At 60.6% G+C, this 57,671-nt stretch carries 45 protein-coding genes, 1 pseudogene and 1 riboswitch (2 of these 47 only partly in view); of the genes and pseudogenes, 23 read left to right on the top strand and 23 right to left on the bottom strand.

The genetic code is table 11. The features are described 5' to 3' along the window. The 4 genes from arnA to L2I46_RS10105 form a co-directional block, all read right to left on the bottom strand. On the bottom strand, window positions 1–732 hold the 5' end (the start) of the coding sequence (arnA, locus tag L2I46_RS10120) for a bifunctional UDP-4-amino-4-deoxy-L-arabinose formyltransferase/UDP-glucuronic acid oxidase ArnA (protein WP_032454287.1). The gene continues 1,254 nt to the left of window position 1, outside the view; 732 of the gene's 1,986 nt are visible here — the first part of the coding sequence; its start codon is at window positions 730–732; the stop codon falls past the left edge of the window. Beyond that, window positions 729–1,712 carry an undecaprenyl-phosphate 4-deoxy-4-formamido-L-arabinose transferase gene (gene arnC / locus L2I46_RS10115; RefSeq protein WP_023291263.1) on the bottom strand — a complete coding sequence of 328 codons (984 nt, stop codon included), beginning with the start codon at window positions 1,710–1,712 and terminating at the stop codon, window positions 729–731. Before arnC ends, arnA begins: the two co-directional genes overlap by 4 nt. Window position 1,713: 1 nt before the next feature. Further along, window positions 1,714–2,853, bottom strand: coding sequence for a UDP-4-amino-4-deoxy-L-arabinose aminotransferase (gene arnB, locus L2I46_RS10110; RefSeq protein WP_023291264.1), 1,140 nt, complete (start codon window positions 2,851–2,853; stop codon window positions 1,714–1,716). Between the two features lie 396 nt (window positions 2,854–3,249). Beyond that, on the bottom strand, window positions 3,250–3,756 hold the full coding sequence (locus tag L2I46_RS10105) for a phenolic acid decarboxylase (RefSeq protein WP_167875413.1): 507 nt from the start codon (window positions 3,754–3,756) through the stop codon (window positions 3,250–3,252). A gap of 97 nt (window positions 3,757–3,853) precedes the next feature. On the opposite strand from L2I46_RS10105, the gene L2I46_RS10100 reads away from it, so the two are divergent. The 8 genes from L2I46_RS10100 to L2I46_RS10065 all read left to right on the top strand — a co-directional run bounded on the left by L2I46_RS10100 (window position 3,854) and on the right by L2I46_RS10065 (window position 11,482). Further along, the gene (locus tag L2I46_RS10100) at window positions 3,854–4,714 is read left to right on the top strand and encodes a LysR family transcriptional regulator (protein WP_044524990.1); all 861 of its coding nucleotides are present in this window, start codon (window positions 3,854–3,856) and stop codon (window positions 4,712–4,714) included. A gap of 137 nt (window positions 4,715–4,851) precedes the next feature. Then, window positions 4,852–6,420 (top strand): nickel ABC transporter substrate-binding protein, encoded by a 1,569-nt coding sequence (gene nikA, locus L2I46_RS10095; RefSeq protein ID WP_236947820.1) that lies wholly within the window; start codon window positions 4,852–4,854, stop codon window positions 6,418–6,420. Further along, window positions 6,420–7,364, top strand: a complete 945-nt coding sequence (gene nikB / locus L2I46_RS10090; RefSeq protein WP_236947819.1) for a nickel ABC transporter permease subunit NikB — start codon at window positions 6,420–6,422, stop codon at window positions 7,362–7,364. The genes nikA and nikB overlap by 1 nt, the downstream gene beginning before the upstream one ends. Then, complete coding sequence (gene nikC / locus L2I46_RS10085) at window positions 7,361–8,194, top strand: nickel ABC transporter permease subunit NikC (protein ID WP_048298537.1); 834 nt, start codon at window positions 7,361–7,363, stop codon at window positions 8,192–8,194. The genes nikB and nikC overlap by 4 nt, the downstream gene beginning before the upstream one ends. Further along, complete coding sequence (nikD, locus tag L2I46_RS10080) at window positions 8,194–8,958, top strand: nickel import ATP-binding protein NikD (protein ID WP_236947818.1); 765 nt, start codon at window positions 8,194–8,196, stop codon at window positions 8,956–8,958. The genes nikC and nikD overlap by 1 nt, the downstream gene beginning before the upstream one ends. Then, window positions 8,955–9,746, top strand: coding sequence for a nickel import ATP-binding protein NikE (gene nikE, locus L2I46_RS10075; protein ID WP_023291270.1), 792 nt, complete (start codon window positions 8,955–8,957; stop codon window positions 9,744–9,746). Before nikD ends, nikE begins: the two co-directional genes overlap by 4 nt. Next, the gene (gene nikR, locus L2I46_RS10070; protein ID WP_023291271.1) at window positions 9,734–10,132 is read left to right on the top strand and encodes a nickel-responsive transcriptional regulator NikR; all 399 of its coding nucleotides are present in this window, start codon (window positions 9,734–9,736) and stop codon (window positions 10,130–10,132) included. The genes nikE and nikR overlap by 13 nt, the downstream gene beginning before the upstream one ends. Window positions 10,133–10,230: 98 nt before the next feature. Beyond that, window positions 10,231–10,412: riboswitch (M-box (ykoK) riboswitch) on the top strand. A gap of 56 nt (window positions 10,413–10,468) precedes the next feature. Then, window positions 10,469–11,482, top strand: a complete 1,014-nt coding sequence (locus tag L2I46_RS10065; protein WP_023291272.1) for a magnesium transporter — start codon at window positions 10,469–10,471, stop codon at window positions 11,480–11,482. A 37-nt stretch (window positions 11,483–11,519) separates the two neighbouring features. Here the strand turns inward: L2I46_RS10065 and L2I46_RS10060 are convergent, their stop codons facing one another. Next, window positions 11,520–12,713 carry an NAD(P)/FAD-dependent oxidoreductase gene (locus L2I46_RS10060; RefSeq protein WP_032454294.1) on the bottom strand — a complete coding sequence of 398 codons (1,194 nt, stop codon included), beginning with the start codon at window positions 12,711–12,713 and terminating at the stop codon, window positions 11,520–11,522. 229 nt (window positions 12,714–12,942) lie between these two features. On the opposite strand from L2I46_RS10060, the gene pitA reads away from it, so the two are divergent. Then, window positions 12,943–14,439, top strand: coding sequence for an inorganic phosphate transporter PitA (gene pitA / locus L2I46_RS10055; RefSeq protein ID WP_004204940.1), 1,497 nt, complete (start codon window positions 12,943–12,945; stop codon window positions 14,437–14,439). A 59-nt stretch (window positions 14,440–14,498) separates the two neighbouring features. Here pitA and uspB read toward each other — a convergent pair whose 3' ends face one another. Then, window positions 14,499–14,834, bottom strand: a complete 336-nt coding sequence (uspB, locus tag L2I46_RS10050; RefSeq protein WP_002921203.1) for a universal stress protein UspB — start codon at window positions 14,832–14,834, stop codon at window positions 14,499–14,501. A 382-nt stretch (window positions 14,835–15,216) separates the two neighbouring features. Between uspB and uspA the strand changes: the two genes are divergently transcribed. Continuing rightward, window positions 15,217–15,654, top strand: a complete 438-nt coding sequence (gene uspA, locus L2I46_RS10045) for a universal stress protein UspA (RefSeq protein ID WP_004145166.1) — start codon at window positions 15,217–15,219, stop codon at window positions 15,652–15,654. Between the two features lie 255 nt (window positions 15,655–15,909). Continuing rightward, window positions 15,910–17,385: a dipeptide/tripeptide permease DtpB gene (gene dtpB / locus L2I46_RS10040; protein ID WP_032454295.1), complete on the top strand. Its 1,476-nt coding sequence runs from the start codon at window positions 15,910–15,912 to the stop codon at window positions 17,383–17,385. Between the two features lie 140 nt (window positions 17,386–17,525). On the opposite strand, the gene rsmJ is transcribed toward dtpB, so the two are convergent. The 3 genes from rsmJ to L2I46_RS10025 form a co-directional block, all read right to left on the bottom strand. Continuing rightward, window positions 17,526–18,278, bottom strand: a complete 753-nt coding sequence (gene rsmJ / locus L2I46_RS10035; protein WP_032429010.1) for a 16S rRNA (guanine(1516)-N(2))-methyltransferase RsmJ — start codon at window positions 18,276–18,278, stop codon at window positions 17,526–17,528. Between the two features lie 7 nt (window positions 18,279–18,285). Then, window positions 18,286–20,328, bottom strand: a complete 2,043-nt coding sequence (prlC, locus tag L2I46_RS10030) for an oligopeptidase A (protein WP_044524999.1) — start codon at window positions 20,326–20,328, stop codon at window positions 18,286–18,288. Between the two features lie 182 nt (window positions 20,329–20,510). Continuing rightward, the gene (locus tag L2I46_RS10025) at window positions 20,511–21,782 is read right to left on the bottom strand and encodes an acid phosphatase (protein WP_105491058.1); all 1,272 of its coding nucleotides are present in this window, start codon (window positions 21,780–21,782) and stop codon (window positions 20,511–20,513) included. Window positions 21,783–21,975: 193 nt separating this feature from the next. Between L2I46_RS10025 and L2I46_RS10020 the strand changes: the two genes are divergently transcribed. Both L2I46_RS10020 and gorA read left to right on the top strand, forming a co-directional pair. Continuing rightward, window positions 21,976–22,818, top strand: coding sequence for a 23S rRNA (adenine(2030)-N(6))-methyltransferase RlmJ (locus tag L2I46_RS10020; protein ID WP_105491059.1), 843 nt, complete (start codon window positions 21,976–21,978; stop codon window positions 22,816–22,818). Between the two features lie 72 nt (window positions 22,819–22,890). Continuing rightward, window positions 22,891–24,243 carry a glutathione-disulfide reductase gene (gene gorA / locus L2I46_RS10015; protein WP_032454297.1) on the top strand — a complete coding sequence of 451 codons (1,353 nt, stop codon included), beginning with the start codon at window positions 22,891–22,893 and terminating at the stop codon, window positions 24,241–24,243. 32 nt (window positions 24,244–24,275) lie between these two features. On the opposite strand, the gene L2I46_RS10010 is transcribed toward gorA, so the two are convergent. Continuing rightward, window positions 24,276–25,367 carry a serine hydrolase domain-containing protein gene (locus tag L2I46_RS10010; RefSeq protein WP_065882861.1) on the bottom strand — a complete coding sequence of 364 codons (1,092 nt, stop codon included), beginning with the start codon at window positions 25,365–25,367 and terminating at the stop codon, window positions 24,276–24,278. Window positions 25,368–25,562: 195 nt separating this feature from the next. Continuing rightward, window positions 25,563–26,186 carry a glutathione S-transferase family protein gene (locus L2I46_RS10005; RefSeq protein WP_032454300.1) on the bottom strand — a complete coding sequence of 208 codons (624 nt, stop codon included), beginning with the start codon at window positions 26,184–26,186 and terminating at the stop codon, window positions 25,563–25,565. Between the two features lie 126 nt (window positions 26,187–26,312). Between L2I46_RS10005 and L2I46_RS10000 the strand changes: the two genes are divergently transcribed. The 3 genes from L2I46_RS10000 (at window position 26,313) to L2I46_RS09990 (ending at window position 29,953) form a co-directional block, all read left to right on the top strand. Continuing rightward, complete coding sequence (locus tag L2I46_RS10000) at window positions 26,313–27,461, top strand: iron-containing alcohol dehydrogenase (protein WP_072422200.1); 1,149 nt, start codon at window positions 26,313–26,315, stop codon at window positions 27,459–27,461. A 239-nt stretch (window positions 27,462–27,700) separates the two neighbouring features. Then, complete coding sequence (locus L2I46_RS09995; RefSeq protein ID WP_023291282.1) at window positions 27,701–29,353, top strand: alpha,alpha-trehalase; 1,653 nt, start codon at window positions 27,701–27,703, stop codon at window positions 29,351–29,353. Window positions 29,354–29,419: 66 nt separating this feature from the next. Then, window positions 29,420–29,953, top strand: coding sequence for a GNAT family N-acetyltransferase (locus L2I46_RS09990; protein WP_236947817.1), 534 nt, complete (start codon window positions 29,420–29,422; stop codon window positions 29,951–29,953). Window positions 29,954–29,987: 34 nt separating this feature from the next. On the opposite strand, the gene L2I46_RS09985 is transcribed toward L2I46_RS09990, so the two are convergent. Further along, window positions 29,988–30,746, bottom strand: coding sequence for an SDR family NAD(P)-dependent oxidoreductase (locus L2I46_RS09985; protein WP_085551471.1), 759 nt, complete (start codon window positions 30,744–30,746; stop codon window positions 29,988–29,990). Between the two features lie 119 nt (window positions 30,747–30,865). Between L2I46_RS09985 and L2I46_RS09980 the strand changes: the two genes are divergently transcribed. From L2I46_RS09980 to L2I46_RS09970, 3 genes are all read left to right on the top strand, one after another. After that, window positions 30,866–31,765, top strand: coding sequence for a LysR family transcriptional regulator (locus L2I46_RS09980; protein WP_023291285.1), 900 nt, complete (start codon window positions 30,866–30,868; stop codon window positions 31,763–31,765). 106 nt (window positions 31,766–31,871) lie between these two features. Beyond that, window positions 31,872–32,903: an inner membrane protein YhjD gene (gene yhjD, locus L2I46_RS09975; RefSeq protein WP_012967097.1), complete on the top strand. Its 1,032-nt coding sequence runs from the start codon at window positions 31,872–31,874 to the stop codon at window positions 32,901–32,903. Window positions 32,904–33,174: 271 nt separating this feature from the next. Then, on the top strand, window positions 33,175–34,497 hold the full coding sequence (locus L2I46_RS09970; RefSeq protein WP_017900001.1) for an MFS transporter: 1,323 nt from the start codon (window positions 33,175–33,177) through the stop codon (window positions 34,495–34,497). A 37-nt stretch (window positions 34,498–34,534) separates the two neighbouring features. Here the strand turns inward: L2I46_RS09970 and L2I46_RS09965 are convergent, their stop codons facing one another. Next, window positions 34,535–36,586, bottom strand: a complete 2,052-nt coding sequence (locus L2I46_RS09965) for an AsmA family protein (protein ID WP_236947816.1) — start codon at window positions 36,584–36,586, stop codon at window positions 34,535–34,537. Window positions 36,587–36,780: 194 nt separating this feature from the next. Here L2I46_RS09965 and L2I46_RS09960 point away from each other — a divergent pair, with 194 nt between their 5' ends. Next, window positions 36,781–37,710: a sugar kinase gene (locus L2I46_RS09960; protein WP_105491063.1), complete on the top strand. Its 930-nt coding sequence runs from the start codon at window positions 36,781–36,783 to the stop codon at window positions 37,708–37,710. Between the two features lie 54 nt (window positions 37,711–37,764). On the opposite strand, the gene L2I46_RS09955 is transcribed toward L2I46_RS09960, so the two are convergent. The 9 genes and pseudogenes from L2I46_RS09955 to bcsR form a co-directional block, all read right to left on the bottom strand. Further along, on the bottom strand, window positions 37,765–39,267 hold the full coding sequence (locus L2I46_RS09955; protein ID WP_032454303.1) for a M16 family metallopeptidase: 1,503 nt from the start codon (window positions 39,265–39,267) through the stop codon (window positions 37,765–37,767). A gap of 219 nt (window positions 39,268–39,486) precedes the next feature. Beyond that, entirely contained in the window at window positions 39,487–40,773 is a 1,287-nt protein-coding gene (locus L2I46_RS09950) for a dicarboxylate/amino acid:cation symporter (RefSeq protein WP_023291290.1), read from the bottom strand. A 156-nt stretch (window positions 40,774–40,929) separates the two neighbouring features. Further along, window positions 40,930–42,936: a biofilm formation regulator HmsP gene (gene hmsP, locus L2I46_RS09945; RefSeq protein ID WP_044525008.1), complete on the bottom strand. Its 2,007-nt coding sequence runs from the start codon at window positions 42,934–42,936 to the stop codon at window positions 40,930–40,932. Window positions 42,937–43,179: 243 nt separating this feature from the next. Continuing rightward, the gene (gene bcsC, locus L2I46_RS09940; protein ID WP_236947815.1) at window positions 43,180–46,659 is read right to left on the bottom strand and encodes a cellulose synthase complex outer membrane protein BcsC; all 3,480 of its coding nucleotides are present in this window, start codon (window positions 46,657–46,659) and stop codon (window positions 43,180–43,182) included. Then, on the bottom strand, window positions 46,641–47,750 hold the full coding sequence (gene bcsZ, locus L2I46_RS09935; RefSeq protein WP_236947814.1) for a cellulose synthase complex periplasmic endoglucanase BcsZ: 1,110 nt from the start codon (window positions 47,748–47,750) through the stop codon (window positions 46,641–46,643). Before bcsZ ends, bcsC begins: the two co-directional genes overlap by 19 nt. Before the next feature lie 3 nt (window positions 47,751–47,753). Beyond that, entirely contained in the window at window positions 47,754–50,099 is a 2,346-nt protein-coding gene (gene bcsB, locus L2I46_RS09930; protein ID WP_032429225.1) for a cellulose biosynthesis cyclic di-GMP-binding regulatory protein BcsB, read from the bottom strand. A 10-nt stretch (window positions 50,100–50,109) separates the two neighbouring features. Then, window positions 50,110–52,728: pseudogene (bcsA, locus tag L2I46_RS09925) on the bottom strand (UDP-forming cellulose synthase catalytic subunit). Further along, entirely contained in the window at window positions 52,725–53,456 is a 732-nt protein-coding gene (bcsQ, locus tag L2I46_RS09920) for a cellulose biosynthesis protein BcsQ (RefSeq protein WP_072421040.1), read from the bottom strand. Before bcsQ ends, bcsA begins: the two are co-directional and overlap by 4 nt. A gap of 11 nt (window positions 53,457–53,467) precedes the next feature. Continuing rightward, window positions 53,468–53,656 (bottom strand): cellulose biosynthesis protein BcsR, encoded by a 189-nt coding sequence (bcsR, locus tag L2I46_RS09915; RefSeq protein WP_023291297.1) that lies wholly within the window; start codon window positions 53,654–53,656, stop codon window positions 53,468–53,470. Between the two features lie 169 nt (window positions 53,657–53,825). Here bcsR and bcsE point away from each other — a divergent pair, with 169 nt between their 5' ends. From bcsE to bcsG, 3 genes are read left to right on the top strand one after another with little or no spacing between them, the layout of a single operon-like run. Then, window positions 53,826–55,379, top strand: coding sequence for a cellulose biosynthesis protein BcsE (gene bcsE / locus L2I46_RS09910; protein WP_023291298.1), 1,554 nt, complete (start codon window positions 53,826–53,828; stop codon window positions 55,377–55,379). Beyond that, complete coding sequence (gene bcsF, locus L2I46_RS09905) at window positions 55,379–55,576, top strand: cellulose biosynthesis protein BcsF (RefSeq protein WP_004204976.1); 198 nt, start codon at window positions 55,379–55,381, stop codon at window positions 55,574–55,576. Before bcsE ends, bcsF begins: the two co-directional genes overlap by 1 nt. Further along, window positions 55,573–57,258 carry a cellulose biosynthesis protein BcsG gene (gene bcsG / locus L2I46_RS09900; RefSeq protein WP_048298548.1) on the top strand — a complete coding sequence of 562 codons (1,686 nt, stop codon included), beginning with the start codon at window positions 55,573–55,575 and terminating at the stop codon, window positions 57,256–57,258. Before bcsF ends, bcsG begins: the two co-directional genes overlap by 4 nt. Window positions 57,259–57,364: 106 nt before the next feature. Here the strand turns inward: bcsG and L2I46_RS09895 are convergent, their stop codons facing one another. After that, window positions 57,365–57,671, bottom strand: partial view of a glycosyl hydrolase family 8 gene (locus L2I46_RS09895; protein WP_236947813.1) — the 3' portion only. Its footprint extends 695 nt past the window's final position; 307 of the gene's 1,002 nt are visible here — the last part of the coding sequence; its start codon lies beyond the right edge, outside the window; the stop codon is at window positions 57,365–57,367.

Here is a 57,671-nt window from a genome sequence, read left to right as displayed (position 1 = left end):
TTTCCAGACGATAAACTTGTTCGCGCCGGCGTAGCCGAAGGCGCCCGGCCACGGATCGGAGACCGCGCGCACCAGATTGTGCAGGGTCTGCGCCGGCTGCTCCCAGTCGAGGCGGCCATCTTCCGGGGTACGACGCCCCACATAGGTCGCCTGGCTGTGATCCTGCGGACGTTCATCGGTGGTTCCGGCGAGGATCGCCGGCAGCGCCTGGCCCAGCAGCCCGGTGGCGGCGGCGCACAGCTTGCGGTGCAGCGTCAGGGCGGCGTCATCCGGGCCAATCGCCACGGCCTGCTGGGCGACGATATCGCCCGCGTCGGCGCGGTTCACCATTCGGTGCAGGGTGACGCCGGTTTCGCTTTCGCCATTGACCAGCACCCAGTTCAGCGGCGCGCGGCCGCGATATTTCGGCAGCAGCGAACCGTGCAGGTTAAACGCCCCTTTCGGCGCGAGACGGAGGATCTCATCGCCCAGCAGATTGCGGTAGTAGAAGGAGAACAGCACGTCCGGCTTCATCTCGCGGATACGCTCAATCCACAGCGGATGGTTCACGTCTTCCGGCGCCCACACCGGAATGCCCTGCTCGGCAGCAAGGCGCGCCACGGAGCCAAAGAAATGGTTTTCGCCAGGGTTATCCGGGTGGGTGAAAATAGCAGCGATATCATACCCGGCGTCCAGCAGAGCCTGGATACCGGTGCAGCCCATATCGTGATAAGCGAAGACTACGGCTTTCATGAACGATCTTCCTCTTTAGATGCCGTTTCCGGCTGGCGAACAACACGTTGAATAAAGTAGCGGGGACGCGCGCGCACGTCGTTATAGATGCGTCCGATATACTCCCCGAGCAGGCCCATACCGATAAACTGGGCGCCGATGAACATAAACAGCACGGCGAAGAGCATAAACACCCCTTCCGCCGCCCACTGCGGGCCAAAGGCCAGACGCAGCACCACCAGCAGCAGGCCGAAGGCGAAGCCCAGCAGGGCTATCACGCTGCCGAAAATGCTGAGCAGACGCAGCGGCGTGGTGGTCAGACAGGTCACCAGGTCGTACATCAGGTTGATCAGGCGCATAAAGCTGTATTTGGAGTCGCCGAATTCACGCTCGGCGTGCATCACCGGGATCTCCACCGCGCGACGGGCGAAGGTATTCGCCAGAATCGGGATAAAGGTGCTGCGCTCGTGGCAGTTGAGCATCGCGTCGATAATGTGGCGACGGTAGGCGCGCAGCATGCAGCCGTAGTCGCCCATCGCTTTGCCGGTGGTGCGCTGGATCAGGCGGTTGATCATCTTCGAGGCGGTTTTGCGGAAGATGCTGTCCTGACGGTTCTGACGGACGGTGCCCACCACGTCGTAACCTTCATCCGCCTTCGCCACCAGCCGCGGGATCTCTTCCGGCGGGTTTTGCAGGTCGGCATCAAGGGTAATAATCAGATCGCCCGTCACATGGCTGAAGCCGGCCATGATCGCCGAGTGCTGGCCGTAGTTACGGTTTAACAGCACGGCGACGACGTGACTGCCTTCCGCCTCGGCGGCTTCGGTGAGCATGCGCGCGGAATCGTCGCTGCTGCCATCGTCGATCAGCAGAATTTCATATTGCCGCCCCAGCGTGGCGCAGGCGGTTTCCGTACGACGAAGCAGCTCCGGCAGGCTATCCTGTTCGTTATAAACCGGGATAACCACCGAGACCTTCTTCACGGGAGGGTAAGTAAGCATATCAACGTCCTGACAGCTGGCGCAGTGCGGAAATGACGCGAGTGACATCGTCATCGGTCATGTCCGGGAACAACGGGAGAGAACAGATGCGGGCGCTGTTCCATTCGGTATTCGGCAGGGAAACCTCAGGGAAGCGCTCGCGGTAATATTTTTGCGTATGGGCCGCACGGAAGTGCAGACCGGTGCCGATACCCATCGCCTTCAGCTTTTCCATCAACGCGTCGCGGCTGATGCCGCACGCAGCCTCATCGACGCGGATGATAAACAGATGCCAGGCGTGCTGGTGATCCCAGGCCGGGACGGTCAGGGGCGTAAACGGCGTGTCCGCCAGTTCGCGCAGATAGCGCTGGGCAATTTCCGCCCGGCGCTGGTTGGCGTGAGGCAGTTTTTCCAGCTGGACCAGCGCCAGCGCGGCGTTGATGTCGGCAAGGTTGTATTTAAAGCCCGGAGCGATCACCTCCGCCTGCGGCGCGCGGCCGTGGGTCTGGCGGTCATAGGCGTCCACGCCGAGGCCATGGAATTTCAGGCTACGGATGCGGGAGGCCAGCTCGTCGTCGTCGGTGACAACCAGCCCGCCTTCAGCGCAGGTCATATTTTTGATCGCGTGGAACGAGAAAATCGCGGTCCCCTGCCAGCCTACGTGGCGGCCTTTATAGTGGGTCCCCGCCGCATGGGCGGCGTCTTCGATCACCGGAATGCCATGGCGCTCGCCCACCGCGCGAATGGCGTCGATATCGGCTGGCGCCCCCGCGTAGTGCACAGGAATAATCGCTTTGGTCCGCGAGGTGATCGCCGCTGCCACCGCCTCAGGGGTGATCATCAGATTGTCGTTATCGACATCGATCATCACCGGCGTGGCGCCCAGCAGGCAGATCATATTGAGGGTGGAGACCCAGGTCTGGGACGGCGTAATGACTTCATCGCCGGGGCCAATACCCAGCGCCATCAGGGTCACGTGCATCCCGCCGGTCGCTGAACTGACGGCAATCGCGTGGCGGTTGCCGGTCAACTGGCAGAATGCCGCTTCAAGTGCCTGATTCTTCGGCCCGGTGGTGATCCAGCCCGACGCTAAAACTTCACGCAGCGCTGCCAGCTCTGCGTCGCCCATCGACGGGCGCGAAAAAGGCAAAAAATCGCTCATCATCATCCTGTTCTGTAGATGACCCACGCACAAATCAGGGTCGTTAGAATAAAATATCCTGCGCCTGTGGACTTAAACGAAATTAAAATGAAGTGAGTTCAGCGCGGCATTCCATTTCAGGGTATTTCGACCACTATTAATGTAGTTGACCTTGCTTAGGATAATATTAAGAAATTAATCTTTTCTCAGCACAGCCAAATAAATCATTAATAAACAGAATGATAGGTTTTATTTATGGCAGAATTTTGACAAAAAAACGTTCCTGTCTGGAAAAGCAAACAGGAACGCTATCGCGGAAAGTAAACGGGGGTTAAACCAGATAACAATTAATGACGCTGTCTTTGTCACGCTTGATGACAAAAAGTTAGCGCAGATCACAAAGTTATTTCTGCTTAATTACAAATTTGCAGGAAAATCCGCAGGCAATTCACTCGCAGGGCAATTAATTACCTCATCATTATCTGCGCCACAGTCGCGAATGAAGGTGATGGTGGCGAACTCGTCAATCACTTCTGTCGGGTAGGCCGGGCCGGCATCGCGGTAAGAATTCATCAGCGGAATGTGATCGTTCTGGAAGCAGACGGTTTTTTCCGGGTTATTCATGATCCAGCGCGGGAAGAAGATGGTGCCGTGGAACAGTTTATCGCCCAGGTTGACGATCAGGCTCACGTCGGTACCGGTCGGTTCGGTCCAGGAGATTTTGTAGATACTTTCCCCCACCCGCACGATGTACGCTTCCTGATCTTTCACCCAGCGATTGCCGACGATGCCGCTGTGAATACGGTAGTCGAGGGTATGGTCGTTTTTGACGTAAATTTCGTAGTTCCAGCCGTTGTCGTAGGTGTAGACCAGATGTTTACCGATAAAGCCGCTGAGGTCATGTTTGTCGAAAGTGCTCATCATTTATTCTCCTCTGTGTTGTTGAGGACAGCATACGTCTTTAAAAATTGAATGAATAACGCTATGTTTGGATTAAATACATCCAAATTTTAGATTGATTATGCACAAGACAACCCTGGAGCAGTGGGCATTACTGGAAAAGGTCGTGGAACTCGGGAGCTTTGCCAGAGCGGCGGAGGAGACCAACCGCAGTCAGTCTTCGGTGAGCTATAACCTCGCGCTGCTGCAGGAGCGCTTAGGGGTGGCGCTGCTGGCGCCGTCCGGTCGGCGGGCGGTGCTGACCCCGGCCGGCGAACTGCTGCTGAATCAGGTCAAACCGTTGCTGCAGGCCTTCGCCTACGTTGAAACGCATGCTGCCACTCTGCGCAACGGGGCGCGCACCCGTCTGGACCTGGTGGTCGACAGCATTTTCCCGCGCCAGCGGCTGTTCGCCATTCTGCGCCAGTTTCAGCAGCGTTATCCGCAGACTCAGGTCAGACTCACCGAAGTGCTGGAAAATATTGATGACGAGGGCGCGGCGCGAACGGAAGCCGATGTCATGGTTCTGACCCGCCGCCAGGATATTACCGGCCGCGGAGAGTGGCTGATGAATATTGATTTTATCGCCGTCGCCCACCGCGACCATCCTCTCGCCGCCCTCGACGGTCCGCTGGAGGATAGCGCGCTGGCGCCATGGCCGCTGGTGCGCATTGCCGACCAGACCGGCGATGGCCAGGCGACGCGTGACGCCTGGACCTTCTCCACCATTGACGCGGCCATTGATGCGGTGATGTATCAGGTCGGCTTCGGCTGGCTGCCGGAAGAGCGCATTCGTTCCCATCTCGATCAGGGCGTGCTGAAGCGGCTGCCCCTCAGCCACGGCGCGCGCCGCGCGACGCCGCTGCATCTGATCGTCAAGCGGGATCTGGCGCCGATCGACGAACAGGTGGCCACGCTGCTGGGGTTGTTCCGGACGCCCTGAGGGGTAAGGCGGCGCCTGCCCCTGCGCATAATCATACGGATTACTTATACTTTCCGGCGCAATATTGATCCAGGTTACTCCGAAAGTATGATGAATCACTAAAATCGTCATACTTTCCTGTCGCTGAGAACGCCGTCTTGTCTATTTTCCGCCTCACTCTGCTGGCGCTGGTCGCCTGCGCCCCTCTGCTGGCTCAGGCCGCGCAGCACTCGCTTACTACCGCCTGGCCGGTGAACGTCGGCCCGCTGAATCCGCATCTCTATACGCCCAACCAGATGTTTGCCCAAAGCATGGTCTATGAACCGCTGGTGAAGTATCAGGCTGACGGCAGCGTGCAGCCCTGGCTGGCGACCCGCTGGCGCCACTCCGCCGATGGTAAAACCTGGTGGTTTACCCTGCGCGAGGATGTGACCTTCTCGAACGGCGAACCCTTTAACGCCCAGGCCGCGGCGGCTAATTTCCAGGCGGTGCTCGCCAACCGCCAACGCCACGCCTGGCTTGAGCTCGCCAATCAGATAATCGACGTGCGGGCGCTCAGCGCCAGCGAGCTGCAGCTCACTCTGAAAAGCGCCTACGCCCCCTTACTACAAGAGCTGGCCCTGCCGCGCCCGTTCCGCTTTATCGCCCCCTCGCAGTTTATCGATGGCGGCACCGCCAACGGCATCAAAGCCCCGATCGGCACCGGGCCGTGGCGACTGGCGAGCTCGCAGCTCAATCAGCGCGACGTGCTGGTACGCAACGAACGCTACTGGGGTAATAAACCCGCGCTACAGCAAATCACCATCAAAGTGATCCCCGACGCCACCAGCCGCGCGGTGGCGTTCGAAACCGGGGAAATCGACATGCTCTACGGCGACGAGGGGCTGCTGCCGCTGGATACCTTCGAACGCTTTCGTCATCACCCCGGCTACGTGGCTCGTCTCTCCGCCCCGGCGGAGACGGTGATGCTGGCGCTGAACGCCAGCCAGGGCCCGACCCGCGAGCAGGCGGTGCGCGAGGCGCTCAACTACGCCGTCGACAAGCAGACCCTCGTCGATAGCGTGCTCTACGGCACCCAGCAGGTTGCCGACACCCTGTTTGCCCCCTCGGTCCCCTACGCCCCGCAGGATCTGACGCCGCGCCGTTACGACCCGGCAAAAGCCCGCGCCCTGCTGGCGCAGGCCGGCTGGCAGCAACCGGAAGGCCAGCCCTGGCGACAAAAGGCCGGGCAACCGCTGGCGATTGAGCTGGCGTTTATCGGCACCGACGCGCTGGCTAAATCGATGGCCGAAATTATTCAGGCCAATCTGCGGGAGGTCGGCGTCCGCGTCACCCTGGTGGGCGAGGAGGAGAGCAGCATCTATGCGCGCCAGCGCGAAGGGCGGTTCGGCATGATCTTCAATCGCACCTGGGGCGCGCCCTACGATCCGCATGCCTTTTTAAGCTCGATGCGCGTGCCCTCCCATGCCGATTATCAGGCCCAGCGCGGCCTGCCCGACAAAGGGCTGATTGATAAAGAGATTAGCGAGGTGCTGACCACCAGCGACGAGGCGCAGCGGAAACGGCTGTACCACGATGTGCTGAGCCGCCTGCACCAGGACGCGGTGTACCTGCCCATCAGCTATGTCTCGCTGATGTCGGTTGCGCGCCAGGAGGTCGGGGAGATCCCGTTCGCGCCGGTGAGCACCGAGATCCCTTTCGACCAGATTAAACCGGTAACGCCATAATGTTACGCTATATTTTACGCCGCCTGCTGCTGCTGATCCCGCTGCTGCTCGCCGCCTCCGCCATCATCTTTCTGCTGCTGCGGCTCGGCACCGGCGACCCGGCGCTGGATTATTTACGCCTGTCGAACCTGCCGCCCACTGAAGAGATGGTCGCCTCGACCCGCGAACTGCTGGGGCTCAACCAGCCGCTGGCGATGCAGTATCTGCACTGGCTGTGGCGGGCGCTGCACCTGGACTTTTGCCTCTCCTATGCCACCCGGCGACCGGTGCTGGATGACCTGCTGCACTTCCTGCCGGCCACCCTGCTGCTCACCGGCGCGGCGCTGGCGCTGATCCTCGTCACCTCGCTGCCGCTGGGGATCTGGGCGGCGCGCCATCGCGATCGCCTGCCGGACTTTGCTGTGCGGCTGATTGCCTTCCTCGGCGTGTCGATGCCGAACTTCTGGCTGGCCTTTCTGCTGGTGATGCTCTTTTCCGTGCATCTGCAGTGGCTTCCGGCGATGGGGTACGGCGACTGGCAGCACCTGATATTGCCCGCCGTCTCCATCGCCTTTATGTCGCTGGCGATCAACGCCCGCCTGCTGCGCGCCAGCATGCTGGAGGTCTCCAGTCAGCGTCACGTGGTGTGGGCGCGGCTGCGCGGCTTGAGCGCGCGCCAGGTGGAGCGGCGGCATATCCTGCGCAACGCCACCCTGCCGGTGGTGACCGCCATGGGCATGCACATTGGCGAGCTGATCGGCGGCACCATGATTATTGAAAATATCTTTGCCTGGCCGGGGGTCGGCCGCTACGCGGTTTCCGCGATCTTCAATCGCGATTACCCGGTGATTCAGTGCTTTACGCTGATGATGGTCACGGTGTTCGTGCTGGCTAACCTGGCGGTGGATGTGCTCAACGCGGCGCTCGACCCGCGCCTGCGCCGCCATGAGGAGGTGAGCGTATGAGATGGCTACGAAACTTCCGCTGGCCGGTGAAACTGGCCCTGCTGGTTATTGCGCTGCTGGCGGTCATCGCCATCGGCAGCGGCTGGTGGCTCCCCTCGGATCCGGCGGCGATTAACCTGCAGCAGCGACTGCTGCCGCCAGGGGCAGCGCACTGGCTGGGGACCGATCATCTAGGACGGGATATTTTCTCGCGCCTGCTGGCCGCCACCCGCGTCTCGCTGGGGGCGGTAATGGCCTGTCTGCTGCTGGTGCTGCTGATCGGTCTGGCGGTTGGCGGCAGCGCCGGGCTGCTGGGCGGCCGCGCTGACCGCGGCCTGATGCGCCTCGCCGAACTGTTTATGACCTTTCCAACCTCGATCCTGTCGTTCTTTATGGTGGGGGTGCTCGGCACCGGGCTGACCAACGTGATCCTCGCCATTGCGCTATCGCACTGGGCCTGGTACGCCAGAATGGTGCGTAATCTGGTGGTCTCCCTGCGCCAGCGCGAATTTATCCTCGCCGCCCGCCTGAGCGGCGCCAGCCAGTGGCGGCTGTTCAGCGACCATCTGGCAGGGGCGGTGATCCCCTCGCTGCTGGTGCTCGCCTCACTGGATATCGGCCATATGATGCTTCACGTGGCCGGCATGTCGTTCCTTGGCCTCGGCGTCAGCGCGCCGACGGCGGAATGGGGGGTGATGATCAACGACGCCCGGCAGTATATCTGGACCCAGCCGCTGCAGATGGTCTGGCCGGGGCTGGCGCTGTTCATCAGCGTGATGGCCTTTAACCTGCTGGGCGACGCGCTGCGCGATCGCCTCGATCCTCACCTGATCGCGGAGCATAGCCACTGATGCCGCAAAAGATCCAACTGCAACAGATCGCCCTTGCCGCCGACCGCCCGTTGGTCAGCGACGTCTCTCTTACCCTGCGCCGCGGCAAGGTGCTGGCGCTGCTCGGCAGCAGCGGCAGCGGGAAATCGCTTACCTGCGCCGCCGCGCTGGGCCTGCTGCCGCCCGGCGTCAGCCAGACCGCCGGCCGGGTGTTGCTTGACGGCATGCCGGTGCACGGCGAACCGCTGCGCGGCGCGACTATCGCCACCATCATGCAGAACCCACGCAGCGCCTTTAATCCGCTGCATACCATGGCCGCCCACGCCCGGGAAACTTGCCGGGCGGCGGGCCGCGAAGCGAATGACGCCGCCCTGCTGGCGGTGATGGAAGAGGTGGGTCTGGATAATCCGCGCTCGCTGCTCAGCCGCTATCCCTTCGAGATGAGCGGCGGCATGCTGCAGCGGATGATGATCGCCCTCGCCCTGCTCAGCCGCACGCCCTTTATCATCGCCGACGAGCCGACCACCGACCTCGATGCCATCGCCCAGGCGCGGATCCTCGATCTGCTGGCGGATATCGTCGCCAGCCGCGGTCTGGGGCTGCTGCTGGTGACGCATGACATGGGCGTTGTGGCGCGGCTGGCGGATGACGTGACGGTCATGGAGAACGGTCGCCTCGTTGAACAGTGCGATGTAAACACGCTGTTCAGCGCCCCACAGCACCCGCTGAGCCGGCGCCTGCTGGCGGCGCATCTGGCGCTGTACGGACTGGAGAAGACAGCATGAATTTACTCAGCGTCAACGGGGTGAGCCACGATTACCCCCACCACGGCAGGGTCCTGCACGAGATCCAACTCGCCATCGCCCCCGGCGAAACGGTGGCCCTGCTCGGGCGCAGCGGCTGCGGCAAGAGCACCCTGGCGCGGATGCTGGTGGGCCTGGAAACGCCGCAGCACGGCGATATTGTCTGGCGCGGCACACCGCTGACCGCCCTGAAGGGCGAGGCCGTCGGCGCCTTCCGCCGTGATATTCAGCTGGTGTTTCAGGACGCCTTCAGCGCGGTGAATCCGCGCAAAACGGTGCGCGAGATCGTCAGCGAGCCGCTGCGCCATCTGTTCCGCTTGTCGCGCGAGGAGCGCGCACGGCGGGTGGAAGAGATGCTGCACGCGGTCGACCTTTCCACGACGCTGCTCGATAAACGCCCGGCGCAGCTCAGCGGCGGACAGCTGCAGCGCGTCTGCCTGGCTCGCGCCCTGGCGGTGCGGCCGCAGCTGTTGATCCTGGATGAAGCGGTCTCGAATCTCGATCTGCTGCTGCAGGCGGAGATTATCGCCCTGCTGAAGCGCCTGCAGGCCCGGTTTGGCACCGCCTGCCTGTTCATTACCCACGACCTGCGGCTGGTGGAGCGCTTTTGCCAGCGGGTGCTGGTGATGGAGCACGGACGCATCGTCGAAACCGCAACGGTCAGTCTACCGCTGCGCCTGCGCTCCCCTGCCGGACAGGCGCTCCAGCAGGCGGTGCTGCCACCTTTTCCTGCCACTCTGCTCAACGAGGCCATGCCATGCAGCGCGTAACCCTGACCCTTGATGATGACCTGCTGGCCGCTCTCGATGCGCTCAGCGCCCGCCGCGGCTACCACAACCGTTCGGAGGCGGTACGCGATATTCTGCGCGACGCCCTCAACCAGGATCCCGCGCCGTCGGAGCCGCGGCGCGGTTATGCCGTCCTGTCATATGTCTACGAGCATGAAAAACGCGAACTGGCGAGCCGGCTGGTGGCCACCCAGCATCATCATCACGATCTCTCCGTCGCCACGCTGCATGTGCATATCAGTCATGACGACTGCCTGGAGATTGCCGTGCTGAAGGGAGACATGGCCGAGGTGCAGCATTTTGCCGACGACGTGATTGCCCAGCGCGGTGTGCGCCATGGGCATTTGCAGTGTTTAGCGGATGATTAACTATTTGAAAATGAGTGGGTGGTTTATCAACAGTTGATAAACCATCTAAACTATACGCTTTGTGAATTATCCCTCTTCGCCAATAATGGCGCCTCATTTAACGATCTCGTTATGGCGAGGCTCCTGCATAAATACAAGTTACCGCCCTGTTGGTATCGAGAGAGACCACTCAGGGAAATACAGGCTTCCATCGAATCAAGGTGTTGCCAAGGTAACTTCTGGCGGTCATGACCGTTCAGATACGTTATGCAGTGCTAAAACCAGGACGTAGGGATCTGCCTGCGCTAACCCTGTCTTGTTCGCCCCTATGAGTGATTTTTTATAGGGATTTTAATCATGTCTTCCATTCAACTCTGCGCCGCCCATCAGGCGACCTCTGGCTTCGACGGCGATGCCATCGCCCAGTACATGCGTACCGACTTTATTACGCTGCAGGAACATCTCAGCGTCCATGAAGCGCGGGAGCACTTTATCTCACAGCTCACCAGCGATGATATTCCCGGCCAGGTGTTTGTGGTCGCCGGCAAGAAGCTGCGCGGCAGCCTGTCGGTCAAAAAGCTACTGCAGGAAGGGGATGTCGGGCAGTCTATCCGCTACCTGATGGACAGCTGCCTGTTCCGCGTCAAACCTGACGATGAACGCCCGCAGGTGATAGCCGAGCTCAACGAGCGCGGCCTCGACCTGGTTCCCGTCGTCGATAAAGGCGAGCTGGTCGGCTGCCTGATGGAAAAGGAGATCGCCCATCTGCTGGAGGATGACGTCACCGAGGACGCCCAACTGCAGGGGGCGACGCTGCCGCTGGAAAAACCGTATCTGGACATCAGCCCCTGGACGCTGTGGAAGAAACGCTCGGTGTGGCTGCTGCTGCTGTTCGTGGCCGAAGCCTACACCAGCAGCGTGCTGCAGCATTTTGAGGAGGCGCTGGAATCGGCCATCGCGCTGGCCTTCTTTATTCCGCTGCTCATCGGTACCGGCGGCAACAGCGGAACGCAGATCACCTCGACGCTGGTGCGCTCGATGGCGCTGGGAGAAGTACGGCTGCGCGATATGGGGCGGGTGATCCGCAAAGAGGTATCGACCTCGTTTCTGATTGCCTTAACGCTGGGGCTGGCGGGCTGCCTGCGCGCCTGGATGATGGGCATCGGCATGGAAATCACGCTGATCGTCAGCCTGACGCTGGTATGCATTACCCTGTGGAGCGCGATTGTCTCGTCGGTCATCCCGATGGTGCTTAAACGGATCGGCATCGACCCGGCGGTGGTTTCCGCGCCGTTTATCGCCACGCTGATCGATGGCACCGGACTGATCATCTATTTCAAAATCGCCCAGTATTTTCTTGGGTTGAACTAACCTGCACGCCCGGGCGCAGAATGCCCGGGCCCTTAGTTTAAGCGTCCACCAGCGCCTGCGCGCAGGCCCAGGCGCTTGACCACGCCCACTGGAAGTTATACCCGCCGAGCCAGCCGGTGACGTCCATCACTTCGCCGATAAAGTAGAGGCCCGGCGCCTTGCGCGCCTCCATAGTACGCGACGAGAGCTCATTGGTGTCCACGCCGCCGAGGGTCACCTCCGCCGTCCGGTAGCCTTCGGTGCCGTTCGGCTGCACGCGCCAGGCGGTCAGCGTCTCCACCAGCGCCTGCTGATCGCGAACGTTCAGCTGCTTCAGCGTGACATCAGGAATTTGCCCCAGCTGCTGCAGGCACTCCACCAGCCGCTTCGGCAACTGCATCGCGAGGGTGTTTTTCAGGCTCTGGTTGGGATGCGCGCCGCGCTGCTCGTTAAGGAAGTCTTCAAGATTGCAGTCCGGCAGCAGATTCACGGTGACGAACTCGCCGGGCTGCCAGTAGCTGGAAATTTGCAGCACCGCCGGTCCGGAAAGGCCGCGATGGGTGAACAACAGATTTTCGCGGAACAGGGTGCCGTTCTCGGCGGTGATGGTCGACGGCACCGAGACGCCGGAGAGAACCTGCAGCTGCTCAAGCAGCGGCTTGTGCAGGGTAAACGGCACCAGACCCGCACGGGTCGGCAGCACCTTCAGGCCGAACTGTTCGGCGATTTTATAGCCGAACGGCGAGGCGCCAAGGCCCGGCATCGACAAGCCGCCGGAGGCGATCACCAGCTTTTTGGTCGCCAGCGTTTCGCCGTTCACCTGGAGCCGGTAGCCTTGCTCGTCGCGCTCGACGCTGAGGATTTCGCTGCGCAGGCGGATCTGCACGCCGCCCTTTTCGCATTCCGCCAGCAACAAATTGACGATCTGTTCCGCCGAATCATCGCAAAACAGCTGACCGAGGGTTTTCTCATGCCAGGCGATGCCATATTTGCCGACCAGCTCGATAAAGTCCCACTGGGTGTAGCGCGCCAGGGCAGATTTGCAAAAATGCGGGTTTTGGCTCAAATAGGCCGCCGGCTCAACATACATATTGGTAAAGTTGCAGCGACCGCCGCCGGACATCAGAATTTTTCGCCCCGGCTTTTTGCCGTTGTCGAGCAGCAGAACGCGACAGCCGAGCTGCCCCGCCTGCGCTGCGCAAAACATTCCCGCCGCTCCGGCGCCAACGACAATGGCATCAAACCTTTCCACAGCGCATTCCTCGTTCCCCAATTGTCGGGTTTTGTAAATATTTCACTCTGGTCACACCAGCGGGAAAAATCCCGCATTAGATACATCATTGAAAGATATAGGATTACTCCCAACAGGGTAAAACCTAAACAGGAAGAAAATCAAAAAAAGTCTATATTTCACTTTGCCCGCGCCGCTAAAGTCACTGATAATGCGCCGCGTTCATGTCCTCAAAATGGCGTAACGTCCTATGCTACATTTATTTGCCGGTCTGGATTTACATACCGGACTATTATTATTGCTTGCTTTAGCTTTTGTACTGTTTTACGAAGCGATTAACGGTTTCCATGATACCGCAAACGCGGTGGCTACGGTTATCTACACTCGCGCTATGCGCTCACAGCTCGCTGTGGCGATGGCGGCGCTCTTCAACTTCTTCGGCGTTCTGCTGGGGGGTCTCAGCGTAGCTTATGCCATCGTGCATATGCTGCCGACCGATCTGCTGCTTAACATGGGTTCCGCACATGGCCTCGCCATGGTGTTCTCTATGCTGCTGGCGGCGATCATCTGGAACCTCGGCACCTGGTACTTCGGTCTGCCGGCATCCAGTTCCCATACGCTGATCGGCGCTATCATCGGGATCGGTCTCACCAATGCCTTAATGACCGGTACGTCGGTCGTTGACGCGCTGAATATCCCGAAAGTCATCGGCATTTTTGGATCGCTGATTATCTCGCCTATCGTCGGCCTGGTGATCGCGGGCGGCCTGATTTTCCTGCTGCGTCGCTACTGGAGCGGCACCAAGAAACGGGCGCGTATCCACCTGACCCCAGCGGAGCGTGAAAAGAAAGACGGCAAGAAAAAGCCGCCGTTCTGGACCCGTATCGCCCTGATCCTGTCCGCTATCGGCGTGTCGTTCTCTCACGGCGCTAACGATGGACAGAAAGGCATTGGTCTGGTGATGCTGGTCCTGATTGGCGTCGCCCCGGCGGGCTTCGTGGTGAATATGAACGCCTCCGGTTACGAAATCACCCGTACCCGCGATGCGGTCAACAACGTGGAAACCTTCTTCCAGCAGCGCCCTGACCTGCTGAAGAAAGCCACCGGCGTTGACCAGCTGGTTCCCTCTCCGGACACCAATACCGCGGCCAACGGCGAGTTTCATTGTCATCCGGCGAACACCATCAACGCCCTTGACCGCGTGAAGACCATGCTGACCGGCGTTGAGAACTACGAGTCGCTAAAACCGGAACAGCGCGGCCAGCTGCGTCGTATCATGCTCTGCATCTCCGACACCACCGACAAAGTGGCGAAACTGCCGGACGTGAGCGCTGACGACCAGCGTCTGCTGAAGAAACTGAAAACCGATATGCTGAGCACCATCGAGTACGCGCCAATCTGGATTATCATGGCGGTCGCACTGGCGCTGGGTATTGGCACCATGATCGGCTGGCGCCGCGTGGCGACCACTATCGGTGAGAAGATTGGTAAGAAGGGCATGACCTACGCCCAGGGGATGTCGGCGCAGATGACCGCGGCGGTCTCTATCGGTCTGGCGAGCTACACCGGGATGCCGGTCTCCACCACCCACGTACTCTCCTCCTCGGTAGCGGGGACGATGCTGGTGGATGGCGGTGGTCTGCAGAAAAAGACGGTGACGAGCATTCTGATGGCCTGGGTGCTGACCCTGCCGGCAGCGATTATCCTTTCAGGCGTCCTTTACTGGCTCTCCCTGAAGCTGATTTAAGCGTTATTCGTTCAAAACGGGCCAGCTTGCTGGCCCGTTTTTTTATCCCGAAGATGCCGTCAGTGCCAGATCATCAACGCAATCAGGCTCACCACCACCAGGCCGCACAGGGCGCTGGTCAGAATAAACTGGCGACGAACACGTTCGCAGCGACGAATAAATTCATCGTCATGATGGTCACGGTAGCGCTGGGCATAGATATACCACACCAGGCGCATCTGTTTGCTGGGCTGCCCGTGCGAGGTAAAAAAGCCGCCGCCATCGACGTACTGATAGAGCAAGGGATCGCAACCACGTAGCACAACCAATAATGCACGCAACGATGAGAAGTAGCGTGCCATATTCACCACACAAACGACACACAGGGCCCAAAACAGCGCAATAGTGCTGATCATACCTCCTCCCCGGCGACCCGCCCACGGAGAAACCCTCCGCGGCTACCGCTCCCCAAATAACCGACGACAATACCGTAAAGAGTGCGATTCCGATCACATTTATTTTTCCGACCGGCTCATTAAATAGTGTAGGAGATCCATTAATTTTTTTACCACAAGGTTATTCGTTATCAATACGTAAGACGGATAAATTTGTTTAACTTTTAGGTGAACCCAGTGCATTGACGGAGTGCGGGGGGCGCTATAAGGTAAGAAATATCTTCTACAATGAAGTCCTTAAAGGCTACCCTCCCGCGAATGTAGCACGCAGGACGCGGGCGAAACGGCAGCGCCAGCTGTCAGGTCCAATGGTCATCGACAAACTTATGGAAGGAGTAACACTATGGCTTACAAACATATTCTGATTGCAGTAGACCTGTCCCCGGAGAGTAAAGTACTGGTTGAAAAAGCCGTTTCTATGGCCCGCCCGTATAATGCGAAAGTCTCCCTGATCCACGTGGATGTGAATTACTCCGACCTCTACACCGGGCTGATTGACGTGAACCTCGGCGACATGCAAAAACGCATCTCCGAAGAGACCCATCACGCGCTGACCGAGCTGTCGACCAACGCCGGCTACCCGATCACCGAGACCCTGAGCGGCAGCGGCGACCTGGGCCAGGTGCTGGTTGATGCGATTAAAAAATATGATATGGACCTGGTGGTCTGCGGCCACCATCAGGACTTCTGGAGCAAGCTGATGTCCTCTGCCCGTCAGCTGATCAACACCGTCCATGTCGACATGCTGATTGTCCCGCTACGCGACGAAGAAGACGAATAACCGTCCCGTTGTGTCATGCCAGACGCCCGCCGCTGCGGGCGTTTTTATTTTCGCTTCCGCCTCGCCAGACAATAGAGCTTAACTCCATAAAAAAGCCATTCAATTAGTGTGATCAACCAGTTATTCACTAAAACATCTATATAATAATCTATTCAATAAGCCAATAACCGCAGCATGGCGAGTTATCAGACATTTTCGGCGCGTTCTGGCATACGCGTTCATACTTTTTGGGAAAGTAATACAAGGCGAAGGAATATGAATACAACTGCACCTACGGGCTTGCTGCAGCAACCTCGTCCGTTCTTTATGATCTTCTTTGTGGAGCTCTGGGAACGTTTTGGCTATTACGGCGTTCAGGGGATCCTGGCGGTCTTCTTTGTGAAACAGTTGGGCTTCTCTCAGGAACAGGCCTTTATCACCTTCGGCGCCTTCGCGGCGCTGGTTTACGGGCTGATCTCCATCGGCGGCTACGTGGGCGACCATCTGCTGGGGACCAAACGCACGCTGGTGCTCGGCGCGATTGTGCTGGCCATCGGCTACTTTATGACCGGGATGTCGCTGCTGAAACCGCAGCTGATCTTTATCGCCCTCGGCACCATCGCCGTCGGCAACGGTTTGTTTAAAGCCAACCCGGCGAGCCTGCTGTCAAAATGCTATCCGCCGAAGGATGCCCGTCTCGACGGGGCGTTTACCCTGTTTTATATGTCGATAAACATCGGTTCGCTGCTGTCGCTGTCGCTGGCGCCGGTGATCGCGGAAAAGTTTGGCTACGCGGTGACCTATAACCTGTGCGGCGCGGGGCTGATTATCGCGCTGCTGGTCTACCTCGCCTGCCGCGGGATGGTGAAAGAGATTGGTTCCGAGCCCGATCATCGCCCCCTCAGCCTGCGCAATCTGGCGCTGGTGCTGGCCGGTACGGTGGTAATGATTTTTCTCTGCGCCTGGCTGATGCATAACGTGATGATCGCCAACCTGGTGCTGATTGTCCTGTCGGTCGTGGTCATTGCGTTCTTTTTCCGCGAGGCGTTTCGCCTTGATAAAACCGGCCGCAACAAAATGTTCGTCGCCTTTATCCTGATGATCGAGGCGGTGCTGTTTTACATTCTCTACGCCCAGATGCCGACCTCGCTGAACTTCTTCGCCATCAATAACGTCCATCATCAGATACTGGGTTTTACCATCAACCCGGTCAGTTTCCAGGCCCTGAACCCCTTCTGGGTGGTGGTGGCCAGCCCGGTGCTGGCGGCGATCTACACCCATCTCGGCCACAAGGGTAAAGACCTGACCATGCCGGTGAAATTTACCCTCGGGATGTTCCTCTGCGCGCTGGGTTTCCTTACCGCCGCGGCCGCCGGGATGTGGTTCGCCGACGCCCAGGGATTAACCTCGCCGTGGTTTATTGTGCTGGTTTATCTGTTCCAGAGCCTGGGCGAGTTGCTGATCAGCGCCCTGGGGCTGGCGATGGTCGCCGCGCTGGTGCCGCAGCATCTGATGGGCTTTATTCTGGGGATGTGGTTCCTGACCCAGGCCGCCGCGTTCCTGCTCGGCGGCTATGTGGCGACCTTCACCGCGGTGCCGGAAAATATCACCGACCCGCTGCAGACGCTGCCCGTTTACACCAGCGTGTTCAGTAAAATTGGCCTGGTGACCCTGGGGGTCACGGTAGTGATGGCGCTGATGGTGCCGTGGCTGAACCGGATGATTAATACCCCGGGGGAAGCTGAGCGGTAGAGATGTTCGTCGGTTTACGCCTTACTCAGCCCGGGCCTGGGGGAATGGTATCCATCTGATATATAATTGCTTATGTTGGCCGGGTAAGGCGTAGCCGCCACCCGGCAACATGACGGCGCGATGCCTGATAGATTGCAAATTTACGCCGGCGTGCCGGCGTAAATATCAAACCGATGCCCTTTGGTCACCACCGCGTTCGGCGTGGCGACTTCCGCCAGCGGCGGCGCGTAATCCGGGCGCTTCACCACCACCCGTTTGGTCGCCAGCTGGCGCGCCGGGGCCAGCAGGCCATCGGCGTCTAAATCGGGCCCCACCAGCGACTGAAAGACGCGCATCTCTTTCTTCACCAGCGCGCTTTTCTGCTTATGCGGGAACATCGGGTCGAGGTAGACCACCTGCGGACGCGGGGTAATATCGGTCAGCGCCGTCAGGCTGGAGGCGTGGATCAGCTGCAGCCGCTCCTGCAGCCAGCCGCCGATTTCCGCATCGGCATAGCCGCGGGCCAGGCCATCGTCGAGCAGCGCGGCGACCACCGGATTACGCTCCAGCATCCGCACGCGACAGCCGACCGACGCCAGCACAAAGGCGTCACGCCCCAATCCGGCGGTGGCATCGACGACATCCGGCAGATAATCGCCTTTAATACCGACCGCTTTGGCCACCGCTTCACCGCGGCCGCCGCCAAACTTGCGCCGGTGGGCCATCGCCCCGCCGACGAAATCGACGAAGATACCGCCGAGTTTGGGCTCATCGCGCTTACGCAGCTCCAGATGCTCAGCGGTCAGCACCAGCGCCATCAGGTTATCGTCATCCTGCTCCAGCCCCCAGCGGGCGGCTAAAACAGATAAGGCGCCGTCTCCGGCGCCCGTTTCATCAATTAAGCAGATCTTCACCGCAGACTTAACCCTTGATCCCGTAATGCTCCAGCATCGCATCCAGCTGCGGCTCGCGCCCGCGGAAGCGTTTGAACAGCACCATCGGCTCTTCAGAACCGCCGCGACTCAGGATGTTATCGAGGAACGACTGACCGGTTTCACGGTTGAAGATCCCCTCTTCTTCGAAGCGTGAGAAGGCGTCTGCCGCCAGCACGTCAGCCCACAGGTAGCTGTAGTAACCCGCCGCGTAACCGCCGGCGAAGATATGGCTGAAGGCGTGCGGGAAGCGGCCCCAGGTTGGGCCCGGCACCACGGCGACCTGCTTTTTAATCTCCGCGAGGGTCTCAAGGATTTTCGCCCCCTGCTCCGGCTTGTACTCCGCGTGCAGGCGGAAATCGAACAGGCCGAACTCCAGCTGGCGCAGAATAAACATCGCCGCCTGGTAGTTTTTCGCCGCCAGCATTTTCTCCAGCAGCGCCTGCGGCAGCGGTTCACCGGTTTCATAATGACCGGAGATAAAGGCCAGCGCTTCCGGCTCCCAGCACCAGTTTTCCATAAACTGGCTCGGCAGCTCGACCGCATCCCACGGCACTCCGCTGATGCCGGAAACCCCGGCGGTATCGATGCGGGTCAGCATGTGGTGCAGACCGTGGCCGAACTCATGGAACAGAGTGATCACTTCGTCGTGGGTGAACAGCGCCGGTTTGCCGTTGACCGGACGGTTGAAGTTACAGGTCAGGTAGGCGACCGGCTTCTGCAGGGAACCATCCAGCTTACGCATCTGGCCGACGCAGTCGTCCATCCACGCCCCGCCGCGCTTGTGCTCGCGGGCATACAGGTCGAGATAGAAGCTGCCGCGCAGCTCGTTGTGTTCGTCATACAGCTCGAAGAAGCGCACTTCCGGATGCCACACGTCGACATCGGTACGCTCTTTGGCGGTAATGCCGTAAATGCGCTTCACCACTTCGAACAGACCGTTAACGGCTCTGTTTTCCGGGAAATAGGGGCGCAGCTGTTCATCGCTGATGCTGTAGAGATGCTGTTTCTGTTTTTCGCTGTAGTAAGCGATGTCCCACGGCTGCAGCTCTTCGACGCCGAACTCGGCTTTAGCGAAAGCGCGCAGCTGGGCCAGCTCTTTTTCGCCCTGCGGACGGGCGCGTTTTGCCAGGTCGGTGAGGAAGTCGAGCACCTGCTGCGGATCCTCCGCCATTTTGGTGGCGAGGGATTTAAAGGCGTAGCTGTCAAAGCCCAGCAGCTGCGCCAGCTCGTGGCGCAGGGCGAGGATCTCCGCCATCACCGGGCTGTTATCCCATTTACCGGCGTTTGGCCCCTGGTCGGAGGCGCGCGTGGAGTAGGCGCGGTACATCTCTTCGCGCAGCGCCTGATTGTCGCAGTAGGTCATCACCGGCAGGTAGCTCGGGATATCCAGGGTCAGCAGATACCCTTCCTGCTCTTTGGCCTGGGCCTGCGCCTGAGCGGCGGCCAGCGCGCTTTCCGGCATACCGGCCAGATCGGCGACGTCGGTCACCAGCTTGTTCCAGCCCATGGTGGCGTCAAGGACGTTGTTGCTGTACTGGTTGCCCAGCTCAGAGAGGCGCGCGGCGATTTCACCGTAGCGTTTCTGCGCCTCCGGCGGCAGGCCAATACCGGATAATTCGAAATCGCGCAGCGCGTTATCCACCGCTTTTTTCTGCGCGGTATTCAGCGTGGCGTAGTTATCGCCATCGCGAAGATCGCGGTAGGCTTTATACAGGCCTTCATGCTGGCCGACCCAGGTGCTGTACTCGGAGAGCAGCGGCAGCGTCTGTTCGTAGGCCTCACGCAGTTCCGGGCTGTTTTTTACCGAATTGAGATGGCTGACAGGCGAGAAGATGCGTCCCAGCACATCGTCCACTTCCGCCAGCGGCTGGCAAAGATTTTCCCAGCTATACGGCGCGCCGTGCGCCACTGCGCTTTCCACCGCGGCCCGGCAATCCTCCAGCGCTTTGGTGACCGCTGGGACCACGTGCTCTGGTTTGATCGCAGAAAAAGGCGGCAGGGAAAAAGGCGTCAGTAATGGATTGGTCATATGCGCTGTCCTGTTGAAAAGGGTGAGTGAAGCGCGCGTCCGGCGCTTATGCATGAGATCTAGAATGGGGGATAGTTGGGGGAATTTCAATGACGGGCGGTGCGTCAGCCTGGGTATTGCTGCGATAAGTCCGCCCGTTGCCGGAAAAGCGCGACACGCGGCGCAGCGTGCCGGAAACCGCATTAATGCCTTTTTTGCGCCATCTCCCAGGCCGCCGACAGATTCAGCCGCTGCCAGAACTGCTGTTCGGGGGTGGCGCCGGAGAGCGGGTAGCCCGCTGGCAGCGCGGTGTTGACCATCAGCGCCCGACGCTGGGCCGCTGACAGCTGCGGCAGGGCAGCCTCCAGCAGCACTTCCGCCCCCTCCGGCGCCTGCAGGCGCGGCTGCGGACCCTTCTGCTGCGGCAGGTCGTAGGTCATGGTGAAACGAGTGAAATCACGCATCGCCGGATCGCGCCAGGGATCGTCTTTCACGCTGCTCTTCGCGCACTCGGCAAGCGACGTACCGCAGGCTTTCGCCAGCGCGGCGCGCAGCTGATCGCGGGCTTCGTTAAATAATACCCGGTAGCGCGGATCGTTAAGATAATGGGCCACGTTGCGCTCGGCCACCATCCGCGAGCCGATCACGTCCAGCGGATAGTGGACGCCCAGCACGATGCGCGAGTAGCCATAGCGGGCGCCGCGCGCCACCAGCGCGTCGTAGCGCTCCGGGATCATCGCCGCCAGCAGCAGCGCATCGGTATAGCCAGTGTTGGTGTGGCCGCTGGGGAACGAGCCGCCGTCGGCGGTATAGGGCTGGTTATCCTTCACCACCACGTCGTCCGGCACCAGGTGAATGGTGTTGCCCTGGACCAGGAACGGCCGCGGATTGTGGAAGTGCTTTTTCGCCTCGCCGGTGCTGACTTCCGAGGCTTTGATCAGCGCCGCCGCTTTCCCCAGCGCGCCCTGGTCATAGGCGGTCAGAAACGCGTTGCCCAGACGAGGCCCCAGCGCGTCGCTGAGGAAATAGAGGTAGCTAATCCCTTGCGCATCGGCCAGCGCCTGACGGCGGGTGGTCTGCACGGCGTCGCGGTTGATGGCGGTCACCGTCGCCAGATTCTGCTTCACGACGGTCTCCGGCAGACGGCTGAACGCCGACAATAGCGCAATACCCGCCTGCTGGTTTTCCCGGGTCTGGAAGTCGTAGCCGCTGGCCTTCAGCCAGGCGGTATCGGCCTGGGTTTTGTTTTGTTTCGTGTGCGCCAACCGATCGCGGGTCAGCGTCGCGGCATCCCCTTGCAGCGCGTGGCGCAACTGCGCCAGCGCCTGTTGCTCAAGATCGTCATACGCCTGACTGGAGGCAGCCGGCGTCACGCTATTGGCGAGGGCCGCCGCCTTGTTCAGCGGGATGTCTTTAGCCAGAACCGGTTGCGCCAGCAGCAGCGCGACGGCCAGCAGCGAGAGTTGCTTTTTCATTATTTTTCCTTTTATTCAAACAATTACCTTGCCTGTCTCCGACGCTAGCGCGGCCGTTTGACGCTTTTATGACAGCGTTATGTTTTGCAACGCTTTTGGCAGAAATGAAACAGCGCGGCGGCGCAGCGGTAATCTCGGCCGATCTGCGGTAAACTATCGGTTAACTTGTTTATTTCCCGGAATCTCTGCATCCATGCTCAGTTATCGCCACAGCTTTCACGCAGGCAACCACGCCGACGTCCTCAAACACACCGTTCAGAGCCTGATCATTGAAGCGCTGAAAGAGAAAGAAAAACCGTTTCTCTACCTGGACACCCACGCCGGCGCGGGCCGCTATCAGCTGAGCGGCGAGCACGCCGAGCGTACCGGCGAGTATCTCGAAGGCATCGCCCGTATCTGGCAGCAGGACGACCTGCCGGCAGAGCTTAAGCCCTATATTTCGGTGGTCGAACACTTCAACCGTAACGGCCAGCTGCGCTACTACCCGGGTTCTCCGCTGATCGCCCGCCAGCTGCTGCGCGAGCAGGACAGCCTGCAGATGACCGAGCTGCACCCGAGCGACTTCCCGCTGCTGCGCGCCGAGTTTCAGAAAGACAGCCGCGCGCGCGTCGATAAAGCCGATGGCTACCAGCAGCTGAAAGCCAAACTGCCGCCGGTCTCGCGCCGCGGTCTGATTCTGATCGACCCGCCGTACGAAATTAAAACCGACTATCAGGCGGTGGTGACCGGAATTAACGAAGGCTACAAACGCTTCGCCACCGGCACCTACGCGCTGTGGTACCCAGTGGTGCTGCGCGCGCAGATCAAACGCATGATCAAAGATTTAGAAGCCACTGGCATTCGCAAGATTCTGCAGATTGAGCTGGCGGTACGTCCTGACAGCGACCAGCGCGGCATGACCGCCTCCGGGATGATCGTCATCAACCCGCCGTGGAAGCTGGAGCAGCAGATGAACAATGTGCTGCCGTGGCTGCACAGCAAGCTGGTGCCGGCCGGTACCGGTCACACGACCGTCAGCTGGATCGTGCCGGAGTAATCGCAACCATCGGTGGAACCTTTTACGCCTCGCGTTACAATCGCGGCAATCAACGATTAAGGACATATGGGCATGAGCAAACATTATGATTACCTCGCCATCGGCGGCGGTAGCGGCGGTATCGCCTCGATTAACCGTGCGGCCATGTACGGCCAGAAGTGCGCGCTGATTGAAGCCAAAGCGCTGGGCGGCACCTGCGTCAACGTCGGCTGCGTGCCGAAAAAAGTGATGTGGCATGCGGCGCAGATCCGCGAAGCGATTCATCTTTACGGCCCGGACTACGGTTTCGATACCACCATCAACCATTTCGACTGGGAGAAGCTGGTCGCCAGCCGCAGCGCCTATATCGACCGCATTCATACCTCCTACGACAACGTGCTGGGTAAGAACAACGTCGACGTGATCAAAGGCTTTGCGCGCTTTGTCGATGCCCACACCGTGGAAGTGAACGGCGAGACCATTACGGCCGATCATATCCTGATCGCCACCGGCGGCCGTCCGAGCCACCCGACCATTCCGGGCGTGGAATACGGTATTGATTCCGACGGTTTCTTCGAACTGCCGGCGCTGCCGAAGCGCGTGGCGGTGGTCGGCGCGGGCTACATCGCCGTTGAGCTGGCGGGGGTGATTAACGGCCTCGGCGCTGAAACCCACCTGTTCGTGCGCAAGCACGCGCCGCTGCGCAGCTTCGATCCGCTGATCGTCGAAACGCTGGTGGAAGTGATGAACGCCGAAGGTCCGCAGCTGCATACCAACGCCATCCCGAAAGCGGTGGTGAAGCATGCCGACGGCAGCCTGACCCTTGAGCTGGAAGATGGCCGCAGCCAGACCGTTGACTGCCTGATCTGGGCGATTGGCCGCGAACCGGCGACCGATAACTTCAACCTGGCGGCTACCGGCGTGAAAACTGACGATAAAGGCTACATCGTCGTCGATAAGTTCCAGAACACCAGCGTGCCGGGCATCTACGCCGTGGGCGATAACACCGGCGCCGTTGAGCTGACCCCGGTGGCCGTGGCCGCAGGCCGTCGTCTCTCCGAACGCCTGTTTAACAACAAACCGGAAGAGCATCTGGACTACAACAACATTCCGACCGTGGTCTTCAGCCACCCGCCTATCGGCACCGTCGGCTTAACCGAACCGCAGGCGCGCGAGCAGTATGGCGACGACGCCGTGAAGGTCTACAAATCCTCCTTCACCGCGATGTACACCGCTGTCACCTCGCACCGCCAGCCGTGCCGCATGAAGCTGGTGTGCGTCGGCCCGGAAGAGAAGATTGTCGGTATCCATGGCATCGGCTTCGGGATGGATGAGATGCTGCAGGGCTTTGCGGTGGCGTTGAAGATGGGCGCCACCAAAAAAGACTTCGACAACACCGTCGCTATTCACCCAACGGCGGCAGAAGAGTTTGTCACCATGCGCTAAGGCGCGCAGCCCCGTCTCCGGACGGGGCTTTTTTATTGCGCCGCCAGGTGACGCAGGATCTGGTGGCCGATATAGTTGCTCCAGTTAAAGCTGTTTTGCAGCACCACCACCGCATTCTGATTCGCTTTATCAAAACCGATATAGCTCGAATAGCCGCCGATGTACCCCACCTGATAGGTTAATTGCTGCTCGCCGAACGTGTCTGTTACCCAGGCGATATTCGCCGCTTCAATCCGTCGCGGATAATAGTCGACGCTAACGTCGCGGAACGCCTGATCCAGCGCCGCCTGACCGGTGGGCGCGAAGTGGGCGCGGGCATAGTGAATCAGATCCCCTGCGTCGCTGTACAAACTCGCCGCGCCGACCATGTTATGACGGAACTGCCAGTCCGGCGTCAGCGCGCCGCGGGGTTTAAATTTCGGCTGATCGCCAGCATGGCCCAGCGCCCGCCACGGATAATCACGCAGCGTTTGCGGCAGGAAGCTGGTGTTCCCCATCGCCAGCGGGCGGAAGATCATCCGCGAGGCCAGCGTCTCAATCGATTCGCCAGTCTGGTACTGGAGAAGATAGCCGAGGATCGCGTAGCCGAGGTTGGAGTAACTCGGCGCCGGTTCCGCCGGGGCCTGGAAATGCTGCAGATAACTCAGTACGCCATCGGCATCGAGCTCATGGTAGAAGTTCTCGCCATCGTTGAGATAGGCCAGCAGGTGCTCAAGCGACAGCATATTCATCGGTTGCCGCGGCAGCCCTGAGGTATGCGTCACCAGCTGCAGCAAGGTTATCTTACGGGCATCCTCACTCAGCGCGGTACCCGGCGGCAGCAGGGTCTGCAGCGTGTCGTGCCAGTGGAAACGGCCCTCGTTCACCAGCATCGTGACCACTTCGGCGGTAACCCCTTTGCTCAGCGAGCCGAGGGCAAACAGCGTATGCGGGGTTATCGGGTAGCGATGTTGGTCATCGGTCACGCCGAAGCAGTGAAACTCCGCCGGGCCGTTATGATGAATAATTGCCACCACCATGCCGCTGACCTGCTTCTCGCGCATGTAATGCCTGACATAATCATCGACGGAAAGCCGCTGACCGTTGCGCCCTGTCAGACTGGTTTCATTGCTGGGCGGGCTCATTTGCGACAGCGTGCCGGAACAGCCTGAAATCAACAGTAATGCCAGTAGCACAAGGCCTAACCGTTTTTTCAAACTGCACCTGCCTGCCACACGTTATTTGGGATGGGATAAAAAACAGACGCGGGATCGTAGCGGCATTACCCCGCCAGTGCAAAGCGAATACGCTGAAAAATCGATAAGGCCCTGGCCCGTTCGCTACGCCACGCCGTTATTTCCATGGCGCATAAACGCCGGGCGCTGATTGAGCGCCATATACCAGCGCTCCACGGCCGGCATTTCCGGATGGGCAAAGGGCGTCATCTTCCAGCGATGCACCGACAGGCCCAGCACAATATCAGCCAGGGTGAAGCGCTCGCCGGCGACCCACGCCCCGGTCCGCTGCAGCTGCGCTTCGACAATGCGCACGCAGTGGGTCCAGGCGGCAATGCTCTCTTTAATCGCCGCCGGATCCTGAAAGCGGGGATCTTTACGCACCAGCCCCATAAAAGCATGGCGCCAGGCATTATTGAACTCGGTCGCCTGCCAGTCCATCCAGTGCTCCACCTCGGCGGCGGGCTGCGGCTCGGCGGGCAGCAGATCCCAGCGCTCCGCTTTTCGCGCCAGATAGCGGCAGATACTGTTCGACTCCCAGAGCACAAAGTCATCGTCCAGCAGCACCGGCACCAGGCTGTTAGGATTCAGGCGCTGAAAATCGGGGGTGTCCAGGGGCTTAAACCCGCTGCCGTAATCCTCCTGCTGGTACGCCAGCCCGATCTCCTCGCAGGTCCACAGCACTTTCCGTACATTGATTGAAGAGCGTTTGCCCAGAATTGTTAGCATCGTCAGCGATTCCTCAGCCATAAAAGAGAGTTCATTCACTCTACTCTATTGCCAGCCAGCAACAAGGCAGAGCGCTGGATAATGTGTATAGTTGATTCCAGCCTGTTTGCCGAAAAGGAACCCGACATGTTGACCCCTTTTACCGTTTTGATGCCTGAAAATATTCGTTTTGGCCGCGGTCAGGCCCAGAGCGCCGCCCCCTGGCTGGCGCAGCAGGGCGGTCCTGTTCTGCTGGTGCATGGCGCCAGCCCGCAGCGGGCGGCGTTTCTCCGCCATCAGCTGGAGGCGCTGCAGCTGGCGGTCACGACGCTGGCGATAAGCCGCGAACCCTGGCTTATCGATATTGAGCAGGGCGTCCAGCTGGCGCGCGAGAAAGGGATCAGGGCGGTGGTCAGCCTCGGCGGCGGCGCGGTGATTGACGCCGGTAAAGCGATTGCGGCGCTGGCGCCCGCCACCGGCCCGCTGATCGACTATCTGGAAGTCGTGGGAACCGGCCGTCAGCTGGAAGCCAGCCCGCTGCCGTTCGTAGCGATCCCCACCACCGCGGGCACAGGCGCGGAAGTCACTAAAAACGCGGTGATCAACGTCGTGGAACAGCAGCGGAAAGTGAGCCTGCGCGACGACCGGATGCTGCCTGATCTGGCCATTGTCGACCCGGCGCTAACCGACAACGCGCCGCGCAGCATCACCCTGAGCTCCGGCCTCGACGCCCTGACCCAGGTGATCGAGCCCTGGCTCTGCAGCCGGGCCACCCCTTTCACCGACGCCCTCTGTCAGCAGGCGATCCCGCGCGGCATCCGCGCGCTGAAGGTTTTGATGGAAAAAGAGTGCCCGGCCAGCCGCGACGAGATGGCCTGGGTCAGCCTGTGCGGCGGAGTGGCGCTGGCGAACGCCGGGCTGGGGGTGATCCACGGCCTCGCCGGCCCGCTGGGCGGCCTGAGCCGCGCCTCGCACGGCGCCTTATGCGGCAGCCTGCTGCCGTTTGGGCTGGCGCTGAATGAGTCGCAGATAAACGACCCCGCCCTGCGCCAGCGCTTCAACGACGTTCGCCGCTGGCTGGCCGAGGGGCTGGAGGTCCCGGCGGATCGGGTCTGGGACAGCCTGCGGGAATGGAGCCATCGCGCCGGTCTCGGCACCCTGCGCGACCTCGGCGTGGCGCGCGACGCCCTGGAGCCGGCGGCGCTGGCCGCCAGCACCTCCTCGTCGATGAAGGCTAATCCGGTCAGCCTGAGCAGCGAACAGCTGCTGGAGATGCTGGAGGCGGCGTGGGAGTGAGCGCGCCGGGATAAAATTTTGTTGCATAATGAATGCTCCGAATTTTATCTTCACCTAATCGCGAAGTTATTTATTATTTATCAAGGTGTTAATTAGAAATCACCGCGTCCCCTGCCGGCGGAAAAGCGTGATCTAACGCACAGTTTACTTCACACTCACCGAAGCGACTGTCTACGCTTAAAAGACAAGGCCGGGTACGCCCGGCCGCGAACTCACGCTATCCGGAGGTCCGTATCGCTATGTTCAGCCAGAAATTACGCCACGTTGAAGACGACGAGTTAAGGATCGACATCGATCCCTGCTACGAAGCCGATCCGTACGAATTAAAGCTGGATGAGATGATTGACGCTGAACCGGAGCCTGAGGTGATCGAGGGGCTTCCGGCCTCCGATGCCCTCACCCCGGCGGATCGCTATCTTGAGCTGTTTACCAACGTGCAGAAATCACGCATTTTTGCCGACAGCAAAACTTTTCCCGACTGCGCGCCGAAACACGACCCGCTGGACATCCTGCGGAACTACCGGAAGGTCAAACGCCAGCCCGATTTCGACCTGCGGCAGTTCGTTGAGGATAATTTCTGGCTGCCGGAGAGCCATACCGACGTCTACACCTCCGACCCCAGCCTGACGCTGAAAGAGCATATCGATAAACTATGGCCGGTGTTGACCCGCGAGCCTCAGGATCATATCCCCTGGTCATCGCTGCTGGCGCTGCCGCAGGCCTATATCGTGCCCGGCGGTCGCTTTAGCGAAACCTATTACTGGGACTCTTATTTCACCATGCTGGGGCTGGCGGAGAGCGGCCGGGAAGATCTGCTGAAATGCATGGCCGATAACTTCGCCTGGCTGATTGAAACCTACGGTCACATTCCGAACGGCAACCGCACCTACTACCTCAGCCGCTCGCAGCCCCCGGTGTTCGCCCTGATGGTCGAACTCTTTGAAGAGGACGGCGTGCGCGGCGCGAAGCGCTATCTGGATCATCTGAAGATGGAGCATGCCTTCTGGATGGACGGCGCCGAGTCGCTGATCCCGCATCAGGCGTATCGGCACGTGGTGCGCATGCCGGATGGCTCCCTGCTCAATCGCTACTGGGACGACCGGGACACGCCGCGGGATGAATCATGGCGCGAGGACGTGGAGACCGCCCGACACTCCGGACGGCCGGCCAATGAAGTCTACCGCGACCTGCGGGCGGGTGCCGCGTCCGGCTGGGACTACTCCAGCCGCTGGCTGCGGGATATCACGCGACTGGCCAGTATCCGCACCACGCAGTTTATCCCCATCGACCTGAACGCCTTCCTGTTCAAGCTGGAGACGACCATCGCCAACCTCTCCGGCCTGAAGGGCGATCGCGAGACGGAAGCGGCCTTCCGCCAGAAGGCTCAGGATCGGCGGGCGGCGGTTAACCGCTATCTGTGGGACGATGAGAACGGCTGTTTTCGCGATTATGACTGGCGCCGCGAACAGCTGGCGCTGTTTTCCGCCGCCAGCATTGTCACCCTTTACGTCGGCCTGGCGACCCACGAACAGGCGGAACGCCTTGCCGATGCGGTTCGGGCCCGCCTGCTCACCCCCGGCGGGATCATGGCCACCGAATACGAGAGCGGCGAGCAGTGGGATAAACCCAACGGCTGGGCGCCGCTGCAGTGGATGGCGGTGCAGGGATTTAAACGCTACGGCCAGGATCCGCTGGGCGATGAGATCGCCTGGAGCTGGCTGCAGACGGTCAACCACTTCTACAAGCAGCACCACAAGCTGATTGAGAAATACCACATCGCCACCGGCGTTCCGCATGAGGGCGGCGGCGGGGAGTATCCCCTGCAGGATGGCTTCGGCTGGACCAACGGCGTCGTGCGCCGGCTGATTGGCCTCTACGGCGAGCCAACCTAGTCGGGCTGTTCCCGGCGGCCTTCTCCTGCTATGTTCAGAGGATTCGCCCTGCCCGGAATGACGCTTATGCCTGAACTTCTGACGCCGCGCCTGCGCTGCTCACCGCTGCAGCTGGACGACTGGTCGTTTTTTCTTTCCCTGCAGCAGGATCCGCAGGTCATGCTTTACGTGGCCGACCCCAGGCCGCAGGCGGCCATCCGCGAGGCGTTCGATTCGCGGCTGCCGCCGTGGACGCCCGGGGATGAACACTGGCTGTGCCTGGTGGTGCACGACAGGCTGACCCATACCCCGCTCGGCCTCACCGGTTACCAACATCATCAGCGCGACATTGCCGAGGTCGGCTTTCTCTTCGCTCCGGCGGCGCAGGGTCGTGGCTACGGCTACGAATCGCTGCGCGCGCTGTGCGACTACGCCTTCACTACCGGCGGCGTCCGCCGCCTGACCGCCAGCGTCACCGCCGGCAACGAGGCGTCCAAGCAGTTACTGCTCAAAGCCGGGTTCAGGCTGGAGGGGGAGCTGCGGGAGAACTACTGGCTCAACGGGCGCTGGCACAATGACTGGCTGTTCGGTCGGCTGCGCGCGGAGGGCGATGCGCCCTAGCGCACCGCCGCTCACGGTCTGACGGCAGCGGGGTTCAGAGGAACATCCCTCCCGAGACTTCCACGCGCTGCGCGTTCATCCACGCCAGCTCATCGCTGAGCAGGGCGGCGATGGCGTCGCCGATATCATCCGGCAGCCCGACGCGCCCCAGCGCCGTCTGGGCGGCGATATGCCGATTCACCTCGGCGTTATCGCGCACCACCCCGCCGCCAAAGTCGGTCTCAATGGCCCCCGGCGCGATGATGTTCACCGATATCCCCCGTCCGCCCAGCTCTTTCGCCTGATAGCGGGTCAGAACCTCCATCGCCCCCTTCATCGCGGCGTAGGCCGCATAGCCCGGCAGGGCAAAGCGCGCCAGGCCGCTGGAAACGTTGAGGATGCGCCCCCCGTCCTGCAGGAGGGGCAGCAGCCGCTGGGTCAGGAAAAACGGGCCTTTGAACTGGATGTTCATCAGCTCGTCAAACTGCGCTTCGCTGGTCTCGGCGAAGGGGACGTTGAGGCCGATCCCGGCGTTGTTCAGTAAATAATCAAAGGTGGTGCGTCCCCACTTCTGCGCCAGCACCTGCGCCACCTCGCTGGCGAAAGCGTCGAATGTTGAAGGATCGCCGACGTTCAGCGCCAATGCTGCCGACTTCACCCCTTTTTGCTCAATCTCCGCCACCACCTCGAGCGCAGCCTGGCGGTTGCTGTGATAGGTCAGAAGAATGTCGGTTCCCTTCGCCGCCAGCTTCAACGCGGCGTTTTTACCCAGACCGCGGCTGCCGCCGGTCACTAAAGCGATACGTTGTGTCATCAGAAGACCCCTTTCAGGTTGCGTTGTGATTGTGTTCCAGCTTATTAACTGCCAGTGAAACAATAAATACGCTACATTACGTTTTACTGTTTCATTCACAACAACAATAGGCCATCGGCATGGATAAAATTCATGCAATGCAGTTATTCATTCGCGTAGCGGATCTGGAGAGTTTCTCCCGCGCCGCCGAGACCTTGGCGCTGCCGAAAGGCAGCGTCTCGCGGCAGATTCAGGCCCTGGAAAGCCATCTTGGCGTGCGCCTCCTGCACCGCACCACCCGCCGGGTTCAGCTCACCCAGGATGGGATGGTCTACTACGAGCGGGCGAAGGATCTGCTGAGCAACCTCGACGAACTGGACGGTATGTTCCAGCACGATCCGGCGAGCATCAGCGGCCGGCTGCGGGTGGATATGCCGGTCGGTTTTGCCAAAAAGCTGGTGATCCCGCACCTGCCGGCTTTTTTGCAGCAGTATCCGGGCATCGAACTGGAGCTGAGCAGCAGCGACCGGCTGGTGGACGTGATCCGCGAGGGGTTTGACTGCGTGGTGCGCGTCGGCGCGCTCAAAGACTCCGGGCTTATCGCCCGCCCGCTGGGCAAGCTGACGCAAATTAACTGCGCCAGCCCGGACTACCTGACCCGTTTTGGCTACCCGCAATCCCTGGAGGATCTGGCGGATCATGCCCTGATCCACTACGCCAGCACCCTCGGGGTCCGTCCTTCCGGCTTCGAGGTGGTGATCGACGGCGCCGTGCGCTGGGTAAAAAGCGGCGGCATATTGACGGTCAACAGCACGGAAACCTATCAGGCGGCCTGTATCGCCGGGCTGGGAATTATTCAGGTGCCACGCACCGGCGTGCGCGAGGCGTTACGCGCCGGCGAACTGATTGAGATCCTGCCCCAGTACCGCGCTGAGCCGCTGCCGGTCTCGCTTATCTACCCGCACCGGCGCAATCTCTCCCGCCGCGTGCATCTGTTCATGGAGTGGCTGGGCGGGCTGATGAAAGATTACGTCGATTGATCCGCGCGGAGGGTGAACGGGGGGCGGGCAGATGCGTTCCTGCAGGATACGGCATTTAAGGTATACTTTTTGCTGAATCTCGCGGTAAAAAAGGAAGAAATCACGTATGACGCCGGAAAACGACGATCGACGCCCCCCACAGGAACCGGACACGCAGCCGGAGAAAAACAAAAGCCCCCTCGACGCTCTCAATGACACGGCCGTCGGGCAAAAAGCCAGCCAGGCGCTGAAGACCGTCACCGGAACGGCTGCCAAAGTGCAGCGCAACCCGGTGATCGCCCACCTGATACGCGCCGCAGAGCGCTTCAACGACCGGCTGGGCAATCAGTTCGGCGCGGCCATCACCTACTTCTCGTTCCTGTCGATGATCCCGATCCTGATGGTCTCGTTTGCCGCCGCCGGCTTCGTGCTGGCCTGGCATCCGACCCTGCTGCAGGACATTTTCGACAAAATTCTGCAAAACGTCAGCGACCCGACGCTGGCGGCGACGCTGAAAAACACCATCAACACCGCGGTGCAGCAGCGCACCGCCGTCGGCCTCGTCGGCCTGCTGGTGGCGCTCTATTCCGGTATTAACTGGATGGGCAACCTGCGCGAAGCGATCCGCGCTCAGTCGCGCGACGTCTGGGAACGCCGGCCGCAGGACGAGGAGAAAATCTGGATAAAATACTTCCGCGATCTTATCTCGCTGATCGGTCTGCTGGTGGCGCTGATTATTACGCTGTCGATCACCTCTGTCGCCGGTTCCGCCCAGCAGTTGATTATCTCCGCGCTGTATCTGGACAATATTGAATGGCTGAAACCCGCCTGGCGGCTGATCGGTCTCGCCATCTCGATTTTTGCCAACTATCTGCTCTTTTTCTGGATCTTCTGGCGGCTGCCGCGCCACCGTCCGCGGCGCAAAGCCCTGTTTCGCGGCACGCTTATCGCGGCGATTGGCTTTGAAATCATCAAAATCGTCATGACCTGGACGCTGCCGGCGCTGGTGAAATCCCCTTCCGGGGCGGCGTTCGGATCGGTGCTGGGGCTGATGGCCTTTTTCTATTTCTTTGCCCGCCTGACGCTGTTCTGCGCCGCGTGGATCGCCACCGCGGAGTATAAAGACGACCGGCGGATGCCGGGCAAAACCCACCGCTGAGGTATTGCGAGGATGAATAAAAGAGGCAAAATTCATCCTCGCGCTTGATTTCAGCAGATAAATCCAGGACGTAACTTTTATTTAACGAAAAACTGGTTTTATTCTCTATCTTTTTAATTGTGTGAAGCATTTCATAGAACTATTTTTTCTGGCGTAAAAATTATCCGCTTTTTGCCTCTTTTTTGCTCATTTTCCGCGTTTGTTACAGATTGAAATGTCCCGATGGCTGTGGCTATATGGCTTTTCGTTCGCGCAAAAATAAGAAAGATCTATGCAAGCCACAGCCACCACACTCGAAAACACGCAGGAAACCGCCCCGGTCAACTCACGCAATAAAGTCGTTGTCGCCTCGCTCATTGGCACCGCCATTGAGTTTTTCGACTTCTACATCTATGCCACTGCCGCGGTCATCGTCTTCCCGCATATCTTCTTCCCGCAGGGCGATGCCGCCGCGGCCACCCTGCAGTCGCTGGCCACCTTCGCCATCGCCTTCGTCGCCCGGCCAATCGGCTCCGCGCTGTTCGGCCACTTCGGCGATCGCGTCGGCCGGAAGGTCACCCTGGTGGCCTCGCTGTTAACCATGGGGATCTCCACTGTGGTGATCGGCCTGCTGCCCGGCTATGAAAGCATTGGCATTGTCGCGCCGATGCTGCTGGCGCTGGCGCGCTTCGGTCAGGGGCTTGGCCTCGGAGGGGAGTGGGGCGGCGCAGCGCTGCTGGCAACGGAAAACGCCCCGGCGCGCAAGCGCGCCCTGTATGGCTCATTCCCGCAGCTGGGCGCGCCGATCGGCTTCTTCTTCGCCAACGGCACCTTCCTGCTGCTCTCCTGGCTGTTAACCGATCAGCAGTTTATGGAGTGGGGCTGGCGCGTGCCGTTTATCTTCTCCGCGGTGCTGGTGATCATCGGTCTGTATGTTCGCGTTTCGCTGCATGAGACCCCGGTCTTCGCCAAAGTGGCGGCGGCGAAAAAACAGGTCAAAATCCCGCTGGGTACCCTGTTGACCAAACACGTCCGCGTGACGGTACTGGGCACCTTCATCATGCTGGCAACCTATACCCTGTTCTACATCATGACCGTCTACTCGATGACCTTCAGCACCGGCGCGGCGCCGAATGGCCTGGGCCTGCCGCGTAACGAAGTGCTGTGGATGCTGATGATGGCGGTGATTGGCTTTGGCGTGATGGTGCCGATCGCCGGCCTGCTGGCGGACGCCTTTGGTCGTCGTAAGAGCATGATTATCATCACCACGATGATTATTTTGTTCGCCCTGTTCGCCTTTAAACCGCTGCTGGGTTCCGGTAACCCGCTGCTGGTCTTTGCCTTCCTGCTGCTGGGCTTAAGCCTGATGGGACTGACCTTTGGCCCGATGGGCGCGCTGCTGCCGGAGCTGTTCCCGACGGAAGTGCGCTACACCGGGGCGTCGTTCTCCTATAACGTGTCGTCGATCCTCGGCGCCTCGGTCGCGCCGTACATTGCCGCCTGGCTGCAGGGCAACTATGGCCTCGCGGCGGTCGGCACCTATCTGGCGGCGATGGCGGCGCTGACGCTGATCGCCCTGCTGCTGACCCACGAGACCCGCCACCAGTCGTTGTGATCCTTCGCCCTGACGCCGCTGGCGTCAGGGCTCTCCCCTACTTTTTCATCTGCGACAATATGGTCCGGCACTGGTTGCTATCGCCCTCCGCCGGGGAGATCAGCGCCAGCAGCGCGGCAGCCGGCGTCACCAGAGTAGCCAGCGCCGCCGCTACCGCGCCGCGGACAATCAGCGGCCCGGCCTTCACCCCCGCCTGCGGCGATTTAAAGGTGCCGCGAACATACAGCGGGGAACGCAGGGTGATCACCCGGAAGCCCTTGCTTTCCGGATCGATGGTCAGGTCCAGCTGCTCGGAGGCGAAGCTGGCGGTCCCGGTCACATTGATCAGCGCGTTTTCCGTATCGAAGGCAAAAATCTGCGGCCGGGCGACGCCGTTGGTCACGTCGATATTGGCCGCCGCGCAGTTCACCCGAACCTCCTCATCGCCAAAAATCTGGCCGATCAGGTAGTTACCGACGTTAAGGCCGAGAATTTCCATCAGGTTGCGACTGATCAGGCCGTCATTCATCAGCAGCTTCAGGTTGCCGTTGCTGTTGCCGAGCAGGGCCGCCACCGAGTTGCCGCTGCCGCGCAGCTGAACGTCGCCATTCATCTCGCCGAGGGTTTTCTGCATCATCTCGACGTTCGGCATCAGCGCCTTCAGCTTCAGGCGCCGCGCCTGCAGATTGGCCTCACCCTGCAGCGGCTTTTTATCGCCCTGCAGGTGCACGCTGCCGGCAATCGACCCGTTGGCCAGGCCAAAGCGCACCGGCTGCAGGCGCAGGTCGCCATCCTCCAGGATCACGTGGGTCGCCAGATCGCTGATCGGCAGCGTACCGCCGTGCTCAATTCTCCGGCCCTTAAAGCGCACATCGGCATCCATCACCTGCCATTTATCAGTTTCAAAGCGGTCCGCCGGCAGCACTTTACCCGCCGGCTGCGGCCGATCGCCCGCCTGGCGCGCAGCGCTTTTCTTCGTCCCTTTGCCGGAGTCGACGCCGATTAACGGCCCGAGATCCGCCAGCCGCAGCTGCTTCGACTCCATGTCGCCGCTGAGCTTCGGCCGCGGTTTGCCAGTGGTATAGGTCAGGGAACCATGAATGTCGCTATCGCCGATCCGGCCGTTAAAATTCTGATAGTCAAAGCGCATGCTGTTTTTCTGCTTAAAGTCGGCGCGCAGACGGCCGTCGGTGGAGAACGACGGCGTCTCCGGCAGCAGCACGCCGGTCAGGTCGTAGAGATCGCGCAGCGAATCGCCGGCGAATTTCAGCCGCAGGTCAATGCCGCCGACGTTGAGCGGATCGCTGACCGTGCCGCTGAACGCCACCCGCGTATTGCCGGAACGGAAGTCGCCCTGCAGCGGGAAAGGCGTGCTTGCGCTGCGCAGAGCCAGCATGCCGCCGATTTTACCGTTGCCGGTGACCGGCTGGTCCTTATAGCGGCCCTTCAGCGACAGGCCAAAGACGTAGTCGCCTGGTTTCGCCGCGCTATGCCGATCCTTCGTGCCAGTGACTTCGCTGAACGGCAGCGGTTTGCCGAGGGGATCGACGAGAATGGTGATATCGCTGCGGGTGATCTTGTCATCAATGGCGATAGTCCCGCGATCGAAGAGAATGTTATCGAGACGGAAAGACCAGCTGGAGGGGGCGCTGTCCCCCGCGGCACGCTGATCGCCAGCCAGCTGAAAGGTCCAGTTATTGTTGTCTTCCGCCAGGCGGATCAGCCGCACGTCGGGCTGTTCCAGCTTGATCCACGGCAGATACACCGTTTTGCTCAGCAGCGCCAGCGGGGCGATGGTCGCCTCCACCCGCGGCAGGTGGATCATGGTCACCTGGGGAATGGCCGGCGGGTTGCCCAGCACGATATCCTCCGCGTGCACATGGGGCCACGGGATCCAGCTGCGCCAGCCGCGCTCTTCCGGCTGCCGCTCCCAGACCACGCCGAGATCGCCGCGGATGGCGAACGGGCGGTTCAGCTCGGCAGATACTTTCTGATTAATCGTCGGCTTCAGCCGGTTCCAGTCGAAGGTGGCCAACACGATAAAAAAGAGAACGATCAGCAACAGTATCGTTCCTGTGATGATAACCAACGTTTTACGGGTTCTGCTCATCCCTACTCCGCTCCTTTTGCATCACGTCAGTCCTGAATATAGTCAAAAAGCGGCGTTTCTCCTGGAAATGCGCTTTTCGTCACATTACGCGCGTCAGGTCAAAAAAATAATGGAACGATGTTTTAATATGATTGACCAGCAAAACAGCGCAGCGCACACTAGCGCTTATATCGATTCCATTGCAGGTTCTGGCTATGTCTAAAAAAATTGCCGTCATTGGCGAATGCATGATTGAGCTGTCAGAGAAGAACGGGGCCGTTAACCGCGGCTTTGGCGGCGATACCTTAAACACCTCGGTCTATATCGCGCGGCAGACGGATGCCAGCGCGCTGAGCGTCCACTACGTCACCGCGCTGGGAACCGATGCGTTCAGCCAGCAGATGCTCGACAGCTGGCAGCAGGAAAACGTCAACACCAGCCTGATCCAGCGGATGGCCGACCGCCTGCCGGGGCTGTATTACATTGAAACCGATGACGCCGGCGAGCGCACCTTCTACTACTGGCGCAACGAGGCGGCGGCAAAATTCTGGCTGGAGAGCGATCGCGCGGCGGCGATTTGCGAAGAGCTGGCCACGTTCGACTATCTCTACCTGAGCGGCATCAGCCTCGCCATTCTCAGCCCGGCCAGTCGTGCCAGGCTGTTCACGCTGCTGCGTGAGTGCCGCGGCAACGGCGGCAAGGTGATCTTCGACAACAACTATCGCCCGCGCCTGTGGGCCAGCCAGGCGGAGGCGCAGCAGGTCTATCAGGAGATGCTCGCCTGCACCGATATCGCGTTTCTGACCCTCGATGATGAAGACGCGCTGTGGGGGGAAAAACCGGTCGCCGAGGTGATCGCCCGCACCCACGCCGCCGGCGTGGAAGAGGTGGTGGTGAAGCGCGGAGCGGATGCCTGCCTGGTCTCGGTGAGCGGGCAACCGCTGCGGGAAGTGCCGGCCGTCAAGCTGGCCAAAGAGAAAGTGGTGGATACCACCGCCGCCGGCGACTCCTTCAGCGCCGGCTATCTGGCCGTGCGCCTGACCGGCGGCGATGCTGAATCCGCCGCCAGACGCGGACATCTGACCGCCAGCACGGTGATCCAGTATCGCGGGGCGATCATCCCCCGGGAAGCAATGCCGCAATAATCCTCACCTGTAAGCGCTCTCCGGCCGCCGCTGGCGCGCCGGAGAGGCGTCAGGTTACTGCCCCGACGGGATGTCGCTGGCCTCGCTGTGGGCGTCAACCGTATCGGCGCTGCCGCTGGTCGCTGCGGTCGCCGGACTCGGCGCCATCAGTTTTTCCCACGTGGCCTGCAGCTCCTTCATGTTGTATTCCGGTTCGCCTTTCGGCTGCTGCAACACCAGCGCCATATCCTGAGACAGTTGCTGACGCAGGTACTGGTTCAGCATGTCCACCGTCAGGGAGTTGAGGAACTCCTGACGCAGCTTCTGGTACTGCTCCGGCGCGATATCCACCACCTGATTTTGCAGGGAGCGCATGCGCTGGCTCATCAGAATGTCGGTATCGGTGCGCGCATAGGTGGCAAACAGCTTCTGCAGCTCGAGGCTTTTCTGAGCAATAAGCGCATCAAACTCCTCCTGCGGCAGGCCGTTGTCGCGCACTTTCGCCAGCTCGCGCGAGACCACGCCCAGGTTGTTATTCAGGCGCTCGCCCGGCGATTCGATGTTGATGGCGCACTGCGCGCGCTGATAGAGCACCCGGCAGTCAAAACCAAGACCAATATCCTTGACGTTATTTTTACTCAGGCTCTGCTGCACGTGCCAGAACAGCGCTTCGCGGGCGAGGTCGTCGCGCCAGTAGCGCTGCAGCGCCGCGGAGTCGCGGATCGGCTGCCAGGGGGCGTCCCACATGATGGACAGTTTGTCCTGGCGCACGGCGCTGGTCATGATGCTGACCGGCACGGTGGGCAGCGGCGATAAGGTCGGCACCGCCGCGGGCGTTTCCCGCTTGCCCTTCAGATCGCCAAAGGTTTTGCTGATTTGCTCAGCGACGCTGCGGCTGTCGACGTTACCCACCACGATCAGCGTCATGGCGTCGGGGGTGTACCATTTTTGATAAAAGTCTTTCAGATGCGCCACGTCGATCGGCTGCTTCAGCGGCGCGGCGGGATCGTGGCCCAGCATGGTGGAGCCCTTGAGGCGATAGCGCCACCAGCCCTCTTTGGTATCCAGCGGCCAGGTCGCCACCATGTCGTTGCCCTGCAGCGCGTGATTGATCGATTCAGGCGTAATGGTCAGTTTACCGCTGGCGTCCGCCAGCCAGCTCAGCGCCTCTTTCAGCAGATCGTTGCGGTTATTCGGCAGGCTGAGATTAAACATCGTGTAATCGTAGGAGACGATGGCCGGCGGCAGAGGACGCTTCGGGTCAATACTCTGCTGCCACAGCGAGCGCGCCTGCATCGTCGGCAGGCTGCCGCTTTGCGTCAACGCCAGACGGGGAATAAAACGGCTGAAACCGCTCTGCTGAGTGCTTTCGCTCAGCGAGCCAATATTCACGGACAGACGGACTTCGATACGGTCGCTGGGACGCTGCGGCGTGGCCAGCACCTGCCACGACAACCCATTCGCTAAGGTCCCTTGTTGCCAGGCCGGATCAGGCTGGAGCGCTTCTGCCTGCACATAACCGGCCGCCGCTACCATCAGCAAACCGCCCGTTAAGAGTTTAATTGTTGTGCCCTGCATGTGAACCCCTGATGAACATTCCTGGTTACAACAGCATCCCACTGACGGGCTGCCGAAAAAAGTGAGAGTGAAATACGTCGGTTAGACCACACGGAGACGAAAATGTCGCATGACAACGTAAAATAATCATTTCGTGTCATTCCCGCCGGGCGGAAATGACCTCTAATTATGCGCAGGAGCCCGTACTCCAGCAAGGGAGTACGGGCCTAAGAGGAGGATTTAAGAGGATAATTCGTGCGTTTTGTTCGCGGGAACACGGTTATTCAGCACATCATCCATCTGTTTGGCATCGAGTTCTTTAACCCATTTCGCGACCACCACCGTGGCGACGCCGTTACCCACCAGGTTAGTCAGCGCACGGGCTTCGGACATAAAGCGGTCAATACCGAGGATCAGCGCCAGGCCAGCCACCGGCAAATGCCCGACGGCCGAGATGGTCGCCGCCAGCACGATGAAGCCGCTGCCGGTCACTCCCGCCGCCCCTTTCGAGGAGAGCAGCAGCACCACCAGCAGGGTGATTTGATGGAAAATATCCATATGGCTGTTGGTCGCCTGGGCGATAAAGACCGCCGCCATCGTCAGATAGATAGAGGTGCCGTCGAGGTTGAACGAATAGCCGGTCGGGATCACCAGGCCCACCACCGATTTACGACAGCCGAGCTTCTCCATCTTGTCGAGCATGCGCGGCAGCGCCGATTCGGATGAAGAGGTCCCCAGCACGATCAGCAGCTCTTCGCGGATATAGCGGATAAATTTAAAGATGCTGAAGCCGGTGGCTTTGGCGATTGACCCCAGCACCACCACCACGAACAGGATACAGGTGATATAGAAGCAGATGATCAGCTGGCCCAGCTGCACCAGGGTGCCGACGCCATATTTACCGATGGTGAAGGCCATGGCCCCGAAGGCGCCGATCGGCGCCAGGCGCATGATCATATTGATGATGCCAAAGATGACCTGCGAGAAACTTTCAATGACGTTGAAAATCAGCTGGCCCTTGCTGCCCAGACGATGCAGGGCAAAGCCAAACAGAACGGCGAACAGCAGAACCTGAAGGATGTTGCCGCTGGCGAAGGCGCCAATGACGCTGCCCGGGATCACATCCAGTAAAAAGGCCACCACCCCCTGGTCTTTCGCCTGCTCAGCGTACACCGCCACCGCTTTCGCATCGAGCGTCGACGGGTCGACGTTCATCCCGGCCCCCGGCTGCACCACGTTGACAATAACCAGACCGATAATCAGCGCGATGGTGCTGACCACTTCGAAATAGAGCAACGCCACCGCCCCGGTACGGCCAACGGCTTTCATGCTCTCCATTCCGGCGATCCCCGTCACGACGGTACAGAAGATAACCGGAGCAATCACCATTTTAATCAGCTTAACGAAGGCGTCGCCGAAGGGTTTCATTTGCGCGCCCAGTTCCGGGTAAAAATGGCCCAGCAGAATACCGATCGCTATGGCCGTCAGAACCTGGACATAGAGGCTTTTAAAGATAGAGGTTTTCATAGGGTGTCCTTTGGGAATAACCACAGAGCAAGAAGGGATATTTGACGTCTGTGGCTTAAAAATAACACCCTGGAAACATTTCAGAAATAACTAACGCCGAAAGTGCAACGCGATTGTTAAAATCTTTGAGCTGACTCGCACAAGTCAACAAAACATTTACAAATTTGCATCTTCCCGGACCGGGGATAAATAGCGGGCGCTGAACGCCTCCTGCGGTAAAGCGCAACCGAACAGGTGGCCCTGGAGCACCTCGACGCCGGCGGCTTGCAACCAGCGATACTGGTCTTCCGTTTCCACCCCTTCCGCCACAATGCGCAGCGACAGGCCGCGCGCGAGCTGGATTATCGCCGGCACCATGCTGACATCCTCCGGCAGCATATCGATGAATACCTTATCAATTTTCAGAATATCCACCGGCAGAGCCTTCATCTGCTGCAGCTGGTGCAACCCGGCATAACCCATGCCAAAATCATCCAGCGCAATCCGCACGCCGGCCTCGCGCAGAGGCCGCAACCGCGCCATCACATCCTGCGGATCGTCCATCCGGCAGCTCTCCGTCACCTCAAGGATGAGGGTGCCCGGCGCAATGCGGTAGCGGGCGATCAGCTTCAGCATCTCCTCGCCACGGTCGTGCTCCAGCAGCTGGAGCAGAGAAACATTGACCGACAGCGGCAGCATAATGCCCTGGCTTTGCCAGGCGGCCAGCTGGCGGCAGGCCTCTTCCATCACCCAGTAGCCGACCGGGATAATCAGCCCGCAGGACTCAATGCGCTCAATCAGCGCCGGCGGTAGCGACCAGCTGCCATCCGCCTGCCGCTGGCGCAGCAGCACCTCGGCGCCGCAGAGCTCGCCGCTGGCGCAGGCCACCTGCGGCTGCAGCCAGATCGCGAACTGCTGGTTGTCGAGGGCGGTCATAATTTCGTGCTCTTCCATCAGGCGGCGCTGAGCCTTTTCCATCTGCTCGGGATCGAAGAACTCAATCTGATTTTTACCTTTGCGTCTTGCGGTGACCGCGGCCGAGACCGCGCGCCGGTAAAACTGTTCGGCGCTGAGACCGGGGTGGAACATGGCGATCCCGACGCTGGCGTAGGGCCGCAGCTGCAGACCATGCAGCGGTAAACGTTCATTAATAATAGTGAGCACTTGCTTACTTATCGTCACCGCCTGCCAGGATTCGGCGAGGCCATCGGCGAGAATGGCGAAGTCATAGCCGCTTACCTGGGCCAGCACCATCTGCGGCGGGATCGCGGCGCGCAGCTTCTCCACCAGCGTCAGGAGCAGCATTTCGCGCTGGCTCTCCTTGAGCACGCCGGCGGCGTCCTGCAGGGTTTCACAGGCGACGACGATCAGCGCGGCGCTCTGCGGGCGGGCCACCGTCTGCTCCAGCATCGCCAGCAAAAAGGCTTTATTCGGCAGCTCGGAGACCGGGAAGCGGGTCGACTGGATGGACAGCTCATCATGCTGGCGCACCAGGCTCTGCTGGTTGCGGTTATAGCTGCGCACCAGCATGCCGATCTCGTCGTCATGGTGCAGGCGCGGGAGGGTCAGCTGATGGCCAAGACGCTCCTGCTGGGAGAGATCGTTCAGCTCGCGGGCGATACGCCGCAGGGGGCGAACCATCAGCCGGTTGATGCACCAGGTGAGCGCCACCGTTAGCATCAGCACCAGAAGTAAGTAAGCAGTCACTAACGTAGCAAGGGCGCTCATGACGAATTTATACATGCGATAGGAGTCAGCCTGCAGCACCAGATAGGCCAGCGGCTGCGGGTTGGCCGGCCGCTCCAGCGAATAAATGGGCAGCGAAATCTGCACCGGCAGCTCAAACAGCCGGGTGATGGTCACCGGCACCGACCGCTCAGGGATAAACCGCATCCGCAGCGCCTGGAACTGGTTGGGCAAGACGACATCCGCCCGGCTGACGATGCCAGCAGGCTGGATACGGCTTAAAATGGCTTCCGCTTCCGGAATATCGGCTTTCAGAATAGCCGCAGACAGCGGTTCGCGAACGGATCGCGCGATACTTTCTAACTGCGTGGCCGTGGTAAAGCGACTCTGTTGCACAAAGTGAAACAGCAAAATAGTGCAAAAAACCAATACAAAGGCCATGGACACGCTCGCGACCATCGCCATCTGTTTGATTGTAAGTGAACGGCTGACGCGCAACGGTGTTCTCCACTGATACTGAATGTATACCCGGCATTAATCCTTCAATCCCGGTCGTTTCAGGCTGATTATATACTTAAATCCTTCGCCCACGCCCGCGAGGGATGAAGTGACGGGATAGCTCCGCGCGGTGGCGCAGACGCCGGAGAGACCTCCCCGGCGGCCGACGGTGGGCAACGCCACACGAGTATACGCGAAGCGCGCCGTGGAGTGGTGCTCTGTGACGTAATTCAGCCTATTCTGCTACCAGTCGGCGTAAGGCACCAGCGGCTGGGGCGGCATATCCAGATCCCCCTGCCAGCCGGCCGCCGAATAGCGCACGTAAAGCAGCGCATGGCTCGGGGTGTAGTCCTTCGCCTGCTGAATATCGACCGCGGCGCCAACGAACCAGTTGCTGGTCACCCGCCGCTCCACCAGCGCTCTGGCGGTGTAACCGAATCCCTGGCTGCTGCCGCCCTCCTCCGTCAGTTCGCTGGCGCGCTGCCGGTAGTCGGACGGGATCAGGTTCAGCAGCGGATAGCGGGCTTGCGTCTGGGTACGCGAATGGGACCATGAGACCGATCCGCCGAGTTCCCAGGACCAGTTCTCCGTGCGCTGACGCCAGGTCACCGGCACAGCGAACGAGAGATACTCCTGCGGGCTGTAATAGCCACCCTGGCCGAGGGTGTAGCCGCTGAGATCTTTGTCGTAGTGCCAGATCATATTGTTGAGGCCGACGGTGACGCGACGATTATTCTCGTTAATCACCTTATAGTAGTAGCCGGTCATCCAGCGCACGCGCCAGTTATCCGCCACGTTTTTACCGGTCAGCGAGTCGGCCCCCAGCGAGGACCAGATACCGTGCGCTTCGCCCCGGTCATAGCTGAGGCTCACACCGCCGCCGTCGGCGCGAACGCCGCCCCAGGTGGTGCCAGTATGGCTGTTGCTGTCTTTCTGCCCGCCAAAGGAGAGCAGCGAGCTGGAGATGGGCCGCCGGTGCACGTTGACCGTGTATCCCACCGGCCCGACGTCGCTGCTGTAGCTCAGGCCGCCGACCACATCGACGACATTGAAGCCCATCGGCGTGGTGCCGATATCGCCGCTCCAGGTGTCATTCTTCCAGCCGACCGCTACGCTGGCCCCGCTGTCGGTCTGATTTTTACTGCCGCTGGTACAGGCGATCTCCCCGCAGGTGCCCCAGCTGGGCGAGTAGCTCCCGTCGCTGTGGGTGGAAAAGCTGCCGGCATCCATATTGACCAGGTCGGTGCGGAAGAACATCCGGCCATCCGCCAGCGGGGCATCCACCTGCAGCATGGTGGTATGCGCCTTGAGGTCGGAATAGCCGCCGGTGCCGCTGGATCCCCAAAAGTCGTGTTCCAGGGTGACGTTCAGATCCTGCTGGCGATAAAGGTCGGCGGCATCGCTGCGGATCCCGCGCTTCAGCCAGTCATCCCGGCTGTCGTTGCGCGTCAGCCGGGTAAAGGTATCGTTATCCTGCGGCGGTGCGGGGGTGATGCCGGAGGCCACCATCGCCTCCCGGTAGTGGGTCAGCGCCTGCTGCGGCTCCCCGTTCCGGGTGGCAAAGCGCGCGGCATCGCGCAGCACCAGCGCGCTCTCCATCGAGGGCGGCTGCGCCTTCGCCTGCGGCACAATCTGGTTAAAAATCTGTTGGGCGTCCGCGGTATCGCCAAGGCCGGCTCGCGCCAGGGCGACCCGCCGCTGCATATTCATGGATTCGGCCTCTGCGCCTTTCAGCTGCATGACCTGCGCCCGGGCGGCCTGTTTATCGCCCTCGGCCAGATAGACTTCCGCAAGGCCGAGGCGCGCATCGCCGTTGTCGGCTTCCTGACGCAGCACCCGCTGATAGTCGGCAATCGCCGTCTGGTTGTCCCCGCGCTGCTGGGCCCAGTCGGCCAGCGTCAGGTCATAGCGCACCGAGGCCGGCTGCTGTTTGATGAGGGCGATCGCCTGCGCTTCCTCGCCGCTGTCGCGCAGCTGGTTCGCCTGGCGCAGCACCCGGTCGCTTTGCAGACGCGCCTCCAGTTCACGAATGTTATCCGTCCATGCGCTGCGCGGCAGGGCGGCGATTTGCGCCAGCGCCAGATCGTCCTGGTCGTTCCCCGACAGGTAAAGCCCCGAGGCGTAGATCCGTTCAGCATCCTGCGGCTGGCGGTTGACCATCGCCCGCATCAGCGCATCGGCTTCCTGGCGCTCGCCGGCGCTGACCAGATCCCGCGCCAGACGATAGGTGATCCACACGCTGTCCGGCTCGAGCGCCAGGCGCCGACGCTGAACTTCCGCCGCCTGCGCCCAGTTGCCCTGACTCTCCAGAGCCTGCGCCTGTTTCTCCAGCCGGTCGTTGGTCAGGCTGCGTTCGATATCATCGATGCTGCGCCGCTGGGCGGCAGGAAGACCAGCGATCCAGGCGCTGGCTTTCTCAGGCGATTCAGCGCGATAGAGGTTGGCCAGGCCGCGCACCGCCAGATTATTCCCGCGATCCAGGCGCAACGCCTGCTGATAATAGCGCTCCGCCGCCGACGACGCCTTGCGCGCCGCCGCGACGTCGCCCAGCCCCAGCACGGCATAGCTGTCGGTCCGATCGACCCGCTGCGCCTGGGCATAATAATTCTGCGCCTGTGAAAGCTGACCGGCCTTCAGGGCGTTATCCCCCTGCTTGATCAGCAGCCAGTAGCGGTTGGTTTGCAGCAGGCTGTCCCATTTGCCGCGATTCGGGCTGTCGGGATCCATGGCAATCGCTTTATTGAGCTGGGCCACCGCCCGCGCGCGGTCGCCGCGCTGGGAATAGGCCTGGCCGAGGGCGCCCACCGCATCGCTGTCGCGGCTGTCGGCCTGAACGGCTTTCTGCAGATCCGCCACCGCCTGCGAGGTATTTCCGGATTTGACCGCCGCCAGCCCTTCCGAGCGGGCGCGGAACGTCGGATCCTGCAGCTGCGCCTGCTGCTGGTCAAGCAGGACGCGGGCGTTCGCCGCCACCGAGCCGGTAGGAAACTGCAGCAGGAATTGCTGCAACGCCTGCACGCTGGCCTTGCTCACCGGCATGCTTTTCACCTCGCTGAACCACATATCGGCGGCGATACCGCGTCCTGAGGCTGAGCGGGCCATTTCCGCCAGATAGGCGAACCCTTCCTGCGGTTTGTTATCGGCAAACATCTGCTTCGCCAGCGCCGTCAGCAGGCTGACGTTGCCCGGCGCGCTGGCGTTCAGTTTTTTCAGCTGGCTGACGCCTTCGCTATGACGGGCCGGCAGGCGCGCCACCAGCGTCCAGTATTCAATAGCGGCATCAACATCATCCGGCACGCCGCCGAACAGTTTTTCATAGGCGGCGATGGCTTCATCGACCTTCCCGGCCACGCCCAGCAGTCGCGCCTGCTGCAGCGCCTGACGGCCCTCGCCGGTGTTGCTTTTCATCTCATTGCGCGACGCCTTCAGCTCAGGGGAATCCGGCGCCAGCTTCGTCAGTCGCTCCAGCTCTTTTTGCGCCCCGGCGGTATCCCCCTGGCGCAGCAGATAGCGCATCCGCGCGGCAATCAGGTCCGGGTTGTTGGGGTCGATCAGCTCCAGACGGTATAGCGACTGGCGCACCAGGTCTTCACGATTGCTGGCCTCGCCGAGGCGCACCTGCTCCAGCAGATGTTCCTGGGCGGGCGTCGTCGCCGCCTGCGCTAACGGCAGCAGCGCGACGCCGAGGGACAGCGTGAGTAAACTTAGTGAGAGCTTGCGCATTCCTGGTTCCAGTCAGGTTGTAATTCGCCACCCGCAGTGAAACGAAAACGGTGTTGATCCCAACCCTGACCGAACAGCGTCAGGACCGCGCTGTAGTAGGCATCCGCGCCGGGATAGTTATCGGCGACGCGCTGTCGTTGCACCGACCGGGCCTCGTCGTTCTGTAAAAACGGCAGCATCACCGCGGAGAAGCCCACCGGCCCCTGGCCGCTGGTTTTACCGGTGGCGATATTCACTTTCTCCGTCGGTACCCCCTGTTCCGTGGTCTGCGCCGCCATCGGCGCAAAGCGGGCCAGCAGACGCGCTTTTTGCTTATCGCCATCATGAAGCATGCCCACCCACAGGTAGACGCGAATCGCGTCATAGCTGCCGATCAGCGGCTTCTCCGTTTTCAGCTGCCAGCCTTTCCCTTTCTCATAGCGCACCCAGTCCGGGGTAAAGCCTTTCGGCGCGGTCTCCAGCAGCAGACGCAGGTTCGTGTCGCGCAGGGTGGGCCACGGCGCGCCAAAACGCACAAAATAGGTGGCCAGCTGCGGCGGAAGATAGCTGGGGTTAAACCGCCAGCCGCTGTCGTCGGCAAAACCGACTTTTCCCGGCAGCAGCATCGTGCCAAGGCCCGGCACCGCCACCGTCTCTTCGTCGACAATCCGCGCCAGCAGCGCTTTCCCGGTCTCGGTGTACTGCGGCTGCTGCCACAGGCGCCCCGCCTCCAGCAGCGCCCAGGCTATCCACAGATCCGAGTCGGATGCCGAATTGCTATCCAGCAGCGTCCACTGTTCGTCGTCCTTTTTACCCCACAGCCAGCCCGGCAGATGCTGCCGCAGGTCGCCCTCCGCCAGGTTGTTCTGCGTCCAGGTCAGCAGCTTGTCGAACCCCGCGCGATCGTTGGCCGCCAGGGCAAAGAACAGGCCATAGCTCTGTCCTTCGGAAGTGGAAATTTTGCGCGCATCGCTGGGGTCGATCACCCGCCCCTCGGGGCTGACGTACGCTTTCTTAAACTGCTCCCAGGCGGGCCACTGGCAAGCGGCGCTCGCCTGGCCCGCCGCCAGTACCAGCGCGGAGAGCACCGCGCCGCAAAGTACTTTCATCATCGTTTATTCATCATCCAGGCTAAGGCGGCGGCGGCTGATAATGCGCAGCATGCGCCACAGCACCCACGCCAGCAGCACGATACTGACCGCGGCGAAGATCGCCAGCAGTATCGGGTGGTTAGAGAGCGCGAACCAGATGCGCTCGAACCAGGGCAGATGGCCGACATAGTAAACATCGCCCACCCGCAGGCTGTTGACGCCGGATTCGCGGATCACCGCCACCGAGCCAAACATCGCCGCCCGCTTACCGCTGTCGTTGAGGGCGTTGGTCAGCAATTCATTACCGCGCGGGCTGTCGGCCAGCAGGGCCACCACGCTACGCTGATCGTTGTAGGGCGACTGGAAGCCAATCACCGCCGCCATCGGTCCGGAAGAGGTGATGTCGGTGCGGGTGTTGGGCGTGCGGGCCTCGTCATCGGGATAAATGCTCGCCAGGTCATAGTGGCGCATCGGCATTTTCACCCAGCTTTTGGTCGCCTCGACCAGCAGGTTGATTTTGGTATCGTCCTTGAGAGACGAGGGGATCGCGCCGATCAGCAGCAGATCCGCGTCTTTATTCTTGATCTGGTTGCCATCGTCGGTCATTTGCAGATTAATCGCCGCCAGGCCGGTCTGCGAACCGATGCCGCCCAGCGCCTGCAGCAGCGTCGCCACCTGGCCCTGGGTCGGCGCCTTCGGCACCACCACCAGGGTGTCGGCGAGGTCAGCCATTCGGCTGTAAGGGAAGCCCGCATTGGCGAAGACGCGCAGGTCCGGCAGCGCAATAAAGTGATAATACTTCGAGAAGTCGATGGTCGAATCGTCGCCGATCACCACATGGTTCTGCACCGGCTGGAAGGTAATACAGTTGTCGATGGAGCCGCCGGGCATCGGGTTCATGTACTGGAAGTCAAAGCGCAGCTGGTTCACCGCCCCAAGACGCAGCGCGGGGATGGTGACCTCCGATTTGCCGTCCAGCAGCCCCTGCAGCACCGGCAGGCGCAGGATCAGTTTGTTCACGTCCTGGGAGCTGTTAAGGCTGAACGACTGCAGGAACTGGTCGTTGAGGCTGATATCCATCCGCGAGCTGTCCTTCACCGGCGGCATGGTGTAGCGATATTTCAGATCCATATCGATGCCGTTGGCCCGCAGCAGATAGAGATCCGGCGGCAGGTTAAGCGCCACGGTGATGGCATCCGGCACCAGCCCGCTGGACTGCAGCTGTTGCTCATAGGTTTTCAGCTCAGCAAAGGTGACCGAGCGGTCGGTGCGCACCCAGTTTGGCGCATCGTATGGCTGCCGCGGCTGCAGGGTTTTGATGCCGTCCACGGTGACACTGCTGCCGCGGAACAGAATATTGCCCTGGGCAATCCCCTTCGCCGCCAGCAGCAGGTCTTTATCATCGCGGCCGAAAATCACCAGCAGCTTGACGTAAGGATCGTTCGGGTTGTCGATCATTTCGATGGTCGGCGCGTTGACCGGCGGATGATCGCGCAGGAAATCCGGACGCTTGTCGTTGGTGGCGAAGACAATGGCGTTACGATCCGGCAGTTCGTTGAAATAGACCGGGAACTGCTGGCCGCGCCAGCCGGCCTTGCTGCCGAACCATGAGGCGATAATCGCCGCCGCCTGCTGCTGGGCCACCGCCGGCGAACCCGGGAAAATCATCGGCAGCGTCAGCGGGCGGTTGTCGCGCGGATCGTAGAACGGCACCGGGAAGTGCGACAGATCGTTATGCACCTTCAGCGACTGGTAGGTGAGATCCAGATAGCTTTCGCGCCCGACGTCCAGCCACAGCGTGCTGCTGGCCGGGTTTTCGCAGACATCGCGATAGTGGCCGACAAACTCCAGCCGTATGCGGTTGAAGTCGGTGATATACAGCGGGTCAATCGGCAGCTGCGCGCGGATCTTTTTCCCCAGCTGCTCTTTGGTGACGGGCAGGACGCCCATCAGCTCATCGTTGAGATAGACTTTCAGCTGCGACTGCACGGGCAGCAGCGAGGGCGACGGGGTATATTCCAGATTGAGCAGCGCGTTGGCGACCAGCTCATCGCTGCGCATGCCGAATTCGACCGAGGCGTCAGGCCGTGAGCCGCGCAGCACAATGCTGCCCGGAGGCGGCGCGATGGTGGCAAAGGTCAGCTTCACCTCCCGCTGCGGGATATTCTCGGCGACCACCGCCGGAGCGGTCGGTTCGGCGAGGGTCGCCGTCGGCTCGCCAATCGTCACCGGCGCGGGCGGGGTGGCCGCCTGCGGCTGAACGCCAGGAGCCGGGTTCACCACGGCGGCCGGCGCCGCGTAAGAGGCCAGCGGATACCAGCTGCACATGCCCACCGCTACTGCACACATCCAGGAAAGTTTTCTTTTCATCGCATTATCATCATTGTTGAGCCATTGCCGGGTCTGCGGAGAGCGTCGGCGCGGCGCGTTCAGGGCGTCGGGGTACAAACGACACTATCCATGCCACCAGCGAGGTGAGCGCGCGGAAAATGACCTTCACCGACGGCGGCGAAAACTCCGCCAGGTGACGGTAACCACGGAATCCAAGCTTGAGGATATCCAGCAGGCTTTCCATCGGCTTATCTTCCGGGAAGCTATCCTGCCAAAGCGCCCACGTATCGGCGCGGGCAAACGTACACTGCACAAAATCGATATGCTGCTGGTTGGTCAACGGCAGCAGCTGCAATCCCACTTAGTTGCCGTTTACCCGCGCGACCCGCACCGGGAAGACATACTCCTGCTGTCCCCGTTTGAGCAGCAGCCTGGCGTTCTGCCCCTCCAGCACCTGCGCGTCGCTGTGAATTTTGATCCCCAGGCCGCCGTCGGAATAGTCGTGAACGGTGCAGGAGAACAGATGGCCGTCATCGCGGGCGATGGCCGCCGGCATGCTCATTTCGACACGATGCGACCGGCGTACCTGCTTGCTTTCAACCGAGACCGCCACCGCGCCGCCAAGAATAATCAGGTTGTAAAACACCCAGACAATACTCACCCAGACGGTGAGAATTTCGTTTTCCGGGCCGTACATAAAGCGCCAGATCCCCACCGCGACGCCGACCAGGTTGAGCAGCACGAGGTAGATATAGGGCCGGGAGATCACCCAGTCGACATACTCCTCTTCCACCAGCCCACCCTTCGCGGTGACGTTGAATTTGCCTTTATGCGGGTTAATCAACGCCACAAAGGTGGGCGGCGCGATATACCAGGCGAGCACCGTCTCGTAGATTTCACTCCAGAACGAATGGCGGTATTTGCCCTGAATCTTCGAGTTGGTCAGGCTGGCGTGGATCATATGCGGCAGCACGAACAGCGCGATCATCAGCGCCGGCGCATAAATGATATAGGCATGGAGCAGCAAAAAGGCCAGCGGCGCCGTGAGGAAGATGAGGCGCGGAATACCGGAGAGGAAGTGGAGCATGGCGTTGGCGTAGCAGACGCGCTGCGCCAGCTTCAGCCCCTTGCCAAACAGCGGGTTATCGAGACGGAAAATCTGCACCATGCCGCGCGCCCAGCGGATGCGCTGGCCAATGTGCGCCGACAAACTCTCCGTCGCCAGCCCCGCGGCCTGCGGAATACGCATATAGGCGGAGGTGTAGCCGCGCCGGTGCAGGCGCAGCGAGGTGTGGGCATCTTCGGTCACTGTTTCGACGGCGATGCCGCCAATCTCGTCCAGCGGGCCGCGGCGGATCACGGCGCAGGAGCCGCAGAAGAAGGTGGCGTCCCACATATCGTTCCCGTCCTGCACCAGGCCGTAGAACAGGGTGCCTTCGTTCGGCGTTTTGCGAAAACGGCCAAGGTTGCGCTCAAAGGGGTCTGGCGAGAAGAAATGGTGCGGGGTCTGCATCATCGCCAGCTCTTTCTCTTTCAGGAACCAGCCCATGGTCATCTGCAGAAACGAGCGCGTCGGCACGTGGTCGCAGTCAAAGATCGAGACAAACTCCCCTTTGGCGTATTTCAGCGCATTGTTGATGTTACCGGCCTTGGCGTGCTCATGGCTGGTACGGGCGATGTAGTGCACCCCGACATCTTTGGCAAACTGGCGAAACGCTTCCCGTCCGCCGTCGTCGAGGATCCAGATGTTGAGCTTGTCCTTCGGCCAGTCGATGCCCTGCGAGGCATAGATGGTGTTTTTCACCACGTTGAGATCTTCGTTGTAGGTGGGGACGAAGATATCCACCGTCGGCCACAGATCCATGTCCTCCGGCAGCGGCACCGGTTGGCGGTTCAACGGCCAGACCACCTGGAAGTAGCCCAGCACCAGTACCACCCAGGCGTAGGTCTCGGCGAACAGCAAAATAATCCCGCACACCAGGCTTACCGGGTCGTTCCAGTTCAGCGTCGAGGTGTAGCGCCACCAGATATAGCGGCACGAGACCGTCAGCGACAGCACGATCAGCATCAGCGCCGAGAAGCGGCCGGGGATGCGCCGCACCAGCAGCGCCACGCCCCACAGCAGCATCAGGAAGATAAATTGCGACAGCGGGTTAAAGGGCTGCGTAATACACATCAGCGCCAGCACCAGCGAGCAGCAGGTCACCACTCCGAGGATCGCCCGGCGCAGTTTAGGATTGAGGTGCGCCAGCTCTTTCTGTTTATCCAGATGGCGGGTGCGGGCGTTAACCTGCTCAGGCAGTTTCTCCATCCATTGCGCGTAGCGACCATGCACCCCTTCCAGCGCCGCCAGCGAACGCCAGTTGACCTTTTTCTCCGGCTCCGGCACGCGGGTCGCCAGCAGCCACAGGGATTGCAACAGATAGCGCAGCGGATCCAGGAGCCGTGGCCGGTGCGGATTAATATGGGGGAAATAGGTGTCATGGTGCGCCAGAATCGCCTGCCAGCGCGGCGTCTCCAGCGGCATGAGCGCCCAGACCAGCGATGCCCACAGGCAGCCAAGCGACGCCGACAGCCAGGAGGCGCCATGCTGCCGGTAATCGTCATAGCGCGCGCGCAGCCGTTCCCCCACCGGCGGGGCCAACAGCAGCGTGCTGAGGCGGATCATACCGCCCTCCCGCCGGCATAGTGGATCAGGCACCAGTTCGCCAGGGTCAGCACCTCTTCCGCCGCCAGAGAGTCCTGGCGATACTCCCCAAGGGGCTGTTTCGCCGCCAGGCACTCGGCCATCGCCTCGTCGCGGTGAATGGTCACCGGCAGGATCCGCGGCTGGCTCTCGAGCCACAGCTGGTAGAGATCTTCCTGCAGCTGGCTGCCGACCCGCAGATCGTTAATCAGAATATCGCTGTTGGCCGGAAAGGGCTGCTGGTGCAAACGGATATGGCTGTTGGCGTCGGGATGGACCACCACCAGCGAGCGGTCGCAGAGCGTCAGCAGCTCGCGGGTCAACGGCGAATAGCCCGCCGGCAGATCCAGCAGCAGCCAGCGGTACTGGCCCTGCAGCTGCTGTACCGCTTCCGTCATCGCTCCCAGGGTGGGCAGCAGCTGGTCGACGTTTTCTCTTTCGCCCGCGCTGAGCTGGCCAAACGGCAGCAGATCGATATGTTGCGTATAGCGCAGACCCGCGTCGCGCCAGTCACGGCCGTCAAGCAGCGACCGGGCCCAGCCGTCCTGATGATGGATATCGGTGTTGAAAAAAAAGCGCAGCATATTATCCGGGCTGGCGTCGATCGCCAGCACGCTTTCACCGAGCAATTGCAGCGCCCAGGCGAGTGCAGCCGTAATGGACGTGACGCCAGTTCCCCCGCGCACGCCCTGTAATCCCAGAATAGCCATCTCCGGCTTCCTTATTTTTTCTCTGCAAACTCTGCCAGCAGCGGCCAGCGCTTCAGCGCTGCGTTCAGCTGTTCACGCCTCGAAATATCATGATAATCAATATCCGGCAGGGAAAATGCCCGGCTTAGCGCCAAAAAATCATTTTGAAAGGTGTACCCCAGCGTGGCGTCCGTGGGTACGACAGGATCTTTTGCTGGCATATCTCTGTCCGTTCGAAATTTATTATTAAACCAGAGGACGTATACAGCGCTTCCTTAAAAAGCAGGTGTACATGCTAAAACTGATGACCTTTAATTTCAATGTTAGGTTTACTCTGTCAGTTTCGCTAGTAAACTTATCCAGTGTGAATCAGGGCGCACGAGGGATGCCGTGGATAGTGTATTTACTTTGGGTATTTCATCATTATGGGATGAAGTGTGCCATATGCCGGTCGGCGGGGTATGGTGGCTCAACGTTGACCGTTATGCCGATGCCGTCAGTCTGGTTAATCAGACGCTGGCCGCGCAGGCGAAAAACAGCAAAGTTGCCGCGCTGGTCATGGGTGATAAACCTGATGATATCATTTCATTAGATAGCATTCATGGCCCGAATAATATCGCGCTGTTTACCCTGCCGAATCGCCCGGAGGCGCTGGAAGAAATACATCGTGATTTAGTCTGCTCCCTCGAGCCTGGCAATTATTTGTTTATTCTGCTATGCGCTGAAAATGCCTGGCAAAATATAAATAATGAAAAGTTATGCGCCTGGGTGGAAAAAACCAGTCGCTGGGCGCAATATCATCGCTGCACGTTCTTAGCGATCAATCCCGCCCAGGATATCGATCGGCAGCTCACCCCGTTATTACGCGCGTACCGATCCCTTTCCGGTCTGGCAAGTATTCGCTACCAGGGCGACCGCCATCTTTTTGATATTGCCTGGTGGGGAAGCGATAAAGGCATCAGCGCCCAGCAGCAGCTGATGGTGCAACACGACGACGCCGGCTGGCGATTAGCGCAGGATGCTGAAACCAGCGTGCAGCCGCGTAGCGACGAAAAAGCGATCCTCAGCCATGTGCGCGTCCTCGAAGGCGCCCCGCCGCTCTCGGAATACTGGACCCTGTTCGATACCAATGACGAGGTCTTCAACGCCGGGCGCACTGCGCAGGCGGCGACGATCCTCTTCTCCATTACCCAGAATACGCAAATTGAACAGCTGGGGCGCTATATTCATACCCTGCGTCGTCAGCGCGGCACCGCGCTGAAAATTATTGTCCGCGAACAAACCCCCAGCCTGCGCGCGACCGATGAGCGGCTGCTGCTCAGCAGCGGCGCCAGCCTGGTGATCCCCAACAGCGCGTCGCTTTCCCGCTGCCTGACGCTGATTGAAAGCGTACAGAACCAAAAGTTCTCCCGGCGTATCCCGGAAGATTTTGCCACCCTGCTCACCTGGAGCCAGCCGTTAAAGCTGCGGGGCTATCAGAAATGGGACGCCTTTTGCGAAGCGGTGCACAACGTGATGACCAATACCCTGCTGCCGGCCGACAGCAAAGGCGTGATGGTGGCCCTGCGCCCGGCGCCGGGGCTGCGCGTCGAGCAGGCGCTGACGTTATGCAAACCCAACCGGATGGGCGACATTATGACCATCGGCAATAACCGGCTGGTGCTGTTCTTGTCATTTTGCCGAATCAATGACCTCGACACCGCGCTAAATCATATTTTCCCGCTGCCGACCGGCGATATTTTTTCTAACCGTATGGTGTGGTTTGAAGACAAACAGATCCTCTCGGAAATCGTGATCATGCGCGGCGTCGAGCCGGCGCGCTGGAACACGCCGCTGCCCCTCTCGGTCGGTAAAAACGAAACCATCAACGCCACCCATGATGGACGCCACTGGCGACGCTATCCCGAACCACACCGGTTAACCACCCGTGAGGAGCAAGCCTGATGATGTCTATCGCCGATATTCTGCAACTGGTGGTGCTCTGCGCCCTGCTGTTTTTTCCGCTGGGCTACCTGACGCGCCACTATCAGCGCCGGATCCGCACGACGTTAAGATTGATGTTCTTTAAACCCCGTTACGTGAAACCGGCAGGGGTATTACGCCGGGGAACAACGGTTAAGCAAGGCAAAGCGAATAAATGACAAATAAAAAAACGACCGCGGCACCGCTTCCGCTCTGGCAGTACTGGCGCGGCCTTGGCGGCTGGAACTTATACTTTCTGGTCAAGTTTGCCCTGCTGTGGGCCGGGTATCTCAATTTCCACCCGATGCTGAACCTGGTGTTTCTCGCCTTTCTGCTGGTGCCGATCCCGCGTGAAAAGCTGCACCGCATCCGCCACTGGATCGCCATTCCGCTCGGCTTCGCGCTGTTCTGGCATGATACCTGGCTGCCCGGGCCGGAGACGCTGCTTAGCCAGGGCTCGCAAATCGCCGGCTTCAGCGCCAGCTATATCTGGGATCTGATTGTCCGCTTTATCAACTGGAGCATGGTCGGCGCCTTCTTTGTTTTACTGGTGCTATGGCTGTTTATCAGCCAGTGGCTGCGCGTTACCGTGTTTGTCTCCGCGATGGTCGTCTGGCAGGCGGTCAGCCCGTTGCTGCCGGCCTTTACCATTTGGCCTGCCGGTCAGCCCACCACCGCCGCCGCCACCGCGCCGGCCAACGTCGGGACCAACGCCGCCGCTGGCGCCGCGTCCAGCCCGGCCAGCCCGGCCAGCAGCGATATTCCGCCGCAGACCGAGCCGCCGACCTCGGCCAATCTCACCAACTGGCTGAACGGTTTCTATGCCGCCGAGCAGAAGCGCAAGACGCCGTTCCCGGACCAGCTGCCGGCGGATGCGCAGCCGTTTGACCTGCTGGTGATCAATATCTGCTCGCTCTCCTGGTCGGATATTGAAGCCGCCGGGCTGATGGACCACCCGCTGTGGAAGCATTTCGATATCGTCTTCAAAAACTTTAACTCCGCGACCTCCTACAGCGGACCGGCGGCGGTGCGCCTGCTGCGCGCCAGCTGCGGCCAGCTGTCGCATACCAACCTGTATCAGCCGTCCGGCGCCGATTGCTACCTGTTTGAAAACCTGGCGAAACTCGGCTTCAACCAGCAGCTGATGCTCGGCCACAACGGCCTGTTCGGCGACTTCCTGAAAGAGCTGCGTTCGCTGGGCGGCATGCAGAGCCCGCTGATGGACCAGAGCGGTCTGCCGGTCAGCCTGCAGGCGTTTGACGGCTCGCCGGTGTACGAGGATCTGGCGGTCCTCAACCGCTGGCTGAAGACCGAAGAGGCCAGCAGCAATCCGCGGAGCGCCACCTTCTATAACACCCTGCCGCTGCATGACGGCAACCACTTCCCGGGACAAAGCAAAACCGCGGACTACAAAGTGCGCGCGCAAAAGCTGTTTGACGACCTGGATAACTTCTTCACCGAGCTGGAAAAATCGGGGCGGAAGGTGATGGTGGTGGTGGTGCCGGAACACGGCGGCGCGCTGAAGGGCGATAAGATGCAGGTGTCTGGCCTGCGGGATATCCCGAGCCCGTCGATCACTAACGTCCCGACGGCGGTGAAATTCTTCGGCATGAAGGCGCCGCATGAAGGCGCGCCGATTATCATCGATCAGCCCAGCAGCTACCTGGCGGTGTCGGAGCTGGTGGTGCGCGCCCTCGACGGCAAAATGTTCAGCGAAGAGAGCGTCAACTGGCAGCAGTATGTCGCCAACCTGCCGCAGAGCGCGGCGGTGTCCGAAAACGCCAACGCCATCGTTATCCAGTATCAGGGCAAGCCGTATGTCCAGCTGAATGGCGGAAGCTGGGTGCCTTATCCGCAATAAGCGACAAGGCCGCCTATGCTGGCGGCCTGACATCGTGAGACGTTCCTGCTCTTCCCTCTCAGCCCGCAGGCATACGGGCTGAGAGGCCTGCAAAGCCATCACCGCGCTAGCGCTGATCCTGTTTCGCCAGCCAGACCAGCAGCTTGAGGCTGGCGGAGTAATAATCATCCTTGTCGTCAATCTGCGGCGCTTCCTGCGGTTCGCCAAGCGTTAAATCACGCACCGCCAGCAGGCCGCCGGCCATATTCCACGGGGCGACCTCGTTAGTGCTAACGTTGATCCACGCCGGGGTTTGCAGACGCGGGTAACTCTGCATCCAGGCTTTCCACGGCGCGAGCAAGGCGCTATGCGGATCGACCCACGAGATATACAGCGGGATACGGATCGCATCGAAACTCATCCGCGGCGGCCAC

The organism is Klebsiella sp. 2019SCSN059 (genome assembly GCF_021739525.1).
GTDB lineage: Bacteria > Pseudomonadota > Gammaproteobacteria > Enterobacterales > Enterobacteriaceae > Klebsiella > Klebsiella quasipneumoniae.
This window is presented reverse-complemented; position numbering and strand designations above follow the sequence as displayed.

Bases quoted from the DNA above. Each gene is read 5' to 3' on its own strand.
- bcsQ (WP_072421040.1), bottom strand. From the start codon at position 53,456: ATGGCTATTCTGGGATTACAGGGCGTGCGCGGGGGAACTGGCGTCACG.
- bcsF (WP_004204976.1), top strand. From the start codon at position 55,379: ATGATGTCTATCGCCGATATTCTGCAACTGGTGGTGCTCTGCGCCCTG.
- nikB (WP_236947819.1), top strand. From the start codon at position 6,420: ATGTTACGCTATATTTTACGCCGCCTGCTGCTGCTGATCCCGCTGCTG.
- L2I46_RS10105 (WP_167875413.1), bottom strand. From the start codon at position 3,756: ATGATGAGCACTTTCGACAAACATGACCTCAGCGGCTTTATCGGTAAA.
- bcsZ (WP_236947814.1), bottom strand. From the start codon at position 47,750: ATGATGAAAGTACTTTGCGGCGCGGTGCTCTCCGCGCTGGTACTGGCG.
- bcsB (WP_032429225.1), bottom strand. From the start codon at position 50,099: ATGAAAAGAAAACTTTCCTGGATGTGTGCAGTAGCGGTGGGCATGTGC.
- L2I46_RS09985 (WP_085551471.1), bottom strand. From the start codon at position 30,746: ATGACACAACGTATCGCTTTAGTGACCGGCGGCAGCCGCGGTCTGGGT.
- L2I46_RS09995 (WP_023291282.1), top strand. From the start codon at position 27,701: ATGTTCAGCCAGAAATTACGCCACGTTGAAGACGACGAGTTAAGGATC.
- bcsG (WP_048298548.1), top strand. From the start codon at position 55,573: ATGACAAATAAAAAAACGACCGCGGCACCGCTTCCGCTCTGGCAGTAC.
- L2I46_RS10000 (WP_072422200.1), top strand. From the start codon at position 26,313: ATGTTGACCCCTTTTACCGTTTTGATGCCTGAAAATATTCGTTTTGGC.
- L2I46_RS09980 (WP_023291285.1), top strand. From the start codon at position 30,866: ATGGATAAAATTCATGCAATGCAGTTATTCATTCGCGTAGCGGATCTG.
- arnB (WP_023291264.1), bottom strand. From the start codon at position 2,853: ATGAGCGATTTTTTGCCTTTTTCGCGCCCGTCGATGGGCGACGCAGAG.
- bcsC (WP_236947815.1), bottom strand. From the start codon at position 46,659: ATGCGCAAGCTCTCACTAAGTTTACTCACGCTGTCCCTCGGCGTCGCG.
- yhjD (WP_012967097.1), top strand. From the start codon at position 31,872: ATGACGCCGGAAAACGACGATCGACGCCCCCCACAGGAACCGGACACG.
- nikD (WP_236947818.1), top strand. From the start codon at position 8,194: ATGCCGCAAAAGATCCAACTGCAACAGATCGCCCTTGCCGCCGACCGC.
- prlC (WP_044524999.1), bottom strand. From the start codon at position 20,328: ATGACCAATCCATTACTGACGCCTTTTTCCCTGCCGCCTTTTTCTGCG.
- uspB (WP_002921203.1), bottom strand. From the start codon at position 14,834: ATGATCAGCACTATTGCGCTGTTTTGGGCCCTGTGTGTCGTTTGTGTG.
- bcsR (WP_023291297.1), bottom strand. From the start codon at position 53,656: ATGCCAGCAAAAGATCCTGTCGTACCCACGGACGCCACGCTGGGGTAC.
- L2I46_RS10005 (WP_032454300.1), bottom strand. From the start codon at position 26,186: ATGCTAACAATTCTGGGCAAACGCTCTTCAATCAATGTACGGAAAGTG.
- gorA (WP_032454297.1), top strand. From the start codon at position 22,891: ATGAGCAAACATTATGATTACCTCGCCATCGGCGGCGGTAGCGGCGGT.
- dtpB (WP_032454295.1), top strand. From the start codon at position 15,910: ATGAATACAACTGCACCTACGGGCTTGCTGCAGCAACCTCGTCCGTTC.
- L2I46_RS10025 (WP_105491058.1), bottom strand. From the start codon at position 21,782: ATGAAAAAGCAACTCTCGCTGCTGGCCGTCGCGCTGCTGCTGGCGCAA.
- L2I46_RS09950 (WP_023291290.1), bottom strand. From the start codon at position 40,773: ATGAAAACCTCTATCTTTAAAAGCCTCTATGTCCAGGTTCTGACGGCC.
- pitA (WP_004204940.1), top strand. From the start codon at position 12,943: ATGCTACATTTATTTGCCGGTCTGGATTTACATACCGGACTATTATTA.
- L2I46_RS10100 (WP_044524990.1), top strand. From the start codon at position 3,854: ATGCACAAGACAACCCTGGAGCAGTGGGCATTACTGGAAAAGGTCGTG.
- L2I46_RS10010 (WP_065882861.1), bottom strand. From the start codon at position 25,367: ATGAGCCCGCCCAGCAATGAAACCAGTCTGACAGGGCGCAACGGTCAG.
- L2I46_RS09970 (WP_017900001.1), top strand. From the start codon at position 33,175: ATGCAAGCCACAGCCACCACACTCGAAAACACGCAGGAAACCGCCCCG.
- uspA (WP_004145166.1), top strand. From the start codon at position 15,217: ATGGCTTACAAACATATTCTGATTGCAGTAGACCTGTCCCCGGAGAGT.
- nikE (WP_023291270.1), top strand. From the start codon at position 8,955: ATGAATTTACTCAGCGTCAACGGGGTGAGCCACGATTACCCCCACCAC.
- L2I46_RS10065 (WP_023291272.1), top strand. From the start codon at position 10,469: ATGTCTTCCATTCAACTCTGCGCCGCCCATCAGGCGACCTCTGGCTTC.
- L2I46_RS09960 (WP_105491063.1), top strand. From the start codon at position 36,781: ATGTCTAAAAAAATTGCCGTCATTGGCGAATGCATGATTGAGCTGTCA.
- L2I46_RS09955 (WP_032454303.1), bottom strand. From the start codon at position 39,267: ATGCAGGGCACAACAATTAAACTCTTAACGGGCGGTTTGCTGATGGTA.
- nikR (WP_023291271.1), top strand. From the start codon at position 9,734: ATGCAGCGCGTAACCCTGACCCTTGATGATGACCTGCTGGCCGCTCTC.
- L2I46_RS09965 (WP_236947816.1), bottom strand. From the start codon at position 36,586: ATGAGCAGAACCCGTAAAACGTTGGTTATCATCACAGGAACGATACTG.
- nikC (WP_048298537.1), top strand. From the start codon at position 7,361: ATGAGATGGCTACGAAACTTCCGCTGGCCGGTGAAACTGGCCCTGCTG.
- arnC (WP_023291263.1), bottom strand. From the start codon at position 1,712: ATGCTTACTTACCCTCCCGTGAAGAAGGTCTCGGTGGTTATCCCGGTT.
- L2I46_RS10020 (WP_105491059.1), top strand. From the start codon at position 21,976: ATGCTCAGTTATCGCCACAGCTTTCACGCAGGCAACCACGCCGACGTC.
- L2I46_RS09990 (WP_236947817.1), top strand. From the start codon at position 29,420: ATGCCTGAACTTCTGACGCCGCGCCTGCGCTGCTCACCGCTGCAGCTG.